This window comes from Amycolatopsis sp. cmx-11-32 (assembly GCF_047608695.1).
In the GTDB taxonomy this organism is placed as follows: Bacteria; Actinomycetota; Actinomycetes; order Mycobacteriales; family Pseudonocardiaceae; genus Amycolatopsis.
In genome coordinates this window covers 226,822-284,492 of sequence record NZ_JADNQN010000006.1, presented here as the reverse complement: position 1 = coordinate 284,492, position 57,671 = coordinate 226,822, and the positions used below count along the sequence as shown (strand labels likewise).

50 protein-coding genes and 1 pseudogene (2 of these 51 only partly in view) are annotated in these 57,671 nt (G+C 69.1%); 22 read left to right on the top strand and 29 right to left on the bottom strand.

Translation table 11 applies throughout. From position 1 onward, the window contains the following. Window positions 1-492, top strand: the 3' portion of a protein-coding gene (locus tag ACM6LR_RS21020; RefSeq protein ID WP_414937700.1) for an acyl-CoA desaturase. The gene continues 456 nt to the left of window position 1, outside the view; 492 of the gene's 948 nt are visible here — the last part of the coding sequence; the start codon falls outside the window, past its left edge; it ends in the stop codon at window positions 490-492. Between the two features lie 69 nt (window positions 493-561). Here ACM6LR_RS21020 and ACM6LR_RS21015 read toward each other — a convergent pair whose 3' ends face one another. Together ACM6LR_RS21015 and ACM6LR_RS21010 are read right to left on the bottom strand one after the other, a co-directional pair. Next, the gene (locus tag ACM6LR_RS21015) at window positions 562-1,434 is read right to left on the bottom strand and encodes an ATP-grasp domain-containing protein (protein WP_414937699.1); all 873 of its coding nucleotides are present in this window, start codon (window positions 1,432-1,434) and stop codon (window positions 562-564) included. Continuing rightward, window positions 1,431-1,739, bottom strand: a complete 309-nt coding sequence (locus ACM6LR_RS21010) for a hypothetical protein (protein ID WP_414937698.1) — start codon at window positions 1,737-1,739, stop codon at window positions 1,431-1,433. Before ACM6LR_RS21010 ends, ACM6LR_RS21015 begins: the two co-directional genes overlap by 4 nt. A gap of 95 nt (window positions 1,740-1,834) precedes the next feature. Between ACM6LR_RS21010 and ACM6LR_RS21005 the strand changes: the two genes are divergently transcribed. Both ACM6LR_RS21005 and ACM6LR_RS21000 read left to right on the top strand, forming a co-directional pair. Further along, window positions 1,835-2,806 carry a quinone oxidoreductase family protein gene (locus tag ACM6LR_RS21005; RefSeq protein ID WP_414937697.1) on the top strand — a complete coding sequence of 324 codons (972 nt, stop codon included), beginning with the start codon at window positions 1,835-1,837 and terminating at the stop codon, window positions 2,804-2,806. Continuing rightward, window positions 2,803-3,336 carry a GNAT family N-acetyltransferase gene (locus ACM6LR_RS21000; RefSeq protein WP_414937696.1) on the top strand — a complete coding sequence of 178 codons (534 nt, stop codon included), beginning with the start codon at window positions 2,803-2,805 and terminating at the stop codon, window positions 3,334-3,336. Before ACM6LR_RS21005 ends, ACM6LR_RS21000 begins: the two co-directional genes overlap by 4 nt. 84 nt (window positions 3,337-3,420) lie before the next feature. Here ACM6LR_RS21000 and ACM6LR_RS20995 read toward each other — a convergent pair whose 3' ends face one another. From ACM6LR_RS20995 to ACM6LR_RS20985, 3 genes are all read right to left on the bottom strand, one after another. Beyond that, on the bottom strand, window positions 3,421-3,987 hold the full coding sequence (locus ACM6LR_RS20995; protein WP_414944345.1) for an FKBP-type peptidyl-prolyl cis-trans isomerase: 567 nt from the start codon (window positions 3,985-3,987) through the stop codon (window positions 3,421-3,423). 10 nt (window positions 3,988-3,997) lie between these two features. Continuing rightward, entirely contained in the window at window positions 3,998-6,241 is a 2,244-nt protein-coding gene (locus ACM6LR_RS20990) for a HelD family protein (RefSeq protein ID WP_414944344.1), read from the bottom strand. A 601-nt stretch (window positions 6,242-6,842) separates the two neighbouring features. Next, window positions 6,843-7,823, bottom strand: a complete 981-nt coding sequence (locus ACM6LR_RS20985; protein WP_414937694.1) for a heme o synthase — start codon at window positions 7,821-7,823, stop codon at window positions 6,843-6,845. Window positions 7,824-8,123: 300 nt separating this feature from the next. Between ACM6LR_RS20985 and tkt the strand changes: the two genes are divergently transcribed. From tkt to ACM6LR_RS20950, 7 genes are all read left to right on the top strand, one after another. Beyond that, window positions 8,124-10,226, top strand: coding sequence for a transketolase (gene tkt, locus ACM6LR_RS20980; RefSeq protein WP_414937693.1), 2,103 nt, complete (start codon window positions 8,124-8,126; stop codon window positions 10,224-10,226). A 9-nt stretch (window positions 10,227-10,235) separates the two neighbouring features. Then, on the top strand, window positions 10,236-11,348 hold the full coding sequence (tal, locus tag ACM6LR_RS20975) for a transaldolase (protein ID WP_414937692.1): 1,113 nt from the start codon (window positions 10,236-10,238) through the stop codon (window positions 11,346-11,348). A gap of 9 nt (window positions 11,349-11,357) precedes the next feature. Next, window positions 11,358-12,977: a glucose-6-phosphate isomerase gene (locus tag ACM6LR_RS20970; protein ID WP_414944343.1), complete on the top strand. Its 1,620-nt coding sequence runs from the start codon at window positions 11,358-11,360 to the stop codon at window positions 12,975-12,977. Then, window positions 12,974-14,503 (top strand): glucose-6-phosphate dehydrogenase, encoded by a 1,530-nt coding sequence (zwf, locus tag ACM6LR_RS20965; protein WP_414937690.1) that lies wholly within the window; start codon window positions 12,974-12,976, stop codon window positions 14,501-14,503. The genes ACM6LR_RS20970 and zwf overlap by 4 nt, the downstream gene beginning before the upstream one ends. Beyond that, entirely contained in the window at window positions 14,500-15,510 is a 1,011-nt protein-coding gene (gene opcA / locus ACM6LR_RS20960) for a glucose-6-phosphate dehydrogenase assembly protein OpcA (RefSeq protein ID WP_414937689.1), read from the top strand. The genes zwf and opcA overlap by 4 nt, the downstream gene beginning before the upstream one ends. Then, window positions 15,507-16,262, top strand: coding sequence for a 6-phosphogluconolactonase (gene pgl / locus ACM6LR_RS20955; protein WP_414937688.1), 756 nt, complete (start codon window positions 15,507-15,509; stop codon window positions 16,260-16,262). Before opcA ends, pgl begins: the two co-directional genes overlap by 4 nt. A gap of 608 nt (window positions 16,263-16,870) precedes the next feature. Beyond that, the gene (locus ACM6LR_RS20950; protein WP_414937687.1) at window positions 16,871-18,073 is read left to right on the top strand and encodes a sensor histidine kinase; all 1,203 of its coding nucleotides are present in this window, start codon (window positions 16,871-16,873) and stop codon (window positions 18,071-18,073) included. Between the two features lie 134 nt (window positions 18,074-18,207). Here ACM6LR_RS20950 and ACM6LR_RS20945 read toward each other — a convergent pair whose 3' ends face one another. The 5 genes from ACM6LR_RS20945 to gap form a co-directional block, all read right to left on the bottom strand. Further along, window positions 18,208-18,549, bottom strand: a complete 342-nt coding sequence (locus ACM6LR_RS20945) for an RNA polymerase-binding protein RbpA (protein ID WP_026467877.1) — start codon at window positions 18,547-18,549, stop codon at window positions 18,208-18,210. 65 nt (window positions 18,550-18,614) lie between these two features. Beyond that, window positions 18,615-18,845, bottom strand: coding sequence for a preprotein translocase subunit SecG (gene secG, locus ACM6LR_RS20940; protein WP_125783705.1), 231 nt, complete (start codon window positions 18,843-18,845; stop codon window positions 18,615-18,617). 155 nt (window positions 18,846-19,000) lie between these two features. Then, the gene (gene tpiA, locus ACM6LR_RS20935; protein WP_414937686.1) at window positions 19,001-19,786 is read right to left on the bottom strand and encodes a triose-phosphate isomerase; all 786 of its coding nucleotides are present in this window, start codon (window positions 19,784-19,786) and stop codon (window positions 19,001-19,003) included. Then, the gene (locus ACM6LR_RS20930; RefSeq protein ID WP_414937960.1) at window positions 19,786-20,994 is read right to left on the bottom strand and encodes a phosphoglycerate kinase; all 1,209 of its coding nucleotides are present in this window, start codon (window positions 20,992-20,994) and stop codon (window positions 19,786-19,788) included. The genes tpiA and ACM6LR_RS20930 overlap by 1 nt, the downstream gene beginning before the upstream one ends. Before the next feature lie 9 nt (window positions 20,995-21,003). After that, the gene (gene gap / locus ACM6LR_RS20925) at window positions 21,004-22,008 is read right to left on the bottom strand and encodes a type I glyceraldehyde-3-phosphate dehydrogenase (protein WP_414937685.1); all 1,005 of its coding nucleotides are present in this window, start codon (window positions 22,006-22,008) and stop codon (window positions 21,004-21,006) included. A 515-nt stretch (window positions 22,009-22,523) separates the two neighbouring features. Here gap and ACM6LR_RS20920 point away from each other — a divergent pair. Continuing rightward, a pseudogene (locus ACM6LR_RS20920) lies at window positions 22,524-23,043 on the top strand (AraC family transcriptional regulator); the annotation flags it as partial. Here ACM6LR_RS20920 and ACM6LR_RS20915 read toward each other — a convergent pair. From ACM6LR_RS20915 to ACM6LR_RS20895, 5 genes are read right to left on the bottom strand one after another with little or no spacing between them, the layout of a single operon-like run. After that, window positions 23,027-23,440 carry a type II toxin-antitoxin system VapC family toxin gene (locus ACM6LR_RS20915; RefSeq protein ID WP_414944342.1) on the bottom strand — a complete coding sequence of 138 codons (414 nt, stop codon included), beginning with the start codon at window positions 23,438-23,440 and terminating at the stop codon, window positions 23,027-23,029. The pseudogene ACM6LR_RS20920 and the gene ACM6LR_RS20915 overlap by 17 nt on opposite strands. After that, the gene (locus ACM6LR_RS20910; RefSeq protein WP_414937683.1) at window positions 23,430-23,696 is read right to left on the bottom strand and encodes a type II toxin-antitoxin system Phd/YefM family antitoxin; all 267 of its coding nucleotides are present in this window, start codon (window positions 23,694-23,696) and stop codon (window positions 23,430-23,432) included. Before ACM6LR_RS20910 ends, ACM6LR_RS20915 begins: the two co-directional genes overlap by 11 nt. Window positions 23,697-23,739: 43 nt before the next feature. Then, on the bottom strand, window positions 23,740-28,212 hold the full coding sequence (locus ACM6LR_RS20905) for a hypothetical protein (protein WP_414944341.1): 4,473 nt from the start codon (window positions 28,210-28,212) through the stop codon (window positions 23,740-23,742). Between the two features lie 14 nt (window positions 28,213-28,226). Beyond that, window positions 28,227-28,967, bottom strand: coding sequence for a hypothetical protein (locus ACM6LR_RS20900; RefSeq protein ID WP_414937959.1), 741 nt, complete (start codon window positions 28,965-28,967; stop codon window positions 28,227-28,229). Between the two features lie 56 nt (window positions 28,968-29,023). Continuing rightward, the gene (locus tag ACM6LR_RS20895) at window positions 29,024-30,481 is read right to left on the bottom strand and encodes a hypothetical protein (RefSeq protein WP_414937958.1); all 1,458 of its coding nucleotides are present in this window, start codon (window positions 30,479-30,481) and stop codon (window positions 29,024-29,026) included. Window positions 30,482-30,590: 109 nt separating this feature from the next. On the opposite strand from ACM6LR_RS20895, the gene ACM6LR_RS20890 reads away from it, so the two are divergent. The 3 genes from ACM6LR_RS20890 (at window position 30,591) to ACM6LR_RS20880 (ending at window position 34,635) form a co-directional block, all read left to right on the top strand. Continuing rightward, window positions 30,591-31,028 carry a PPOX class F420-dependent oxidoreductase gene (locus ACM6LR_RS20890; RefSeq protein WP_414937681.1) on the top strand — a complete coding sequence of 146 codons (438 nt, stop codon included), beginning with the start codon at window positions 30,591-30,593 and terminating at the stop codon, window positions 31,026-31,028. A gap of 286 nt (window positions 31,029-31,314) precedes the next feature. Next, entirely contained in the window at window positions 31,315-33,819 is a 2,505-nt protein-coding gene (locus tag ACM6LR_RS20885; protein ID WP_414944399.1) for a PQQ-dependent sugar dehydrogenase, read from the top strand. 213 nt (window positions 33,820-34,032) lie between these two features. Further along, window positions 34,033-34,635, top strand: coding sequence for an RICIN domain-containing protein (locus ACM6LR_RS20880; RefSeq protein ID WP_414944340.1), 603 nt, complete (start codon window positions 34,033-34,035; stop codon window positions 34,633-34,635). Between the two features lie 54 nt (window positions 34,636-34,689). On the opposite strand, the gene ACM6LR_RS20875 is transcribed toward ACM6LR_RS20880, so the two are convergent. Next, complete coding sequence (locus ACM6LR_RS20875) at window positions 34,690-35,301, bottom strand: TetR/AcrR family transcriptional regulator (protein WP_414937679.1); 612 nt, start codon at window positions 35,299-35,301, stop codon at window positions 34,690-34,692. An 84-nt stretch (window positions 35,302-35,385) separates the two neighbouring features. Here ACM6LR_RS20875 and ACM6LR_RS20870 point away from each other — a divergent pair, with 84 nt between their 5' ends. Both ACM6LR_RS20870 and ACM6LR_RS20865 read left to right on the top strand, forming a co-directional pair. Then, window positions 35,386-36,258, top strand: a complete 873-nt coding sequence (locus tag ACM6LR_RS20870; protein ID WP_414944339.1) for a sterol desaturase family protein — start codon at window positions 35,386-35,388, stop codon at window positions 36,256-36,258. A gap of 264 nt (window positions 36,259-36,522) precedes the next feature. After that, on the top strand, window positions 36,523-37,755 hold the full coding sequence (locus tag ACM6LR_RS20865) for a tetratricopeptide repeat protein (RefSeq protein ID WP_414937677.1): 1,233 nt from the start codon (window positions 36,523-36,525) through the stop codon (window positions 37,753-37,755). Window positions 37,756-37,828: 73 nt separating this feature from the next. Here the strand turns inward: ACM6LR_RS20865 and whiA are convergent, their stop codons facing one another. Genes whiA through uvrC form a run of 4 tightly spaced genes read right to left on the bottom strand, consistent with a single transcriptional unit; the run spans window position 37,829 to window position 42,666 of the window. Then, window positions 37,829-38,818, bottom strand: coding sequence for a DNA-binding protein WhiA (gene whiA / locus ACM6LR_RS20860; protein ID WP_061980674.1), 990 nt, complete (start codon window positions 38,816-38,818; stop codon window positions 37,829-37,831). Continuing rightward, window positions 38,809-39,795, bottom strand: coding sequence for a gluconeogenesis factor YvcK family protein (locus ACM6LR_RS20855; protein WP_414944398.1), 987 nt, complete (start codon window positions 39,793-39,795; stop codon window positions 38,809-38,811). Before ACM6LR_RS20855 ends, whiA begins: the two co-directional genes overlap by 10 nt. A 4-nt stretch (window positions 39,796-39,799) precedes the next feature. Then, window positions 39,800-40,657 (bottom strand): RNase adapter RapZ, encoded by an 858-nt coding sequence (gene rapZ, locus ACM6LR_RS20850; protein WP_276371151.1) that lies wholly within the window; start codon window positions 40,655-40,657, stop codon window positions 39,800-39,802. 50 nt (window positions 40,658-40,707) lie between these two features. Then, complete coding sequence (gene uvrC, locus ACM6LR_RS20845) at window positions 40,708-42,666, bottom strand: excinuclease ABC subunit UvrC (RefSeq protein WP_414937676.1); 1,959 nt, start codon at window positions 42,664-42,666, stop codon at window positions 40,708-40,710. A 239-nt stretch (window positions 42,667-42,905) separates the two neighbouring features. Between uvrC and ACM6LR_RS20840 the strand changes: the two genes are divergently transcribed. Beyond that, window positions 42,906-43,643, top strand: a complete 738-nt coding sequence (locus tag ACM6LR_RS20840; RefSeq protein WP_414937675.1) for a S1 family peptidase — start codon at window positions 42,906-42,908, stop codon at window positions 43,641-43,643. Between the two features lie 94 nt (window positions 43,644-43,737). Then, the gene (locus ACM6LR_RS20835; protein WP_414937674.1) at window positions 43,738-44,517 is read left to right on the top strand and encodes an exodeoxyribonuclease III; all 780 of its coding nucleotides are present in this window, start codon (window positions 43,738-43,740) and stop codon (window positions 44,515-44,517) included. A 111-nt stretch (window positions 44,518-44,628) separates the two neighbouring features. On the opposite strand, the gene ACM6LR_RS20830 is transcribed toward ACM6LR_RS20835, so the two are convergent. The 5 genes from ACM6LR_RS20830 to rpe all read right to left on the bottom strand — a co-directional run bounded on the left by ACM6LR_RS20830 (window position 44,629) and on the right by rpe (window position 48,326). After that, on the bottom strand, window positions 44,629-45,072 hold the full coding sequence (locus ACM6LR_RS20830) for a PH domain-containing protein (protein WP_414944338.1): 444 nt from the start codon (window positions 45,070-45,072) through the stop codon (window positions 44,629-44,631). A 17-nt stretch (window positions 45,073-45,089) separates the two neighbouring features. Next, window positions 45,090-45,596 carry a 6,7-dimethyl-8-ribityllumazine synthase gene (ribH, locus tag ACM6LR_RS20825; RefSeq protein WP_414937672.1) on the bottom strand — a complete coding sequence of 169 codons (507 nt, stop codon included), beginning with the start codon at window positions 45,594-45,596 and terminating at the stop codon, window positions 45,090-45,092. Beyond that, window positions 45,593-46,867, bottom strand: coding sequence for a bifunctional 3,4-dihydroxy-2-butanone-4-phosphate synthase/GTP cyclohydrolase II (locus ACM6LR_RS20820; RefSeq protein WP_414937955.1), 1,275 nt, complete (start codon window positions 46,865-46,867; stop codon window positions 45,593-45,595). The genes ribH and ACM6LR_RS20820 overlap by 4 nt, the downstream gene beginning before the upstream one ends. Before the next feature lie 53 nt (window positions 46,868-46,920). After that, on the bottom strand, window positions 46,921-47,544 hold the full coding sequence (locus ACM6LR_RS20815; protein ID WP_414937671.1) for a riboflavin synthase: 624 nt from the start codon (window positions 47,542-47,544) through the stop codon (window positions 46,921-46,923). A gap of 113 nt (window positions 47,545-47,657) precedes the next feature. Next, entirely contained in the window at window positions 47,658-48,326 is a 669-nt protein-coding gene (rpe, locus tag ACM6LR_RS20810) for a ribulose-phosphate 3-epimerase (RefSeq protein WP_409492609.1), read from the bottom strand. Between the two features lie 146 nt (window positions 48,327-48,472). On the opposite strand from rpe, the gene ACM6LR_RS20805 reads away from it, so the two are divergent. The 3 genes from ACM6LR_RS20805 (at window position 48,473) to ACM6LR_RS20795 (ending at window position 51,619) form a co-directional block, all read left to right on the top strand. Further along, entirely contained in the window at window positions 48,473-49,708 is a 1,236-nt protein-coding gene (locus tag ACM6LR_RS20805; RefSeq protein ID WP_414937670.1) for a sensor histidine kinase, read from the top strand. Next, a complete protein-coding gene (locus ACM6LR_RS20800) occupies window positions 49,705-50,364 on the top strand; it encodes a response regulator (protein WP_414944337.1) in 660 nt (219 codons plus the stop codon). Before ACM6LR_RS20805 ends, ACM6LR_RS20800 begins: the two co-directional genes overlap by 4 nt. A gap of 139 nt (window positions 50,365-50,503) precedes the next feature. Then, complete coding sequence (locus tag ACM6LR_RS20795) at window positions 50,504-51,619, top strand: serine hydrolase domain-containing protein (protein WP_414944336.1); 1,116 nt, start codon at window positions 50,504-50,506, stop codon at window positions 51,617-51,619. On the opposite strand, the gene ACM6LR_RS20790 is transcribed toward ACM6LR_RS20795, so the two are convergent. The 4 genes from ACM6LR_RS20790 to ggt form a co-directional block, all read right to left on the bottom strand. Then, a complete protein-coding gene (locus ACM6LR_RS20790; protein ID WP_414937667.1) occupies window positions 51,616-52,116 on the bottom strand; it encodes a flavoprotein in 501 nt (166 codons plus the stop codon). The two genes, ACM6LR_RS20795 and ACM6LR_RS20790, sit on opposite strands and share 4 nt — an antisense overlap. Then, entirely contained in the window at window positions 52,113-53,552 is a 1,440-nt protein-coding gene (locus tag ACM6LR_RS20785) for an RsmB/NOP family class I SAM-dependent RNA methyltransferase (protein WP_414944335.1), read from the bottom strand. The genes ACM6LR_RS20790 and ACM6LR_RS20785 overlap by 4 nt, the downstream gene beginning before the upstream one ends. Then, window positions 53,549-54,475 (bottom strand): methionyl-tRNA formyltransferase, encoded by a 927-nt coding sequence (fmt, locus tag ACM6LR_RS20780; RefSeq protein WP_414944334.1) that lies wholly within the window; start codon window positions 54,473-54,475, stop codon window positions 53,549-53,551. The genes ACM6LR_RS20785 and fmt overlap by 4 nt, the downstream gene beginning before the upstream one ends. A gap of 311 nt (window positions 54,476-54,786) precedes the next feature. Next, entirely contained in the window at window positions 54,787-56,598 is a 1,812-nt protein-coding gene (ggt, locus tag ACM6LR_RS20775) for a gamma-glutamyltransferase (RefSeq protein WP_414944333.1), read from the bottom strand. Window positions 56,599-56,686: 88 nt separating this feature from the next. Here ggt and ACM6LR_RS20770 point away from each other — a divergent pair, with 88 nt between their 5' ends. After that, window positions 56,687-57,671: the 5' portion of a hypothetical protein gene (locus tag ACM6LR_RS20770; protein ID WP_414944332.1), read on the top strand. The gene runs 458 nt beyond the window's last position; only the first 985 of its 1,443 coding nucleotides appear in the window; it begins with the start codon at window positions 56,687-56,689; the stop codon falls past the right edge of the window.

The following is a 57,671-nucleotide window of genomic DNA, read 5'->3' as shown; positions in this document are numbered from 1 at the left end:
TTCGGCCGCGAGGTGACCAACTACGAGCGCTTCGCGCCGGACCTGGTGGCCGACAAGGATCTTCGCGTCGTGAACCGCTACTTCTGGCTGTGGATCACGCTCAGTCTCGCGCTGCCCGCGGTGCTCGGCGGGCTGATCAGCTGGTCGTGGTGGGGTGCGGTGACCGGGTTCTTCTGGGCCGGGCTGGTCCGGATCGCGTTCCTGCACCACGTCAGCTGGTCGGTGAACTCGATCTGTCACCTGATCGGCGAGCGCCCGTTCGCCAGCCGTGACAAGGCGGCCAACTTCTGGCCGCTGGCGATCCTTTCCATGGGCGAGTCGTGGCACAACTCCCACCACGCCGACCCGACCTGCGCGCGGCACGGCGTCCTGCGCGGACAGGTCGACGTTTCGGCGCGGGTGATCTGGCTGTTCGAGAAGTTCGGCTGGGCGCGGGACGTGCGGTGGCCGAAACCCGAACGTCTGGCCGCGAAACGCGTGAAACCCGCCTAAGGCCCCGCATTTCGTCCTCTAGTTGCGGTACTTGCACACGCATCTACCGCAACTAGAGGACGACTTGCGTCAGGAGAGTTGCTGCCGCACAGCCGAGGCGAAGCGCCAAGCGGCGTCGGCGTCGGTCTGCCGGAAGCCGAGCGACGGCTCTACGAGTTCCAGTTCCAGCAACAGCGGCCTGCCGTCCGGACCGGCGACGAGATCGACGCGGGCGTAGAGCAGTTCCGCGCGCAAGATGCCGAGCAGCGCCGCCGTCGCGTCCAAAACGTCTTCGGCCAAGGCCCGGAATTTCGCGGGCGGCTGCACGGGCGCGAGCTTTTCCGTGACGTACAAACCGGATTCGTCGAGTTCCCGGCCCAGCATCGCGGCCTTCGAGAACGCGTGCGAGTACACGCCGCCGAAGTACACCAGCGCGAGCTCGCCTTCACTGTCCACGCTGGGCTGATACGGCTGCATCACTGCGGTGTGGCCCTCGCCGTGAAGACTCTTCAGATGCGACGCGGCGTCTTCGGCGCGGGCCGGCGTGAACTTCCCGACGCCCCGGGAGCCGGCACCGATCGCGGGCTTCAGCACGAAATCGCTCTTGGGCCAGCGCGGTGTCTCGTCCCCCGGTGCGATCAAGGTCGTCGGCACGACCGAGACCCCGGCGTCGCCGAGTTCCGCCAGATAGGACTTGTCGGTGTTCCAGCGCGCGACTTCGGCCGAGTTGGACAGCACGGGCACGGTTTCGGCCCAGGACAGGAACTCGTCGCGACGCTCGGCGTAGTCCCAGGTGGCGCGCAGCACGACGATGTCCGCGGCGCCGAAGTCGACGGTCGTGTCGTCCCAGGCCGCCCAGCGGGTCTTGAAGCCGAGGTCGGCCATCGCCTCGGGAACGGCGTGTTCGTCACCGTCGCCTTCCGGCAGTGCGGAGCACGCGACGAAGATCGCGGAACCGCTCACTTCCCCGCCATCCGGCGGCGGTGCTCGGCACCGATCTTGGTGGCCTTCACGGTCTCGCTGTCCCACTCGGCGGGCTCGAGGTCTTCGACGGCCTCGACCAGCGCCTCGCCTGCCTCCATGGAGACGACGACGACGTCGCCGAGCGCGCCGTCGGCGCCCACGAGCACGACCCTGGCACCGATCCGCCCGATGTTCTCCACCACCGCGCGCGACGGTTTCCCGTGCCGCTTGACGAAGTCACGGGCGGCCGCGACCTGGCGCGACGTCGGGGCGGCGGTCTCGGTCTTCTCTTCGGTCTCAGCCACGGGCCGAGCTTAACCGCGAAAGGCCCGCGACGCGGAATAACCGTGGCGTCGGCCATAGTTGTCCCGGTCGGAACGACCTTGAACGAGGAGGATGTATGCCCACGGCAGTGCAGATCCGGCGAACCGGCGGTCCCGAAGTCCTTGAGCTGTCCGAAGTCGAGGTCGGCGAACCCGGTGCCGGGGAATTGCTGGTGGACATCGCTGCGGCGGGCGTCAACTACATCGACACCTATCACCGCGAGGGCATCTACCCCATCGACACGCCGTTCATCCTGGGCATGGAGGGCGCGGGCACGGTCGCCGCGATCGGCGACGGCGTGACCGGTTTCGCCGTCGGCGATCGGGTCGCCTGGCAGGGCTCGCTGGGCAGCTACGCCCAGCGCCGTCTGCTCCCCGCCTCGGTCGCGGTGAAGATCCCGGACGGCGTGACCGAGGAGACCGCCGCCGCGACGATGCTGCAGGGCGTCACCGCGCACGCGCTCATCGCCTCGACCTACGAGGTCAAGGCCGGTGACGACGTCCTCGTCCACGCCGCCGCGGGCGGGATGGGCCTGCTGCTGGTCCAGCTCGCCAAGGCCCGCGGCGCACGGGTGATCGGCACCGTCTCCACCGCCGAGAAGGCCGAACTCGCCACGGAGGCGGGTGCGGACGACGTCATCCGCTACGACCAGGTCGACTTCGCCGAGGCGGCCCGTGAACTCACCGGCGGCAAGGGCGTCGCGGTGGTCTACGACGGCGTCGGCAAGTCCACTGTGGACGGCAGCCTGGCGAGCCTGAGGATCCGCGGCCTGCTCGCCCTCTACGGCGCGGCCAGCGGCCCGGTGCCACCGATCGACCCGCAACTGCTCAACCGCAGCGGCTCGGTGTACCTCACCCGCCCGACCTCAGCGCACTACGTGCTCACCCGCGAGGAACTGGAGTGGCGGGTGAACGAACTGTTCGCCGCCGTGCGGGACGGCTCGCTGAACATCAGGATCGGCGGCCGCTATCCCCTGGCCGAAGCCAGCCAGGCGCACGAAGATCTGCAGGGGCGGCGCACCACCGGCAAGCTCCTGCTGATTCCGTGACCGTGATCTGGCCGGAGCAGGTCCGGCTCACCGGGGAAGGCCTCGTGCTGCGCGACTGGATCGAGGACGACGTCGCGTTCATGCCCGGCCTGTTCCACAACCCCGCCGTCGCGCGCTTCACGCCGTTGCCGTCTCCGTTCGACGAGGTGGCGGCGAAGGGGCACTACGAGAAGAGTCTCACCCGTCGCATGGACGGGACGGGGCGGCGGCTCGCCATCACGGTCGACGGCGGCGAGCCACTCGGCGAAGTGGTGCTGTTCCTACCGGAAGAAGGCCACGTCGAACTCGGCTACGCGGTCGGCCCGGCCCACCGCGGACAAGATCTCGCGGCACGGTCTCTCCGGGTGCTCACCGCCTACGCGCTGGAACACGGTCTCGGGCCGCTCCGGCTGAAGATCGACGCGCAGAACACGGCGAGCGTGGCCGTCGCACGCCGCGTCGGCTACGCCGTCACCGACAGGGAACCTGAGGTGAAGGTCGAGAAGGGCCTGGAGATCACCCTGCTCACCTGGGAGTACGCCGGGAGCTGAAGGGGACTTTCCCCGCATCGCATGCAGCGAAGGGGCCCTTCACCGCGTGAGATGCGGGGAAGGGCCCCTTCAGCTCCAGTGAGCTCAGCCCTTGTCGGTCGGGACACTCACGGCGTCAGTGACGAACACGAGCGTCTCGTTCGGCGCGATGCCGTTGCCGCCCTGACCGTAGCCGAGGTCCGGCGGGATGATCAGCAGCCGCCGCGCGCCCTGCTTGATCCCTTCCAGGCCCTGGTCCCAGCCCTTGATGACCATGCCGGCGCCGAGGTCGAGTTCGAACGGCTCGCCGCGGTCGAAGGAGCTGTCCAGCTTCTGCTTGTTGGACCAGGTGACCAGCGAGTAGTTCATCTTCAGCTTCGCGCCCGCCTTGGCGCCCTCGCCGGTGCCGGGCTCGAGGTCCTTGGTGATGAGCTTCTTCGGCGGGTCGCAGTCGTCCGGGATGGTGATGGTCGGCGCCTCCCCGAATTTCCCGGTGGTCTTGACGTCGTCCGCCGTGCACTCCTTGCCCTTCGAAGCGGCGCCTGCCTCGCTGGAGGACGACGGGGCGGGGGCGGGGCTGGAAGCCGAGCCTGCGGTGTTCTGCTTCTCGCTACAGGCCGCCAGGGCGAGGACGCCCGCGCCGATGACCACGATCTTGCCGAATGTGCGCATGCGGCCGACCTTAGCCAAGACCCTCCAGCGCCGGAACAAGGTCACCGGTCTGCACTACGCCCATCCGACGGGTCGCCCTGGTCAGGGCGACGTAGAGATCGTTGAGCCCGCGCGGGGACCCGGCGACGATCTCGTCAGGGGCGACCAGCACCACCGAGTCGAACTCCAGGCCCTTCGCCCGCTCCACCGCCATCACCGACACGCGGTCCCCTGTCTCGCCGAGCGCCTCCGACACCGTCTCGATCAGCGGGACCGGGCACAGCACGGCGACCGTCCCACCGTCCACGGCGGACAGTTCCGCCGCCACGAGACCGGGCAGCCCGGCGGCGAGTTCCGCCGGTTCCACGGAGCGCAGCCATGGCTCGAAACCCGTCTCCCGCACCGAAACCGGCGCTTCCAGCGCGGGATCGACGTCGGCGAGCACGCGGGACGCGACGGCCATGATCTCCGCCGGGGTCCGGTAGTTCACGGTCAGCTCTTCGAGCCGCCAACGATCGGCGACGTACGGCGACAGCACCTCGCCCCACGTCCGCGCTCCCCCTGCCGCCCCGGTCTGGGCGACGTCACCGACGAGCGTCATCGACCGGTTCGGCGACCGGCGCATCAGCAGCCGCCAGTCCATCGCGGTCAGTTCCTGCGCCTCGTCGACGATCACGTGCCCGAAGGTCCAGGTGCGGTCCTGGGCCGCCCGCTGCGCCGCGGTCATCTCGCTGCGGCGCTGCTGACGTTCGGCGAACAGTTCGGCGTCGAGGACGTCGCCCACCCGCAGCAGTTCCTCGTCGATGATCTCCTCGTCCTGTTCGAGGATGTCGAGCACGCCTTCCGCGTAGGCGCGGTCTTCCCGCTCCCGGCGGGCGCGCTCGACCCTCGCGTCGGTGTCGTCCTCGCCGAGCAGCTCGGCGAGTTCGTCGAGCAGCGGGACGTCGGCCGGGCTCCACTTGGCGTCCGTCGGGCTGTAGAGGTGCTCACGATCGGTGTCCGACAAGGCTTTCCCGGACGCGCTGCGCAACCGTTCGCGCTCGGCGAACAGCTCGTCGAGCACGATCTCGGGGGTGAGCGTGGGCCACAACCCGTTGATCGCGGCGGCCACCTTCTTGTCGGCGGAGACCTCGGCACGGATGTCCTGGACGTCCCGCGCGTCGAGCAGGTCCTCCCCCAGTCTGCGGGCGGCCTGGCGGGTCAGCGCGTCGAGGAGGTCGGAGACGAAGATCCGCCGGGCCAGGTTGTGCGGGCGGCGCGACCGGCGGGCCCGCGTCCTGGCCTCGGTGCAGGTCTTGCGGTCGAGCATGAGGATCTCGCGCTCGAACTCGATCTCCAGCACCGGTTCCGGCACGCGCTGCCGGTCGCGGACGGCGTTGGCGAGCACGTCGGCCATCACCGGACGGCCCTTGATCTCCGCGGCCTCGCGGGTGACCGGCCCGGTGGCGTCGAGGCCCGGGTACAGCTGCCCGATCGTGGCCAGCAGCACCCCGGTCTCGCCCAGCGACGGCAGGACCTGCCCGATGTAGCGGAGGAACGTGCTGTTCGGCCCGACCACCAGCACGCCGCGCGTGGTGAGCTGCTGCCGGTGCGTGTAGAGCAGGTACGCCGCGCGGTGCAGCGCGACCGCGGTCTTACCGGTACCCGGCCCGCCCTGTACCACCAGGACGCCGTTCGGCGACGCGCGGATGATGCGGTCCTGCTCGGCCTGGATGGTGGCGACGATGTCACTCATCTCACCGGTGCGGCGGCGTTCGAGCGCGGCCAACAGCGCCGCCTCGCCCGCGAGACCGAGGTCCTGCCCCTGGTCGGCGGCGGAGAGATCGAGGATCTCGTCGTCGACGCCGACGACCTTCCTGCTCAGCGACCGGATGTGGCGACGTCGGCGGACGCCTTCGGGCGAGGCGGCGGTGGCCAGGTAGAAGGGCCGCGCGACCGGCGCACGCCAGTCGACGAGCAGCGGGCGGTACTCGTCGTCCTCGTCGAACAGCCCGAGCCGCCCGACGTAGGTGGTCTCTTCGGCATGATCGGGCAGGAAGTCGAGACGGCCGAAGCACAGGCCCTGCTCGACGGAACTCAGCTGGGACAGCCTGTCGGTGTACAGCGTCGTGGCGACGTCACGTTCGGTGCGCGCCTGCGGGGTGCCGCCGGTCTGGCGCAGCGTCTGGTCGAGCCTGCGCTGCGCGTCGACGCGTTCGGCGTCGAGCTTGCGGTAAAGGGTGGTGACGTACTCCTGCTCGAGCGCGTCGAGTTCCCGGTCCGGGGACACGGACAAAAGCAGCCTGCTTTCGAGAGGTGGGACAGGGGCCGAAAGGGTTACAACGGCGCCCGCCATCATCTCATTCCCTCCCGGTCACCCGGACCAGGAGGAAGGCCACCAGCGACAGGCCGGTGGAAGACCACCAGGTGGGGAGCGGCCGGAGGCCGTGAGTGACAAGGGCGGCTACCACTCGAGACCCTCATGGCGATCTGGCCGTTTCGCGTGATGGGTTGGACGGCACGCGTGACGGGGCGGACGACACGCGTGCGGCCGGGCTCAGCGGCGAACCGTCCCTCTGGACACGCGTGTCGTCCATCTGGTCACGCGAGTCGTCCCGCTGGTCACACGAACCCGCCGCCCTTGATCCTCAACGTCCTGCCACTCGCGACCCCCCAACGATCACCGGCGCCCTGAACCACCTGAAGTACAGGAACCGTGCGAAGGCCGAGATTGCTCGGCTGAGCCGAGGGAACGGAGGGCCTGACACGCGGCGTCATCGTGGCTGTGGTGCTGCTGAGACCAGCGTGACATTCCGGCGTGGGGTGAGGGGAACTTTGAGGGACCCAGGGTCCCTCAAGGGGTCCTTCACGGACCGAGGCCTTCACGCGCTAAGAGGTCAGAAGGGCGGGCCGATGACCGGCAGGCCGATGGCCGAGTCCACGGCCAGCGCGACGAACACGATCATCAGGTACGTGTTCGAACGGTGGAACAGCGACATCGGCTTGGTCTCCTCACCACGCCGCACCGCCGCGTTCAGGCTGTGCGCGTAGAAGAGGAACCAGCCGCCCGCCAGGATCGCGAACGTCGTGTAGATCCAGCTCGTCACCGGGACCAGCAGCAACGTCCAGGCGACCATCACCCACGAGTAGATGACGATCTGCCGCGCCACGTACTGCGGGGTGGCGACCACCGGCAGCATCGGCACACCGGCGCGCTCGTAGTCGTCGCGGTACTTCATGCCCAGCGCCCAGGTGTGCGGTGGGGTCCAGAAGAAGATGACGCCGAACATCACGAACGCGGGCCACTCGACGGTGCCGGTGACGGCGGACCAGCCGATGATGACCGGCATGCAGCCCGCCGCGCCGCCCCAGACCACGTTCTGTGACGTGCGCCGCTTCAGCAGCAGCGTGTAGACGAAGATGTAGAACAAGATCGTCGCGATCGCGAGAATCGCCGAGAGCAGATTCACCGTGAAATAGAGCACGACGGCCGACAGGACACCGAGCGCGAGACCGAAGATCAGCGCACCACGACGAGGAACCGATTCCTTCACCAGCGGGCGGCGCTTCGTGCGGTTCATCACCTTGTCGATGTCCGCGTCGATGACGCAGTTCAAGGCGTTGGCGCTACCGGCGGCCATGGTCCCGCCCACGAGCGTCGCGAGCACCAGCCACGGCGACGGGATTTCCCTGCCTGCCAGGAACATCGCGGGAATCGTGGTGACGAGGAGTAGCTCGATCACCCTGGGCTTCGCGAGGGCGGCGTACGCGCCGACGACCTGGCGGATTGTTCGCCGGCCACCGTGCGGTCGTTCACCGGTCGGATGTACGGCGCTGGTGTTGTCACTGCGTCCGTGCGCAGCGTTCACCAACGACATTTCACTCCCTGCGTCAGTTTGCGGGCCGGGGTCCGTCAGGCTTCCGGGTGATGTGGCGGGCCCCGGATCCCTGCGTTTGAACCCTTCCTCGATGTTAGACGTGCTGTTTCCAGAGGGTGATCGCGGGTCCTCGACCGGCCGAACCATTAGGCTGGCCGCGGTAGGTCGCGGCGTACCTGAAGCGAACGGCCCGGAGCAGGAATATCGTCCTTTCCGGATCGATTGAGATTAGTAGCGGTACACGTGGGTTACCCATGAGGGAAGAGAAGCCACAACCTGATGACGGGGAGTTCGAGTTCAGTGTCCGAAACCGCCTCTACCAGCGAGAAGAACCCACTCCTCCGGCGTAACGTGCCCGCCGACTGGACCGACCTCGACACGCGGGCCGTCGACACCGTTCGGGTGCTCGCCGCGGACGCGGTCGAGAACTGCGGCAGCGGTCACCCCGGTACCGCGATGAGCCTGGCGCCGCTCGCCTACACGCTCTTCCAGCGGACGCTGCGTCATGACCCGGCGGACCCGGAGTGGCCCGCCCGTGACCGGTTCATCCTCTCCGCGGGTCACTCGAGCCTCACCCTCTACATCCAGCTGTACCTCGCCGGGTTCGGCCTGGAGCTGGAAGACCTGAAGCAGCTCCGCAAGTGGGACTCGAAGACCCCGGGTCACCCGGAGTACCGCCACACCAAGGGCGTCGAGACCACCACCGGCCCGCTCGGCCAGGGCCTGGCCAACGGCGTCGGTATGGCGATGGCCGCCCGCCGCGAGCGCGGCCTGCTGGACCCGGAGCCCGCCGTCGGCGAGAGCATCTTCGACCACTACGTCTACGTGATCGCCTCCGACGGTGACATCGAGGAGGGCGTCACCGCCGAAGCCTCGTCGATCGCCGGCCGCCAGGAGCTGGGCAACCTCATCGTTTTCTGGGACGACAACGAGATCTCGATCGAGGACGACACCAAGATCGCGCTGTCCGAGGACGTCGTGAAGCGCTACGAGGCCTACGGGTGGCACACCCAGGTGGTCGAGGGTGGCGAGGACGTCGTCGCGATCGAAGAGGCCATCAAGGCCGCGAAGGCGGAGACCGAGCGCCCGTCGTTCATCGCGCTGAAGACCGTCATCGGGTACCCGGCGCCGAAGAAGATGGGCACCGGCAAGGCCCACGGCGCCGCGCTCGGCGCCGAAGAGGTCGCCGCGGTCAAGGAGATCCTCGGCTTCGACCCCGAGCAGAACTTCCAGGTCGACGACGAGGTCATCGCGCACACCCGCCACGCCGTCGACCGCGGCAAGACCGCACGCGCCGCGTGGCAGGAGAAGTTCGAGGCGTGGGGCACCGCCAACCCGGAGCGCAAGAAGATCGCGGACCGGATGTCCACCCGCACGCTGCCCGAGGGCTTCGCGGACAACCTGCCGAAGTGGGAGCCGGACGCCAAGGGCATCGCGACCCGCAAGGCCTCCGGTGAGGTGCTCAACGCCCTCGCCGACCCGCTTCCCGAGCTGTGGGGTGGCTCCGCGGACCTCGCGGAGAGCAACAACACGACCATGAAGGGGGCCGACTCGTTCGGCCCGGAGAAGGCTTCCACCGACATGTGGAAGACCAGCCCGTACGGCCGGACGCTGCACTTCGGCATCCGCGAGCACGCGATGGGCTCGATCCTCAACGGCATCGCGCTGCATGGCGGCACCCGTCCCTACGGTGCGACGTTCCTGATCTTCTCCGACTACATGCGCCCGCCCGTGCGGCTGGCCGCGCTGATGAAGGCGCCGATCACCTACGTGTGGACGCACGACTCGATCGGCCTCGGCGAGGACGGACCGACCCACCAGCCGATCGAGCAGCTCTCCTCGCTACGCGCGATCCCCGGCCTCAACGTCGTCCGCCCGGCGGACGCCAACGAGACCGCATACGCGTGGAAGGCCGTCCTGGAGGACGTCCACCACCCGTCGGGCCTCGCGCTGACCAGGCAGAACGTGCCGGTCCTGGAGGGCACCAGCGCCGAAGGCGTCAAGCGGGGCGGTTACGTCCTCGCCGAAGCGTCCGACGGTAAACCCCAGGTCGTGCTGATCGCGACCGGCTCCGAGGTCCAGCTGGCCGTCGAGGCCCGCAAGACCCTCGAGGCCGACGGCATCCCGGCGAGTGTCGTCTCGATGCCGTGTGTCGAGTGGTTCGACGCGCAGGACCAGTCCTACCAGGACTCCGTCCTTCCGCCGTCGGTCAAGGCACGCGTCTCCGTCGAAGCCGGTATCGCCCTTTCGTGGCACCGCTTCACCGGTGATGCCGGGGAGAACGTTTCGATCGAGCACTTCGGTGCGTCGGCCGACGCCGGCACGCTGTTCCGCGAGTTCGGTATCACCGCGGAGGCAGTCGTCGAGGCCGCCCGTCGCTCGATCTCCAACACCAAGAACTAAGGGGAAAGCATGAGCAACGACAAGCTCGCGCAGCTGTCCGAGGCCGGAGTTTCGATCTGGCTCGACGACCTGTCCCGTGAGCGCCTGAACACCGGCAACCTCGCCGGCCTGATCCGCGACAAGCACGTCGTGGGCGTGACGACCAACCCGACGATCTTCGCCAACGCGATGTCGAAGGGCGAGGCCTACGACGAGCAGACCAAGGAGCTCGCCGCCCGCGGCGCCGACGTCGAGGCCGCCATCCGCGAGCTGACCACCACCGACGTGCGCAACGCCGCGGACCTGTTCCGCGACGTCTACACCGCCACGAACGGGGTCGACGGCCGGGTGTCCATCGAGGTGGACCCGCGGTTGGCCAAGGACTCCGACAAGACGCTGGCCGAGGCGCAGGACCTGTGGAAGACCGTGGACCGGCCGAATGTGCTGATCAAGATCCCGGCCACCGAAGAAGGTCTCCCGGCCATCACCAAGACCCTGGCCGAAGGCATCAGCGTCAACGTCACGCTGATCTTCTCGGTCGAGCGGTACCGGGCGGTCATCGAGGCCTACTTCGCCGGGCTCGAGCAGGCCAAGGCCAACGGCCACGACCTCAAGGGCATTCACTCGGTCGCGTCGTTCTTCGTGTCCCGTGTGGACACCGAGATCGACAAGCGACTCGAAGGCATCGGCACCGACGAGGCGAAGGCGCTGCGCGGTGAAGCCGCCCTCGCCAACGCGCGGCTCGCGTACGCGGCGTTCGAGGAGCTTTCCGCTTCGGACCGCTGGAAGGCGCTCGCCGAGGCGGGTGCGAACGCGCAGCGTCCGCTGTGGGCCTCCACCGGTGTGAAGGACCCGGAGTACTCCGACACCCGCTACGTGGACCAGCTGGTCGTCAAGGACACGGTCAACACGATGCCGGAGAAGACCCTCGACGCCGCGGCGGACCACGCCGACGTCACCGGCGACACGGTGACCGGCAAGGGCGCCGACGCGCAGGCCGTCTTCGACAAACTGAGCGCTGTCGGCATCGACATCACCGACGTGTTCCTCACCCTCGAGAACGAGGGTGTCGAGAAGTTCGAGAAGTCCTGGGTGGAGCTTCTCGAGACCGTCACCGGGCAGCTGGAAAAGGCAAAGGACTGATCACCGACCATGGCAGGGGAAACGACCGGCGTCGAAATTGTCGACGCCGCCCTGGCCGGCGAAGCCGCTCCGTTCGCGGAGCGGCTTGTCGCCGATCAGGTCGCATCGAAATTGGCGTCCCAGGACGCCACACTGTGGGGTCCCGAAGCCGAGTCCGAAGCGTCGATCCGTCTCTCGTGGACGACGCTGCACAAGTCCTCGCGGCCGTTGATCGGCGAGATCGAGGCGTTGCGGACCGACCTGCGTTCGGAGGGCGTCGACCGCGTCGTCCTCGCGGGCATGGGCGGTTCTTCGCTGGCCCCCGAGGTGATCACCGCTACGGACGGCGTCGCGCTGACCGTCCTCGACACCACCGATCCTGGACAAGTCGCCGACGCGCTCGCCGGTGACCTGGAGCGCACGGTCATCGTCGTGTCGTCGAAGTCCGGCGGCACCGTCGAGACCGACAGCCACCGGCGGATCTTCGCGAAGGCCTTCGCCGACGCGGGCATCGACGCGGCACGGCGGATCGTGGTCGTCACCGACCCGGGCTCGCCGTTCGCGGATCTGTCCGAAAAGGAGGGTTACCGCAAGGTCTTCCTCGCCGACCCGAACGTCGGCGGCCGCTACTCGGCGCTGACCGCGTTCGGGCTCGTCCCGTCCGGGCTCGCCGGCGCGGACATCGCCCGCCTGCTCGACCAAGCCGCTTCGGCCGCCGAGACCCTGGCCGCCGACTCGGCGGACAACCCCGCGATCAAGCTCGCGGCGGCGTGGGTCGCGGCGCACGAAAAGGGCGCCGAGAAGGTCGTCATCGCCGACACGGGATCTGGCATCAAGGGCTTCGCCGACTGGGCGGAGCAGCTGATCGCCGAGTCCACCGGCAAGCAGGGCACCGGCCTCCTCCCGGTCGCCGTCGAGGGCCCGGAGTCCCCCGGGTTCGCCGACGCCAAGGACGACGCCACTCCGGTGGCCGTCGGTCAGGCCGAAGGCACCGCGAAGATCTCGGTGACCGGCTCACTCGGCGCGCAGTTCCTGCTGTGGGAGTTCGCGACCGCGTTCGCCGGACGGCTGCTCGGGATCAACCCGTTCGACCAGCCCGACGTCGAGGCCGCCAAGAAGGCCGCGCGGGCGCTGCTCGACAACCCGGACGCGCTCAAGGGCGGCGAAGAGCCGTCCACTGTGGACGGCGCGGTCGAGGTGTTCGGCGCGGCAGGCGTGTCGACGGACGGGAAGCTCGCGGACATTCTGCGGGCTTTCTTCGACTCCGCCCCCCAAACTGGCTACATCGCGGTGCAGGCGTACCTCGACCGTCTCGACGACGCGTCGACGTCGCTCCTGCGCGGCGAGATCGCCAAGCGGACCGGCCGTCAGACCACCTTCGGGTGGGGGCCGCGGTTCCTGCACTCCACCGGGCAGTACCACAAGGGCGGGCACCAGAACGGTGTCTTCCTGCAGATCACCGGCGCGGTCGAGCAGGATCTCGACGTGCCGGACCGGCCTTACACGCTCGGCGTCCTGCAGCACGCGCAGGCGCTCGGTGACGGCCAGGTGCTCGCGGAGCACGGTCGTCCGGTGCTGCGCCTGCACCTCACCGACCGGGCAGCCGGCCTGGCCGAACTGGTCCGCGCGGTGCAGGAGGCAGGCGAGTGACCCGAGCCTGGAACAACCCGCTGCGCGACCCGCGCGACAAGCGGCTGCCGCGGATCGCCGGGCCGTCCAGCCTGGTGATCTTCGGCGTGACCGGCGACCTCGCCCGCAAGAAGCTGATGCCGGCGATCTACGACCTCGCCCACCGCGGGCTGCTGCCGGCCGGGTTCTCGCTGGTCGGCTTCGCCCGCCGGGACTGGGAGCACCAGGACTTCGGCGAGCTCGTGCACGACTCGGTCAAGGAGCACGCGCGGACGCCGTTCAAGGAGTCGGTGTGGAACCGGCTCGCCGAAGGCATCCGGTTCGTCCAGGGCACCTTCGACGACGATGACGCCTTCGACAGGCTCGCGCAGACGGTCAAGGACCTCGACGCCGAACGCGGCACCGGTGGCAACACCGCGTTCTACCTGTCGATCCCGCCGAGCGCGTTCCCGGTGGTGACCAAGCAGCTCGCCCGCTCCGGCCTCGCCGACGCGAGTGAGGAGACCTGGCGCCGCGTCGTCATCGAGAAGCCGTTCGGCCGCGATCTCAAGAGTGCCAAGGAACTCAACGAGATCGTGAACGACGTCTTCCCCGAGGAGTCGGTGTTCCGCATCGACCACTACCTCGGCAAGGAGACGGTGCAGAACCTGCTGGCGCTGCGATTCGCGAACCAGCTGTTCGAGCCGATCTGGAACGCCAACTACGTCGACCACGTGCAGATCACCATGGCCGAGGACATCGGTCTCGGCGGCCGCGCGGGATACTACGACGGCATCGGCGCCGCGCGCGACGTCATCCAGAACCACCTGCTGCAGCTCCTCGCGTTGACCGCGATGGAGGAGCCGGTCTCGTTCGCGCCGCGTGCGCTGCGCTCCGAGAAGGTCAAGGTGCTTTCGGCGACGAAGCCACTGGGCCCGCTCGACGAGACCACCGCGCGCGGGCAGTACGCGGGCGGCTGGCAGGGCGGCATGAAGGTGCCGGGCCTGCTGCAGGAAGACGGTTTCGCGAAGGACTCGACCACCGAGACCTACGCCGCGGTGACGCTGGAGGTGCAGAACCGCCGCTGGGCGGGCGTACCGTTCTACCTGCGCACCGGCAAGCGGCTGGGCCGCCGGGTCACCGAGATCGCCGTGGTGTTCAAGCGGGCGCCGCATCTGCCGTTCGACTCGACCTCGACCGAGGAACTGGGCCAGAACGCGCTGGTGATCCGGGTGCAGCCCGACGAGGGCATCACGCTGCGGTTCGGGTCGAAGGTGCCGGGGACCACGATGGAGGTCCGCGACGTCACCATGGACTTCGGCTACGGGCACGCGTTCACCGAGTCCTCGCCGGAGGCCTACGAGCGGCTCATCCTGGACGTGCTGCTCGGCGAACCGTCGCTGTTCCCGGTGAACGAAGAGGTCGAACTGTCCTGGGAGATCCTGGACCCGATCCTCGACCAATGGGCCAAGAAGGGCGCGCCCGAGGCGTACCCGCCCGGCTCGTGGGGACCGCCGTCCGCGGACGAAATGCTGGAGCGTACCGGCCGGAACTGGAGGCGTCCGTGATCATCGACCTGCCGTCGACCACGACGTCGCAGCTGAACAAGAAACTCGTCGAAATCCGCGAACAGGGCGGGCAGGTGGCACTCGGCCGGGTGCTGACGCTGGTCATCGTGGCCGACGACGACGACCGGCTCGAAGAGGCGATCGAAGCCGCCAACGAAGCCAGCCGGGAGCACCCCTCGCGGGTGATCGTGGTGGCCAAGGGCGCGCGGACCGCGGCACCGCGGATCGACGGCCAGATCCGGGTCGGCGGCGACGCCGGCGCGAGCGAGGTCATCGTCCTGCGGCTCTACGGTCCGCTGGCCTCGCAGGGGCAGAGCGCGGTCGTGCCGCTGCTGCTGCCGGACGCGCCGATCGTCACCTGGTGGCCGGGCACCGGTCCGAAGGCTCCGGCCAAGGACCCGCTCGGTGAGCTGGCCCAGCGCCGGATCACCGACTCCGCCGCGGAAAAGTCACCTATAAGAGCACTCACCACCCGGGCGAAGTCCTATGTGGAGGGTGACACCGATCTGGCATGGACCAGGCTGACCAGCTGGCGCGCCCAGCTGGTGTCCGCCTTGGACCTTCCGCCGCACGAGAAGGTCACCGGCGCGACCGTGACCGGTGAAACCGACTCGCCGTCGACCGAACTGCTCGCGGGCTGGCTGGCCGAGTACCTCAAGGTGCCGGTGAAGCGGGTCAAGAGCACCGGTGCCGCGGGCATCATCTCGGTGACGCTGGAGCGGCGTTCCGGCCCGGTGGAACTGCACCGGCCGGACGGGCGGGTCGGCACGCTGACCCAGCCGGGCCAGCCGACGCGGCGGATCGCCCTGCAGCGGCGGGACAACAAGGACTGCCTGATCGAGGAACTGCGGCGGCTCGACCCGGATGAGGTCTACGAGGCTTCGCTGAACGGGCTCGGCAAGATCTCGTCGGGCACCGCGGTCAAGGCCGCTCCGGCGAAGAAGGCAGCTCCGGCCGCCGCCAAGAAGAAGGCCGCTGTCACCGCTTCGAAGAAAAGCACCTCATGAGCAAGTCCGAGGTCGTCATCTACGAGAACCCGGACCTCCTGGCCGCCGCCGCGGCGGCCAGGCTGGTCACCCGGATTGTGGACGTCCAGGCCGCCAAGGGCTCCGCTTCGGTGGTGCTCACCGGTGGCGGGACCGGGATCGCGATCCTGAAGGAACTGCGCGACTCCAGTGCCCGCGACGCCATCGACTGGTCACGTCTCGACGTCTACTGGGGCGACGAGCGTTTCGTCCCGGCGGACTCCGACGAACGCAACGAGAAGCAGGCCCGCGAGGCCCTGCTCGACCACGTCCCGCTCGACCCGAAGCGGGTGCACGCCATGGCACCCTCCGACGGCGAGTTCGGCGATGACGTCGACGCCGCGGCCGCCGCGTATGCGGAGGTCTTGGCGGCCAACGACGCGGCTTTCGACATCATGCTGCTGGGCCTCGGCGGGGAGGGGCACACCGCCTCGATCTTCCCCGAGAGCCCGGCGGTGCACGAGAGGGAGCGTTCGGTCGTCGCGGTACGCGACTGCCCGAAGCCGCCACCGACCAGGATCTCGCTGACCCTGCCCGCGATCCGTCGCGCGCAGGACATCTGGCTGGTCACCGGCGGCGACGCCAAGGCGGACGCCGTCGCGCAGGCGCTGGCCGGTGCGGGCGAGGTCCAGATCCCGGTGGCGGGAGCACGCGGCAGCCGTCGCACGCTCTGGCTGCTGGACCGGGGCTCCGCCTCGAAGCTCACGAAGGTCTACCAAACGCCTGCGGGCTGACCTTCTATCGCACGTGAAGGCCCCCTTCTCTCGGCTGAGCTGAGGTAAGGGGGCCTTCACGCGTTTGAGGATGCCTAGGGGCACTGTGGCTGCTGTGCCTGTGGCTGGCGGGGCATGGCACGAGTGGGCTGAAGGGGCCCTTCACCGCATGTGACGCGGGCAAAGCGCCCTTCGCCGAGTAGGACCCGGGGAAAGTCCCCTTCAGCCGGGTTCATCGACGACACCCCCATGGCGGAAGTCCGTGAAGGTCTCTCTTCCCTACCCTGAAAGGAAGGGAAGGACGCACGAAAGGGTCACCGTGCGACCACGAAAAGTGACGAAGATCAAAAAAGACATCACCGGCGTCACAACTCGCGCCGGTACCCGTCGAAGTGATCAACGGACCACCGAGCCCAGGTGGTCCGTTGTGGATCCGACCGACCGAACGTTCATGCACTTGTCCGCAGAACGGACAGTGACCGGACAGTCGCTAGCCCGACCGGGGGAAACTTACCGCCCTAATACATCCACCCGTTAGCATCCGCACATTTGTTCGTTCCTGCGCGTCCCGATCGGGCGAAGAACACGTCTCTTCATTCAAGTCCACAAGACGAGTGAGGTCGCCAGCGATGAGCACAGAGGGTCTCTCGATGCCAGGTATCTCGGTGGGTGGCTCCGGAGCGGACGCCGCCGACCGCATGCGCCGTGCCGCCGGGGTCATGTCGTTCGCCAAGATCAAGCGTCCGGCGCTGGTCGCGCTGGGAGTCGACACGCTCGCGATCTTCCTGGCCGCACTCGACGTCTGGCTGGTGATCCCCGAGAAGGCCCAGCCGTACTCCATCTACCTGTCCGGCGCCGCCTGCCTCGGCCTCGCCTTCCGCCGCAAGCTGCCGTTCCTCGCGGTGATCGTCACCGTCCCCGGCTTCCTGGCTGGCTGGTCTCAGCTGGCCGCGATGATCGCGCTCGGCTTCCTCGCCACCCGCAAGCAGATGCACTGGCAGACCTGGACCGGGTTCGCGCTCGTCTTCACCTGCCGGTTCGTCCAGTGGCCGCTGGCCGACTTCGTCGAACTCAGCTGGCGCGAACACGTCCTGGACGGCATCTACGGCGTCATCGTCGCCGGCATGCCGGTGGCCATCGGCCTGCTCATCGGGGCGAGGGCCGAGATCTCGCAGAAGCTCTCCGAACTCGCCGCCAGCCGCGACCGTGAACGCCGCTTCCACGCCGACGCCGTCCGAGCGGAGGAGCGCGCCCGGCTGGCTCGCGAGATGCACGACGTCGTCTCGCACCAGATCACGCTCATCGCGATGCAGGCCGGCGCGCTGCAGGCGCAGACCACCGACCCCCGCTCGCTCGAGACCGCGCTGGTCATCCGGAAACTGAGCACCAAGACGCTCGAAGAGCTGCGTTCACTCGTGAGCGTGCTGCGCTCGGGCTCCGAGGACGACGGACCGCGACCGGGGATCAACGAACTCGACCGGCTGATCCGAGGCTCGGACGTCCCGGTGCACCTCACCGTCGAGCGGATCCCCGACCTCTTGCCCAGCCAGGTTTCGGCGGCGGCCTACCGGACCGTGCAGGAATGCCTGACCAACGTGCACAAGCACGCACCGGGTGCCACCGCGACCATCCGGATCCAGGGCGAGCATGGTTCGCTCAAGGTCGAAATACGCAATGAGCGCGCCCGGACGTCCGGTGCGGCCCTGCCCTCGGGAGGGCATGGGCTGACCGGACTGGCCGAACGCGCTCGACTGCTGGGTGGGAGCTTCGAGACCGCCGACACCGAGGACGGCGGGTTCCGGGTGCGTGCCCGGTACCCGCTCGACCGGTGACCGGCCGGGCGGCGGAGCTGCGCTGAACCCGCCCGGCGCAGAGCACACCCCGCCAACCTGGTGTTGGCATGCCAAACGGGCGCACCCTGGCGACGGGATCGCGGACGCGGGCATCAGCCCTGGAATACCGGAGGCTAGATCTCCCGGCGCTGGCGCAACCGCTCCAGCGCCTCGGCGAGGATGGCCTCGCCGTCGGCGTCGGAACGCCGTTCCTTCACGTAGGCGAGATGGGTCTTGTAGGGCTCGGTCCGCGGCGCGGCAGGCGGGTTCTTCTCGTCCTGCCCGCCGGGGAGCCCGCAGCGTGGGCAGTCCCACTCTTCGGGAATCTCGGCGTCCATCGAGAACGACGGTTGCGCCTCGTGCCTGTTGGCACACCAGTAGGAAATACGGCGCCGCGGCGCCGACTCACCCCGTTCCGATTCGCCCGAAGGACCGGCACCCACGCGGGTGCCCCGAATCGCGTTACCGCCAACCATGAATCCTCACACCTATAGGGATCGGCGGCGCGCCCCCCATAGGCACGCCGAAACACCTGGATCGATCAGACCTTGAGCAGGAGCCCGAGGCCGATGATGCTGATCAGCCACACCGAACCCAGCAACACCGTGATCCGGTCGAGGTTCTTCTCCGCCACACTCGAGCCGGACAGGCTCGACTGCATACCGCCACCGAACAGCGACGACAGGCCGCCACCACGACCGCGGTGCAGCAACACGGCTACCACCAGGAAAAAGCTGGAGGCGATCAACAGGATTTGCAGGAACAGCTTCATGTCATCCTCTGCGCTCTTGGAGAATGCAGGAGTACGGTGCGCACCGGCAGTGCAGTGCTATCGGACACACTGTCTACCTGAACACACCGTACTCCTGGACTCGTCCACTGCTGTGTGACGGACCGAATACACAGGCTACCCCGTTTGTGCCCCGATCAGGGCAGGGGCCCGCCCGCGGCGAGCGCGCAGAGTTTGGTGAACTCGTCACCATCCAGGCTGGCACCACCAACGAGGGCACCATCGATGTTCTCGCAGGCGACGAGGTCACTGATGTTGTTGGCCTTCGCCGAGCCGCCGTAGAGCACCCGGACCGAGGACGCGACCTCGGCACCGAACTTCTCGGCGAGGGTGGCGCGGATGGCTCCGCACACCTCCTCGGCGTCCTGCGGGGTCGCGACCTTGCCGGTCCCGATGGCCCAGACCGGTTCGTAGGCGACGACAACGTCCTTGACCTGCTCGGCCTTGAGCCCCTTGAGGCCCTCGACCAGCTGGGTCGTGGTGTGGGCGATGTGCTCGCCCGCCTCGCGGACCTCGAGCTTCTCCCCCACGCACAGGATCGGTGTGATGCCGTGCTTGAGCGCGGCCTTGACCTTCTTGTTGACGAGTTCGTCGGACTCGGCGTGGTACTCGCGCCGCTCCGAGTGCCCGACGGTGACGAAGCTGCAGCCCAGCTTCTTCAGCATCACGCCCGACACGTCACCGGTGTAGGCACCGGAGTCGTGCGGCGACAGGTCTTGGGCGCCGTAGGTGAGCGACAGCTTGTCGCCGTCGGTCAGCGTCTGGACGCTGCGGATGTCGGTGAACGGCGGCAGGACCGCGACGTCGACCTTCGCGTAGTACTTCTCCGGCAGGGCGAAGGCGATCTTCTGAACCAGCGCGATGGCTTCGAGGTGGTTCTGGTTCATCTTCCAGTTGCCGGCGATGAGCGGTTTACGCGCCACTAGTCGTTCTCTCCCAGCACAGCGACTCCGGGCAGTTCCTTGCCCTCCAGGTACTCCAGCGACGCGCCGCCGCCGGTCGAGATATGCGAGAAGCCGTCCTCGGGGAGGCCGAGCTGTCGCACGGCCGCGGCGGAGTCGCCACCGCCGACCACGGTGAAGGCGTCGCTCTTGACGAGCGCCTCGGCCACGGCACGGGTGCCGCCGGCGAAGGACTCGAATTCGAAGACGCCCATCGGGCCGTTCCAGAACACGGTCGCCGCGTCGGCCAGCTTGCCCGCGAACAGCTCGCGGGACTTCGGGCCGATGTCGAGACCCATGCGGTCGGCCGGAATGGCCGTCGCGTCGACGACGTCGAACTCGGCGTCGGCGGCGAAGCCCGTCGCGGCGAGGACATCCACCGGCAGGATCAGCTCGACACCGCGCTTTTCCGCCTCGGCGAGGAAGCCGCGGACCTGCTCCAGCTGGTCTTCCTGCAGCAGCGAGTTGCCGACCTCGTGGCCCTGGGCCTTGAGGAAGGTGTACGCCATGCCGCCGCCGATGAGCAGCCTGTCGACCTTGGTCAGCAGGTTGGCGATCACGCCCAGCTTGTCCGACACCTTCGCGCCGCCGAGCACGACCACGTACGGCCGCGCGAGATCCTCGGTGAGCTTCTTGAGGACGTCGACCTCGGCCAGCACCAGACCGCCCGCATATGCCGGAAGCGCCCGCGCGATCTCGTAGACCGAGGCCTGCTTGCGGTGCACGACACCGAAACCGTCGGAGACGAACGCGCCGCCCGGGACGAGCGCGGCCAGCTCGGCGGCCAGTTCCTGGCGCTCCGCTTCGACTTTGCTGGTCTCGCGCGCGTCGAAGCGCACGTTCTCCAGCAGGGCCACCTGACCGTCGGTCAGGCCCGCGACGGTGGCCTTGGCGGATTCGCCGACCAAGTCACCCGCCAGCGGGACATCGACGCCGAGCAGCTCGGTGAGTTTCGCGGCGACGGGCGCGAGCGAGAACTTCGGGTCCGGCTCGCCCTTGGGGCGGCCGAGGTGCGCCGTGACGACCACCTTCGCGCCCGCCTCGGCGAGGCGCTTGAGGGTCGGCAGGGCCGCGCGGACGCGGCCGTCGTCGGTGATCTTCCCCCCGTCGAGCGGGACGTTCAGGTCGGACCGTACGAGTACGAACCGGCCTGAGACGTCCTCGCCCAGCAGGTCTTCGAGTTTCTTCAGCGCCATCGGTCAGGAAAGCCTGTTGCCGACGAGCTTGACGAGGTCGGCGAGGCGGTTGGAGTAGCCCCACTCGTTGTCGTACCAGCCGATGACCTTGACCTGGTTGCCGATGACCTTGGTCAGCGGCGCGTCGTAGATGCAGGACGCCGGGTCGGTGACGATGTCGGCCGAAACGATCGGGTCCTCGTTGTAGCGCAGGATGCCGGCCAGGGGGCCGTCGGCGGCGGCCTTGTACGCGGCGTTGATCTCCTCGAGGGTCGCGCTCTTGGTCAGCGTGACGGTGAGGTCGGTGGCCGAGCCTGTCGGGATCGGGACGCGCAGCGCGTAGCCGTCCAGCTTGCCCTGCAGCTCCGGCAGGACGAGGCCGATGGCCTTGGCCGCACCGGTCGAGGTCGGGACGATGTTCAGCGCGGCGGCGCGGGCGCGGCGCAGGTCCTTGTGCGGCGCGTCCTGCAGGTTCTGGTCCTGCGTGTACGCGTGGATGGTGGTCATCAGGCCCTGCTCGATGCCGAACGAGTCCTGCAGGACCTTGGCCAGCGGGCCGAGGCAGTTCGTGGTGCAGGAGGCGTTCGAGATGATGTTCTGCGAGCCGTCGTACTTGTCGTCGTTGACGCCCAGCACCACGGTCAGGTCCTCGCCCTTGGCGGGCGCGGAGATGATGACCTTCTTCGCGCCACCGGCGAGGTGCGCCTTGGCGGCGTCGGCGTTGGTGAAGAAGCCGGTCGACTCGACGACGACGTCCACGCCCAGATCGCCCCAGGGCAGGTTGGCCGGGTCGCGCTCGGCGAGGGCCTTGATCGTCTTGCCGTCGACGACGATGCCCTCGTCGCTGACGCTGACCTCACCCGGGAAACGGCCGAGGATGGAGTCGTACTTCAGCAGGTGGGCCATCGTGGCGACGTCGCCGAGGTCGTTGAACGCGACGACCTCGATGTCGTGACCGGCGGCCTGCACGGCCCGGAAGAAGTTGCGGCCGATGCGGCCGAAGCCGTTGACACCTACGCGAACCGTCACTGCTGCCACTCCCTAGAGACTCGTCCGGGATCGCCCCGGTAAGACGTCCTTTACTCGGGCGCAACCCTAGCGTGCGTGCTGGGGCGGCCCTCTTTGCCCTGACGAGACTTCCACCACTCGGTGGGTCGGGTCAAGAATCGATCAAGTGGTTCGTCACCAGGACGTCTTGGGGAAACTCTCAGCTTCGTTGTGCTAGCCGTCGCTCCAGCGGCGTGCGCATCCATGGCGTGACTCGCACCGCTCGAACCACCCGGCCAGGTGGTTCGCCTCCGTATCGACGGCCGTTCGACGTCAGTGCCGACGTCCTCCAGGAAGTGGTGGACGCCGTCGCGGAACCACGACCTTCAGCGCGCGCTCGGTCGCGTCCTCGACCTCGTGCAGCCAGCGTTCCGGCTCCGGCTGAAGGGGACTTTCCCCGCATGCGATGCGGGGAAAGCGCCCTTCACCACGTGAGATGCGGGGAAAGTCCCCTTCAGCTCCTCCCTAGACCCGCTCCAGTTCGATCACCGGGATGACTGCCGGACCTGGTGCACATCCACGCGAACCACGACGGCGGCGGACTGGACGACACCGTCCGGCTGCTTTCGCGCGTCCGCAGATCGCGACCGAGTTCGTCCTCAACCGGCTCGTCGACATCCTCCTGGTCAGTTGCTCCGCGTGTGGCGGACGGAGAAACCGGCCGAGACGCGGGGGACCTGGCTCGGCGTCTTCGGGGATCCGTTGATCAGCGTGGCCTTGGTCAAGATCCACGAGGATCCGTGGACCACCGACCCGCTCGCGGCGGAGTTGTCGACCTCGCGCAGCACGCTGACCCGCCGCTTCCGCGAAACCACCGGACGGACCCCGGGCGACTACCTCACCCAGTGGCGGATGGGCCTGGCCGCGGTCCGGCTCCGCGACACGGTGGACACCATCGCCCGCTCGGTCGGCTACACGTCGGTCTACGCGTTCAGCCGGGCTTTCCGGCGCGCACGCCACCAGGCTCCTGGGCAGTTCCGCACTTCGGCTCGGTCACGGCCTATACCGGCGAAGTGACCGGGACGACGTCGAGAAGTTCTTTCAGGTCTTCGAAATCCTGAGGATTCGTGGTGTACAGCGGCATCTGGTGCGCGATGGCCACACTGGCGATCATCAGGTCGGCAATCCGCCGCCGGGGTGTCCTGCCCAGCGCGAGCACGGACGCCGACACCCGGCCGAAGATCCGCGCCGCTTCGGTGCCGAACGGCAGCGGGTCGAACTCGGACTCCACCCGTTGCAGCAGGTCCGTGCGCCGTGCCCGTTCGGCCGGGTCGGTGGCGTAATGCGGACCCGCCGAAAGCTCGGCGAGGGTGATCGTGCTGATCGACATCAGATCCGGCAGCTGGGCGTGATCGATCGCCCGCCGGAGGATGAGGATATTCGTGTCGAGCAGGCCGTGGACCTCAGCGGCCATAGGGATCGTCAGCCTCCCCCGCGAATGCGTCGTCGAGGTCCGCGCGAAACCTGTCCGGGTCGATGAGCGGAGCGTTCGCCGAGACGGCGGCGAACTGGTCCCGGGACACGGCGTGCCTGCGACAAAGCGGAACCAACTGGGCGATGGGCGAGCCACTGCGGGTCACGGTGAAGGTTTCACCGTGCTCGACCGCGTCCATGATCTCGCCGGAGCGGTTCCGGAGATCACGCTGGGAAATCTCATGCTGAACGCTCATGGTCAGAGGATAGCACCAGGTGGCACCGGGTGGCACCGGGTTGTCAAGCCGTCTCCTCCTCTTCCGGTTCCTCCGCCTGCCGCGTGAACAGTCGCGTCGCCGAGAGTCGCGCGACGCCGTCCGGGTCCCCGAGTTCGTCGGTCGCGTTCCGGATCATGGCGTCGACGGACAGGTACTTGCGACCCGCCCGCAGGTCCGCGTCGTTGCGCAGTCGCACGATCAGCGGGAACTCGCTCAGCGCGCCGGCGTCGAACAGGCCGGTGGTGTAGATCAGCTGGACACCCAGCGCCTCCGCGACCGCACGCTGCAGCTCCAGCAGATAGCCCGCCGACGCTCGGCCGATCGGGTTGTCGAGGAACAGCACGCCGGAGTGCCGGCTGCGGGCCTTGCCACGGTTGTTGGCCCGCAGCGCGGCGAGCGTGCAGTACAGGATGATCGCCGCGGTCAGCTGCTGCCCGCCGGAGAACACGTCCCTGATCTCGGAGACGCGCTGCCGTTCGGTCCGCAGCACGGAGTCCGGCTTCAGCATGTCGACCCGGAAACCCTTGGGAGCGGCGGCCTGCACGCCGCGCAGCACGAGCGAAAGCCCGTCCCGCTTGACGTCCCGGCCGTCGGAGGTCTTCCCCACCGCGGCCTCGTCGACGACCTCGCCCAGTTTCTCGGCGAGCACGTTCTCCTCGAGTTCGGTGAAACGGATCCGCAGGAACTCCTGGCCCGACCAGTCGCCGAGACCGTCCGGCAGCCGCGAAACCCGTTGTGCCGCGCGAAGAGTGCGCAGAGCACCGTCGACCATGCCCTGCAACCGGGTGATGATGCCGCCGCGGTGCCGGTCGATCTGCGCGAGGTCGTCGGTGAGCGTGCGCAACCGCGGCCGTAACGCCTCGGCCCATTCCGCGGCGTGGGCGGGCAGCTGATCGCGGCGGACAGAAATCACCTGCTGCCGCACCGGCGTGCTGAGCTTCTCGAACCGTTTGTCCGTGGCGTACTGCGCCAGCCGGTCCGCCGCGGCCCGCACCCGGCGGTCGCCCACGTCGGCGGCGTCCTGCGCCTCGGTGAGCGCGGTGTTCAGCCGGGAGTGCTTGGTACGAGCGGATTCGACGTCACCATCGAACGCCGCCTCATCGTCCTCTTTGGACAAGAGGTGCGCCATCGATTCGGCCAGCACGCCGAAGCCGGACGCGGACGTCTTCGCGGACTCCAGCGTCGCTTCGGCAGCGGCGCGGCGCTCCTGCAGTTCTTCCCATTTCCGCGCGGCGGCGGACACTTCGAGGCTGGCGTCGTCGATGAGCGCCAGACCGTGCTCGATGTCCTTCGGCCGCGCGTCGGAAGAGATCGCGGCGAGCGCCGACGCCAGTTCCGGGAGCTGGCTCAGTTCCGCCTTGCGGGTCGCGACGAGTCCGACGATCTCGGTGCGCTCCTCCTCCAGTACCGCGACCGCCCGGTTCGCCCGCGCCTGCGCGGCCGCCCGCGCCGAAGCGTCGGAACCATCGGGTGTCTCCAGCAACGTCGAGGCCCGCTCGCGGACGGCGTCGTCCAGCGCCTCGACGGCCGCCCGCGCGGACGCCTCGACGCTTTCCGCCTGGTCGAGTTCGGCCCGCAGATCGCTGCCGACCTCGACCTTCGAGTACGCCTCGGACGCCGACGCGAACGTGCGCCGCAACGCGTCGACCGGCTCGGCCGGGACGGCGTCGTCCTCGGAGACGTCACTCGATCCCGGAACCTCGGCCAGTTCCGACTTCGCGGTCGTCGCCGTGCGCCGGTGCCCGTCGGCGGTGCGTTGTTCCTCACCGGCCTGTTCGCGCAGCCGGGAAGCCTTCACCGCGGCTTCGGACGCCGTCGACTCGGCCCGCTCGGCGGTCTCCGTCGCGCGTTCGACGTCGTCCGTCCACTCGGGAATCCTCGCGGCACGGGCGGCCAGCGCTTCGAGCCCACGGGCCCGCTCCCCCGCCTCGGCCGACGCGGTCCGCAGTTCGGGGACCCGCTCCCGCAGCCCGGTCGCCTTCTCCCCGAACCGCTGAGACTCCTTTTCCGCCCGCTCCAACGCGGTCCGCGCGGTCTCGTGCGCGGTGCGCGCGTTCTGCGACTGTTCGGCCAGCGTCGCGATGCTGCCGGGCGGGTAATCCTCGCGCCAGGTCTTGAGTTTCCACGACAGCGCGCTGTCGTCGGCCAGCGACGTCGCCAGCGCTTCCAGGCGGCGCTGCCGTTCCGCGTGCCGGAGGGCGATGGCCTCGCGCTCGGCGTCGGCCGCTTCCTCGTCGTACATCGCCGGGTTGGGCGGGACGAGGAATTCGATGCCCGCCTCACCCGGCAGGCGGTCGGCCGTGGTGGCCTCGGTCGTGGCGACCGGGATGATCGTGGTGGGCAGCAAACGCCGCTCCGCCAGCACCTTCTCGGCGAGCCGGACCTGCTCCGGCTCGTTGAGCAGAATCCCCGAGACCAGCTGCGGCGCGCGGGCCAGCACGGCCGCCCGCCGCTTCTTGTCCAAAGTAGACAGATAGCGCCAGCCGGACCACGCGTTCATCCCGGCGGCTTCCAGCGCGTCCAACGCGGCCTGGACCTCTTCGGTGGCGGGCAGGAGACCGCCGGAACCGAGCGCGGCCAGCGCGCGCTCGTCGACGGATTCCTCCATCCGCAACGCCGTCTGCTCCTTCTCGGCGGTCGAACCCGCCTCGCGCAGACGTTCCAGCAGTACCGGCAGATCCGTCTCCAGCGCGACGTCGTCCGCGCCGAGGAGTTCGACCAGCCGGGGTTCGACGGCGAGTGCGTCGGTGCGCCGGTTGGCCCGGTCGAGCTCGTCGGCCGCGCGTTCCAACCGGTCCTTTGTGGACCCCGCGAGCCGGTGGGCGTCGTTGACGGTCGCTTGCGCGGCCCGCAGATCCTCGGCGACCCGCTCCAGTTCCTGTTCGCGGCGGACGAGTTCGGCGGCGGTCGTCTCCGCCTCCGTCCTGGTCAAGCGTGCCGCTTCGGCGACGTCGGCCCCGGCCTTGAGCGCGCCGGACCTGACGGTTTCCGCGATCTCCTCACGGATTTCGGCGATCCGGGCGCTCAGCCCGCGGGCCTCGGCCCGGCGCGAGGCCGCGAGGTTCGCCGACTCGTCGCGTTCGGATTGGGCCTTCTCCGCTTCGGAACGCAAAGCGCCGACATGGGCCTCGGCCTTCGCGGCCTGATCGGTGGCGTTCTTCGCCAGCGCCAGCAGACCTCGCGCGAGGGCGGTCGCGGCGGTGTTGCGCGCCCGCAGCGCGGGTTTCGCCTTCTGCTCGCGATTGCCCACCAGTTCCCGGAGATCGCGGGCCTTGCGAGCGGCGTTGAGATGGTTGAGAACGGTGGCGCATTCACGCCAGGCCTCGGCGGCGGTCTTGGCCTCGGCCAGTTCGCCGTCGATCCGCTTCTTGCTCTCCTGCGCCTCGTCGAGCCGCAGTTTCCCGACCAGGCGCCGGAGTTCGGTCACCCCGGCGGTGAGACGGCGATGGTCGCCCTCGGCCAGCTTCTCCGCGGACTTCACCTCGTCGACGTGCTGGTCGAGCCCGCTCAGCCGTTCGTTCTCCAGCTTGTCGCGAGCGGCGACCTGAGCGGCCAGCGTCCGCATCTGGGCGCGGGCCGCGTCAGCGAGCTTCCGTGACGCCGCGGCGACGCCTTCCTCGTCCGCCAGCGGCGTGAGCAGATCGAGCGCCCCCGCGACGAAGTCCCGCTCGGACACCAGGTCCCCGCGCTGCGCGAGATTGTGCGCGTAGGTCGCGACGACCTCGGCGAGATCCTTGGGTTCCTCCTCCGAAAGCACCGCACGCAGCAGGAACTCGACGAACGCCTCGTCGGTGCTGAACGCGAACGCGTCCGCAGCCTCGCCTTCACCCGCGTTCATCGCGCGCTGGTACCGGAACAGTTCGGTGTCGAGGCCGAGGCCGTCCAGCCGGGACGTCCACTCGTGGTGACGCCGGGTCCAGAACAGCTCCAATTCCGGCTCGCCGCCGTGCACCTTGTCGAGCAGGTCGTGGAAGCCGGACATCGTCAGCAGCCTGCCGTCCGATGTCAGCGGCAGCGTGTCCAGATCGAGCGAAGGGGTGGGGCGGAAGCAATACCAGGAATCGACGAGGTTCTCCGAATCCGCCGACACCACGTGCCCACGCCATTCCGACACCTTGCCGGTGATCACCCGATGGCCGGTCTCGACCTGCAGCCACTCCAGCGCGACGTGCGAAACGTCCTTGGCGGCGACGAACTTCTCCAGCACCTTGGTGTTCGTCGTGCCGACGACCTGACGGCGGCCGGGCAGCATGACCGAGAAGATCAGCTTGATCAGGACGGACTTGCCGCCGCCGTTCTCCAGGAACAGCACGCTCGCCGGCGACGGGCGCCGCGGCGGCCCCTCCCCGGCAAGGTGGATCCCGGCGCTGAACAGCGCGTCCTGCTGGGGCGCGGTGATGGCCGCGCCGACACCGCTGAAGTCCAGCACGACGTCCTGGTACCGCGCACCGGCCGGGCCCACCGAGTGCAGGCGAACCCGCGAAAGCTCGTACATTCCTTCCGTCCCCTTCAGAGCGTGTCCGACGCGGCAGCGCGCAAGGTCCCGCCGCCGTTGGCGACCGACACCACGTTCAGCGCGAGCAGATCGTCGAAGGCCGCGTCGGCGGCGAGTTCGCGCACCTGCACCTGATAGCGCGGTGTGGTGCGGTAGGTCCCGCCCTGTTCTCCGCTGACCTGGACGAGAAAGCCCTGATCCGCGAGGAAGCGCAGCGCACGCGCGACCATGCCGCGGGTGGTGTCCGACGCCAGCCTGCCATCCTTGGTCGCCGCCGCCGCCGGACGACGGGCGTAGGCGCGCCAGGCCTGTTCGAGTTCGGGCGCGTCGGCCAGCGGATCGTTGTTCGCCTCGGCCTCCACCGCGCGCTCGTCGAGGATCCGGCAGGCCTCGCGCACCATCGCGTCCACCTGTTCGACGCTGACGCGGCCGATGTAGGTGTCGTTGGCGAGGTCGTCCGGGCGCGGGTAGCCGAGCGCGGCGGTGGCCAGGTGGATGAGCCCGTGCAGGACCTTCTCGGTCTCGCGGCGCTCGCGGATCTTGCTCTGCCGCGCGTAGCTGTCCATCTTGATCTCGAAGACGGACTCGTCGGTCGCCGCCAGCACGGCACCGGCCTGGAGATTGACCTCCAGCACCATCAGCCCGAGCCCGGCCGCGACGGCGTGCGTGAGCTGTTTGAACGCCCTGTCCTCACCGTAGCGCCGGACGAGGTCGCCGTAGACGACGTCCCGCGACGGCAACTGCTTCGGGCGCATGCCGAACGAGACGAGCCGGGCCGCGGATTCGACGTCCCCTGTAGAAATCCCCGTCGTCACGCGACCTCCTCGTCTTCTTCTTCGTCGTGGCGATCGACCCTCGCCGACGAGAGCAACAGGTCCGCTCCGCCGAACTCGGGGTCTTCGAGCAGCGTGCCGTCGTCGACGGCCAGCAGTACCTGGCGCTCCCCCAGCCGCAGCGCCGCGCCGACCCCGGGACTGTAGGCGTGCACCGCGCGCAACGCGACCAGGGCCGGCAGCCCGGGGTCGATCAGGCGGGCCTCTTCGAGCAGGCCGGACAGCCGCCGCGGCACCTCGGGCAGGTCGAGCAGGTCGTCGGCGAGGCGCCACTGCTCATCGCCGAACCTGTCGGTGACGTCGGCGGGCATCAGCTCGGGTTCGGGGATCTCGCCGACGAGCTGGTCGCGTTCCGGCGCCGGCCGCAGCAGCAGCGATACCAGCGAGGACAGTGACGGCACGGTCGGCGGGGAGATCCCGGCCCCGGCGTGGAAGAACGACTCGGCAGGCGCGACGGCGTCGGCGATCGGCAGGCCCAGCGTCGGCATCAGGAGCTGGCCGAACAGGTCGATCGTCGCGCGCTGTGGCGGCCCGGAAAACTGCTGGCGGTCCTGCTCGGCGCGGAACACCGCTCCGGCGTCGGCCAGCCGCGACTGCAGCCGGGTGTGGCGGCGGATGCAGTCGCCGACGATGTCGACGAGTTCGGCGGCGCGGCGTTTGCGATCGGGGTCCTCGGTCTCGTCGCGGGACGCGGTGATGTTCTTGAGGATCGCGTTCTCGGCGCGGAACCGGGACTCGATATGGGACAGCGCCTGGTCCAGCAGGTCCGGAACCTCGCGCTCCCAGTCGACCGCGCGGACGTCGCGCCGGGTGGCGTCAAGTTTAGCGCGCAGCGTCTCGCCGTACTGGACGGTGCGGTAGCGGGCCTGTTCGGCGGCGAGCTTCGCGTCGGCGAGACGGCCGCGGTTGATCAGGTTCTCGAGTTTGACCTCGGCCGCGATCTGGGCGGATTCGACATCGGTGTCCAGCGCGCCGACGAGCACGTTGATCGCCTCGTCGGTGGCGCGCAGGTACACCTCACCGTTGGGCGCGGCCAGCTCCACGAGCAGCTTGAAGTCGAACTGGCGTCGCTGGTAGCCGCCGCCAGGGCCGATGGAGCCGTAGACGCGGCGGAACCCGCGGTCGGTGGTGCCCACGTTGATCAGGTTGTCGAGGACCCAGCGAGCGACCTTGGCGTGCTCGTCCGGCGTCCGGCCGGGGGCCTGGAGCGCGACGAACGGCAGCAACCGCACGATCACCTGTTCGTGGTCGGCGCCGGTGTCGAAGTCCATCGACACGGTGACCTGGTCGATCGTGTGCAGCGCGATCTCGGCCATCTGGTAGATCGTGGCGTCCGCCCAGTCCAGCTTCGCCTTGCGCGCGTCGAGGTCGTGCAAGGGCGCGGTGCAGGCCAGCGCCTTGAGGCGGCGGGTCAGCCCCTCGTCGGCCAGCCCCATCCCGGTCAGCTCGTCGTCTCGCACAGCAGGCCAGGCTAGTCGCCGCCCCCGACACCCCGCACGGGTGACCGGGGTGCCAGGGGCTCCGGGCGGCGGTAGCGTCTCGTTCATGCGTGAGATGAGCCGGGACGAGTGGTGGCAGTTCGCGAGCGAGGGCACCCGCACGGGCATGCTCGGCCTGGTCCGCGCCAACGGGGCGCCCATCGTGACACCGGTGTGGTTCCTGCTGAACGAGGGCGCGGACGGCGACGAGCTGATCTTCACCACCGGCACGGACACGCTCAAGGGGAAGGCGATCCGCCGGGACGGGCGGCTCTCGCTTGCCGTCGACGACCAGAAGCCGCCGTACTCGTACGTGCAGTTCACCGCCGAAGCGGTGCTGCACAACGATTACGACGAGATGCTCGAATGGGCGACCAGGCTCGGTGGCCGGTACATGGGCGAAGGCCAGGCCGAGGCCTACGGCAAGCGCAACGCCGTACCCGAGGAGTCCTTGGTGCGGGCACGGATCACGAAGGTGATCGCACGCGCCGACGTCGCCGGCTGACGCTCTCTATCCTCTACGCGTTTAGTCCTCTGGTTGCGGTACTTGCACGTGCAAGGACCGCAACCAGAGGACTAAACGCGTTTTGGGGGTCGACTATTGACACGAAGCATCCGCTGGTGTGTGATCTGAGCCATAGATAGGAAAGTTTCCTAACTATAACTCCGCTCCCCCGCCGGGTCCCGCCCGGTCCGCCGTTGCACCTCCCTACCCCACTTCACGCATGGAGGCTCCAGTGGCACCCCGACCACCGTGGCGCGCGCTTCTCACGTGTGCCGCCGCGACTGCGATGACCTTCGCCGTCCTGCCGGCTCTGCCCGCCGGCGCGGCATCGACCGACCACGAATCCGAAGCCGCGACGATCTCCCAAGGCGCCGTCGAAAAGAACCACGCGGGCTACTCCGGCACCGGGTTCGTGAACTTCGACAACGTCGTCGGCAGTTACGTCGAATACACGGTGAACGCCGCACAGGCCGGAACTCAAACCCTGACTTTCCGCTACGCCAACGGAACCACGGTCGACAGGCCGGTCTCGCTGAGCATCAACGGCACCGCCGCCGGAACGCTGTCCTTTCCCGGGACCGGCGCGTGGACCACCTGGAAGACGGTTACCAAGGACATCACGCTGGCCGCCGGGGCCAACAAGATCCGCACCACCTCGACGACCGCGAACGGCGGACCCAACGCGGACAGGCTCACCGCGAGCGGAGTGCTCGACGCCGAAGCGCCGACCCCGCCGAAGAACCTGGCCGCCAAGGACGTCAAGGCCCGTTCGGCCACCTTCACCTGGGAAGCCGCGACCGACAATGTCGGCGTGGTCCGGTACGAGGTCATGCGCGGCGGCAACGTGCTGAAGACCGTCGGCGGGAACACGCTCACCGCGACCGTCGACAACCTGACGCCGAACACGGCCTACGACATCTCGGTCGGCGCCTTCGACGCGGCCGGAAACCCTTCGCAGCAAAGCAATGTCGTCCAGTTCACGACGCCGTCCAGCGGGGACACCACCCCGCCGACCGTGCCGGGGAACCCGCGCTCGACGTCGGTGACCGCGAACAGCGTCTCCCTGGCGTGGAACGCTTCCACCGATGACAGCGGCACCATCGCGGGTTACGACGTCCATCAAGGCACCGCGAAGGTCGCGACGACGCCTTCGCTCGAAGCCACGATCACCGGGCTGACAGCGAACACTTCGTACACCTTCACGGTCAAGGCGCGAGACCTCGACGGCAACGCCTCCGGTGCCAGCACCGCGGTGACCGCCAAGACGAGTGGAAACGCGGGCGGCGGCATTCCGGAGTACGACAAGGACGTCACCAAGGTCGACCTCGCCTGGTCGGTCGACTTCCTGCCGGACGGCACGGCGCTCGCGACCGAACGGGACCGGTTCGAGATCGTGCGGATCACGCCCTCCGGCCAGAAGACCATGGTGGGCAAGGTTCCCGGCGCTGTCGGCACCAACGGCGAGGGCGGCCTGCTCGGCATCGCGATCTCGCCGAACTACGCCACCGATCACGCGATCTACCTGTACCACACGGCATCCGGTGACAACCGGATCGTGAAGATGACCTACGACAACGGAACGCTGTCCTCGACATCGACGCCGGTACTCACCGGGATCGCGAAGAACCGTTATCACAACGGCGGAAGGCTCCGCTTCGGCCCGGACGGCAAGCTGTACGCCACCGCGGGCGACGGACAGAACAAGGAGACCGCGCAGAACAAGGGGTCGCTCAACGGGAAGATCCTGCGGGTCAACCCCGACGGTTCGGCGCCGAGCGACAACCCGTTCTTCTCCACCGGCGGCAACGCCCGGTACGTCTGGAGCTTCGGGCACCGCAACCCGCAGGGCCTGGCGTGGGATTCTCGCGGCCAGCTGTGGGCGTCGGAGTTCGGCGACGGCAAACTGGACGAACTCAACCTGATCCAGAAGGGCGGAAACTTCGGGTGGCCGCAGTGTGAAGGCACCAACGGCAGCTGCGGCGGCACGGTCGCGCCGAAGAAGACCTGGCCGACCAGTTCCGGTGGGCCCAGCGGGATCGAGATCGTCAACGACTGGATCTACGTCGCGGCCGTCACCAGCGAGCAGGTGTTCGCCACGCAGATCAACGCGGCGGGCAACGGCGTCGGTTCGGTGCAGTCGCTGTTCTCCGGCCGCTGGGGCAGGCTCCGCTCGGTCACCAAGACGCCGGACGGTGGCCTGTGGGTCACCTCGACCAACGCGGACAAGAACGGCGGCACGCCGAGCGGTATCGACAACGTGGTGGTGCGGTTGAAGTTCCCCGGTGCCTCGCAACCGGGAGCGTTCAAGCTGGCCAGTTCCGCGTTCGCCGACAACGCCTCGATCCCGGACAAGTACACCTGCGCCGGTGACGGCACCGCGGGCCAGGACACCTCCCCGCCGCTGGCGTGGGGTGCCGGGACCACGGGCGCCAAGGGGTACGCCGTCGTCTTCGCCGACGTGGCCGACAACGGCAACAAACTGCACTGGACGATCTGGGACATCCCGGCGTCCGCGCTGTCGCTGCCCGAGGGTCTGGGATCGGGCTACAACGTCCCGAACCAGAACGGCGCCAAGCAGAAGGCCATGGGAAGCGGGGCGAACGCGCAGAAGTACTTCGGCCCCTGCCCCGGCGGCTCCAGCCATCCCTACACGTTCACGCTGTACGCGCTGAGCACAGCGACGGTGCCAGGCCTGTCTTCGTCCTCGACGATGGCGCAGATCGAGACGGCGATCAAGAACGCTTCGACGGCCAACGTCAAACTGCGCGGCAAATCCAACGCCGCGTCCTAGTCACGGTTGGGGTGTCCGGAGCGGCGCCGGGCACCCCAGCCGTATCCAGTGTCACTGGAGGAACGCCACCTCGTCCGGAATTTTCGGCGAGGTGGCGTTTTCGTGGGATACAAACTTTGTTGACGCTGCCTCGGCCGAGGAGCAGGATCGGGTTCAGCAGGCTGTCCTGGTCGGGGGCCCAGTGGAGACACCTGCGTCGAACTGGGGAGAAAAATGCGTGATTTCAAGCGATTCTTCGTATCCGTGACCGTTCTCGCCGGATTCTCGGCCTTGTTCGGCGCGCCCGCCGCGCAGGCGGACGAGCGCGTCGACGTCGGCCGGCTGTCGCTGCGCCCGGTGAAGGTGCACGGCGCCGGTTTCAGCGCGCAGCAGCAGGCGTACCGGCTCGGTCCGGCCTCCGACGAGAGCCGCTGCCTGGACGCGGATTTGAGTACCATCAACGGAAACGGCACCAAGGTCCAGCTGTGGACCTGCCTCGCCAACCCGGACGAATCCATTCCTGCCAACCAGGCCTGGTACGTCACCCAGATCCCCGAAGGGCACTTCCGGTTCCAGAGCGTCCACAGCGGACGGTACCTGGACGCCGACCTCAACTCGATCAACCGCAACGGCACCAAGGTCCAGCTCTGGGACTTCATGCCGGGTGCGTCGAACCAGTGGTTCTCGGTCACCGAGAATCCCGAGGGCTACCTACGCCTGAAGAACGTGCGAAGCGGGCGATACCTCGACGCCGACCTCAACACAGCGGGCCGCGACGGCGGCGTCGTGCGGCTGTGGGACTTCCTGGCGGGCGCCAAGAATCAATGGTGGTTCTGACGTCCGGTCCTTCATCGGCCGCTGGGCTTAGGCCGGTGGCCGCGGTGCCGAGGCTCACCAGCCGAACAGGTTCCGCATGATCCGCCCGCACCGCTCGGTCATCGCCGCGGCGTCCTGATCCGGTTGATCGATCCACCAGCTGATCAGCGAATCGACCACCCCGGTCCACACCTGGGCGATCGCCTCGATGTCGCGCTCGTCGTCCAGGCCGCGCGAGTGCATCAACTGGGCGGCGCCGATCAGCGCGAACCCGTCGAGCCGGTAGCGGTAGTCGACCGCGACGCCGGCGATCTCGCCGGTCGAAGGCACCGTCGGGTCGCGAAGCAGCTTCCACGCGTATCGGTCGTTGTCGAACGTCTCGAAAATGGCCGCGAGCACCGCCAGCGGCATCCGCTCCGGCGGCTCGCCGTCTTCGGCCATCGTTTCGGCGACGCCTTCGGTCAGCCTGTCCCCCGCCCGGTGCAGGCAGGCGAGGTAAAGCCCGTCCTTCGAGCCGAAGTACTGGTACAGCAAGGGTTTGGTGACCCCGACCCGACGGGCGATCTCCACCATCGACGCCCCGGCGTACCCGTTCTTGCCGAATTCCTCCGTACCGGCGCGCACAATCTGGGTCTCCCGCTCTTCGCGGGGCATGCCCTTCGTGCCGACGGCCCTTGCTTCTGTCACGACGGCTACCTTACTCTCAGGTAAATGACCCTGAGGTAAGTTACCTTGAGGTCAGATCACGGAGGCGGAGACAGGAGCGGTGCGATGGCGGATTTCCTTGCCCATCTGAGTGACCCGGTGCTGATGGCGACACCGGTGTTCCTGCTGTTCGTCGCGATCGAGATCCTCGCGCTGCACGTGCTCGGCCACGACGACAACGTCATCGGCTACAGCGTCAAGGACACCCGGACCAGCATGTCCATGGGCGCGGTGGCGGTTGTGATCAACGGTGTCTTCCGCGTTGCCATGCTGTTCGTGTTCGCCGCGCTCCACGAACTGGCGCCGGTGAAGTTCAGCCCGCACGACTGGCGGACCTGGGTCCTGATGCTGCTGGGCCAGGAAATCGTGTTCTACGCTTACCACCGGGCGAGCCACCGCGTCCGGATCATGTGGGCGGGCCATCAGGTGCACCATTCGAGTGAACACTACAACTTCTCGACCGCGTTGCGTCAGAAGTGGACCCCGTACTTCCAGCTGCCGTTCTGGTCGATCCTGGCCTTCGCCGGTATCCCGCCGTGGATGATCCTCACCGGGCTGTCGATCGACCTCGTCTACCAGTTCTTCGTGCACACCGAGAAGATCCGGAAGCTGCCGCGCTGGTTCGAGTACGTCTTCAACACACCTTCACACCATCGTGTGCACCACGGCAGCGACAAGGAGTACCTGGACGCGAACTACGGCGGCATCCTGATCATCTGGGACAGGTTGTTCGGCAGCTTCGTGCCCGAGGGCAAGCGGCCGACCTACGGGCTGACCAAGAACATCGAGACCCACAACCTGCTCAAGGTCGGCTTCCACGAGTACGGCTCGATCCTGCGTGACGTCCGCGCGGCCGGGTCGTGGCGGGACAAACTCGGTTACGTGTTCGGCCCGCCGGGCTGGCAGCCCGCGAGTCACGCCTCCCATTACGCGACTTAGGCCACGGCCGCGGAAAGACCTTCCCCGGTCCGGTGCTTGGCCAGGTGGGACGCCGCCTCGTGCGGTTTGGCGCGTTGTCAACGGTGTAACCGACGCGGTCCTGCACGCGCTTCCGGATCGTCTCGTCGGTGGGATACAGCCCGACGTCGGCCACGAAGTTTCGGCGGCGTTGCTGGCTCCCGAGATCGGCGGCTGCGTCCCGGCGCTGGCCGATGGCCGCGGGCTGCTCGTCACCTGACGCTAATCGAACTCGACAACGCGCTGGTGGAGGCCTTCGAGCGAGCGTCGGAGGACGAGTCGAGTCTCTTCCTTTCGCTTGTCGGACACGGCGAGTACGCCGACGACGACTTCTACTTCCTCACCAAGGAAACCAGCCTGCCGGTGGACAACCGGAAATCTTTCCTGTTCGCGCAGCGGATCCTGACCAAGGCGAGCGCGGCGAGCGGTGGGCCGGACCGGGCGGTGCACGTCCGCGACGTCCTGGCCGGTCTCCGCACCGCGGTCCGCCGGTCAGCGGCCGGGCTGGCGACCGAAACCGTGCTCTGGACCGGCCCCATGCCGGAGGGGACACCTCATCTGCACGCCCGGCTGGCGGCGGCGACCTCGGAAATCGAGCCGGCGTCCGGCGATGACGAGCCGACACTCGAACAGGCCTACGCGGCCGCCAGCGAAGCCGAGTTCCTCTGGCTGACGGGTCCGCGTGAGGACGCGCTCGCTTCGGTGGAGCGGCGGGCGTCGGGAATCCCGGTGGAGAACCGGGAACAGTGGGCGATGTGGGCGAAGCGCGCGGCACGGGAACTCGGGGAGGATGACCGGATCACCTTGCGGTGCAAGGCCCGGCACGCCACCTGGGCCGGCAAGGCGGGCGACGCGGCCGGAGCGCTGGAGCGATTCGAAAGTTTGCTGCCGATCGCTGCGGCGGCGTTCGGGACGGGCGACGAAGACGTGCTCAGCATCCGGAACGACATCGGTCACCTGCTCGGCGAACTGAATCGCCCCGAACAATCCCGCGCCGCGTTCGAAGCCCTGGTCCGGGACGCGACGGGCGGGCTCGGGCCGAGCCATCGGGAAACCCTGCACGCACGGCATCTCCTCGCCGTGGCGACCGGCAAGACCGGCGACGGGGCGGGAGCCCTGCGGTTGAGCCGGGAACTGTTGCCACGGGCGAAGAACGCGTTGGGCGACGACGTGATCGTCAGGCACGTGCGGCACAACATCGCCTTCTGGAGCGCTCTGATCGAGGACGCGCCTCCAGCGGTGCGAGAGTACGGACAGCTGCTGGCCGAAGCAAGAAAACGGCTGGGCGGCCGGCATCCCGATGTCCTCGACCTCCGATTCGGCCAGGCGCTGGTTCGCGCCGAAGCCGGTCAGATCACCGAAGCGCTCTCGGAGTGGGCGTTGCTCCTGGACGATTCCGTCGCGGTCCGAGGTGAACGGCATCCGGAAACGGCGAAGATCCGGGAACAGCTCACGCACCGGCGACCCCACGAGCCCTGAGCCCCGCAATTAGTCCTCTAGTTGCGGTCCTTGCGCGCGCAAGGACCGCAACTAGAGGACTAATTGCGGGACCTTAGGCTTCGTCTTCTTCCAGCATGTCCGGGGTCACGGCGGATTCGGTGTCCGGGATGCCCTGTTCCTTCGCCTTCTTGTCGGCCATCGCCAGCAGGCGGCGGATCCGGCCGGCGACGGCGTCCTTGGTCATCTGCGGGTCGGAGAGCTGGCCCAGTTCTTCGAGCGACGCCTGCCGGTTCGACAGCCGCAGTTTGCCCGCGGCGAGCAGGTGGTCCGGGGCGGACTCGCCGAGGATGTCCAGCGCCCGCTCGACCCTGGCCGCCGCCGCGACGGCCGCGCGGGCCGAGCGCCGCAGATTGGCGTCGTCGAAGTTCGCGAGCCGGTTCGCGGTGGCGCGCACCTCGCGGCGCATCCGCCGCTCTTCCCAAGCGAGCACACTCGTGTGGGCGCCGAGGCGGGTCAGCAACGCACCGATGGCGTCGCCGTCACGCACCACGACCCGGTCCGCGCCGCGGACCTCGCGCGACTTCGCCTGGATGCCCATCCGACGGGCCGCGCCGACGAGCGCCAGCGCGGCTTCGGGCCCGGGGCAGGTGACTTCGAGCGACGACGAGCGGCCGGGTTCGGTGAGTGAACCGTGTGCCAGGAACGCGCCGCGCCAGGCGGCTTCCGCGTCGGCGACACCGCCGGACACGACGGCGGCGGGCAGCCCGCGCACCGGACGGCCACGCTGGTCGATCAGGCCAGTTTGCCGGGCAAGGCCCTCGCCGTCCTTGACCACCCGCACGACGTACCGCGTCCCCTTGCGCAGTCCGCTGGACGAGATGACGTGGACATCGGACTGGTGTCCGTACAGTTCGTGGATCTCTTTGCGCAGCCGTCTCGCCACCGAACCGGTGTCGAGTTCGGCCTCCACCACGACGCGGCCGGCCACGATGTGCAGCCCTCCCGCGAATCGCAGCATCGACGCGACCTCCGCACGGCGCGGGCCGATCTTGGTGATCTCCAGCCGGCTCAGCTCGTCCTTCACGGCGGCGGTCATCGCCATCGCTGCCCCTCCATACCTTCAGCTCCTCCCCCGGTGAGACCGAGAGCGTCCCGCATACAGCTCGCGAGCGCATCAGGATCATGCCGCCCCGTCACGACTGGGTCAGCCACCGCCCCCAGCAACGCCTGCGCGCCGAGTCTCCCGGCCGCCTCCCGCAACCGGGCTGGTGAGGGCACCGAGTCACGGTCCGCGATGACCGCGTCCACCCGCAGTTCCGGGGCGTGTTCGAAGAGTACGTCCAAATGCTTCTCCGGAGAGAATCCCGCCGTCTCCCCCGGTTGGGGGATCAGATTGAGGATGACGACCTTTGTGGCGTCCGTCCGGAGCAGCGCGTCGTGCAGGTCCGGCACCAGCAGATGCGGCAGCACGCTGGTGAACCACGACCCCGGGCCGAGGAACACCACGTCCGCGCCGAGCACGGCTTCGATCGCCTCGGGGCACCCTTGCGGCGGCCGGTCGGCCTGTCCGGCCGGGTGCAGGCTGATCCGGTGCACCTGTCCTGGGGTCGTCGCCACCGCCACCTGACCGCGAATCCGCCGGAGCGCTTCGGGATTCTCGGCGTCCAGCCCCGAAACCTCACCTTGGATTTCCAGCGGTTCGGGTGACATCGGCAGGACCCGGCCGGAGATGCCCATGAGCCTGCTCGCCTCGTCGAGCGCGGCGACCGGATCGCCGAGCACCTCGAACAGCCCGGCCAGCAACAGGTTCCCGACCGCGTGCCCGGCGAGCGCGCCATCGCCGCCGAAGCGGTGCTGGAACACCTCCGCCCACAGGATTCCGCCGTCTTCGGCGGCGAACGCGGCGAACGCCTGCCGCAGGTCGCCCGGCGGCAGCAGCCCGAGTTCCCGGCGCAGCCTGCCGGACGAGCCCCCGTCGTCCGCGACGGTGACCACGGCGGTGACCTGCGAGGTCACCCGGCGCAACGCGGTGAGGGTGGCGTGCAGGCCGTGCCCGCCACCCAGTGCGACCGCGCGCAGCTCGCTACTCGCGGCCAAGGTCGCGGTGCACCACCTTCACGGCCATACCGTCCTCATTGGACAGCCGCTGGGCGAGCTCCTCGGAAATGGCGACACTGCGGTGCTTTCCGCCCGTGCAGCCGACGGCCAGCGTCAGGTACCGCTTGCCCTCGCGCTTGTAGCCCGCGCCGATCAGGCGCAGCAGCTGGTGGTAGCGGTCGAGGAACTCGTCCGCGCCTTCCTGGCTCAGCACGTAGTTGCGGACCTCGCCCTCGAGACCGGTGTGGTCGCGAAGTTCCGGGATCCAGAACGGGTTCGGCAGGAACCGGACGTCCATCACCAGGTCCGCGTCCATCGGCAGGCCGTACTTGTATCCGAACGAGAGCACGGTGACCCGGGTCTGCGTGCCGGCCTCGGAACCGAACGCGTCCTCGATCTTGGCACGCAGGTCGTGCACCGAAAGCGACGACGTGTCGAGCACGAGGTCCGCCTCCTCGCGCAGCGGCTCCAAAAGCGTGCGCTCGGCGGTGATGCCGTCGGCGAGCCTGCCGTCGCCCTGCATCGGGTGCCCGCGGCGGACGGCCTCGAACCGGCGCACCAGCACCGCGTCGGTGGCCTGCAGGAACAGGACGCGCGGCTTGTACCCGCGGGCGTCGAGGTCCTTGATGACCGACGCCAGGTCGTCGGTGAACGCGCGCGAGCGCACGTCCATCACGACCGCGACCTTGGTGATCGCGCCCCGCGCCTGCGCGCCGAGCTCGACCATGGTGGCGATCAGTTCGGGCGGCAGGTTGTCCACCACGAACCAGCCCAGGTCCTCCAGGCATTTCGCGGCGGTACTGCGGCCCGCCCCGGACAGCCCGGAGACGACCGCGACCTCCATTCCGGAACCGCGGCCTTCTTCTTGCGCACTCACGATGGTCCTTTCCCCGATCACGTACTGGACTCCCCCGCCGTCTGTGGCTGCTCCCCTGCGAGCGCCGCGACGACCGCCTCCGCGGTGCGCCTGCCGAAGCCGGGCACCGCCTCGATCTCCTCGATCCTTGCTTCGCGGAGTTTCCGCACCGAGCCGAAATGCTTGATCAGCGCGGTACGCCGAGCCTGCCCCAGTCCGGGCACACCGTCCAATGCGGACACCTGCATCCGCTTGGACCGCTTCTCCCGGTGGTACCGGATGGCGAAGCGGTGCGCCTCGTCGCGGAGCCGCTGCAGCAGATACAGCGCGTCGGAGGTGCGCGGCAGGATCACCGGATCGGGATCGCCCGGCAGCCACACCTCCTCCAGCCGCTTCGCCAGGCCGACCACGGCCAGATCGGTGATGCCGAGTTCCGAGAGCACGTCCGCGGCCGCGGTGGCCTGCGGGCCCGCGCCGTCGACGACGAGCAGGTTCGGCGCGTAGGCGAACTTGCGTGGCTTGCCGGTCTCCGGGTCGATGCCGGGACGGTCCGGGTCGACGGGCGCGTCTTCGGCCGTTTCCTTCAGATAGCGGGAAAAACGGCGGCGGACGACCTCGGCGATCGACGCGACGTCACCTTCCTCCGCGGCCTCGCGCAGCGCGAACCGCCGGTACTCGGACTTGCGCGGGATACCGTCCTCGAACACCACGAGCGACGCGACCACGTCGCTGCCCTGGATATGGCTGATGTCGACGCATTCGATGCGCAGCGGCGCGGTGTCCAGCGCCAGATAGTCCTGCAGTTCCGCGAGCGCGGCCGACCGCGCGGTGAGGTCACCGGCGCGGCGGAGTTTGTGCTGGGTGAACGCCTCGCCGGCGTTGCGTGTCACCGTCTCCGCGAGCGCGCGCTTGTCGCCGCGCTGCGGCACCCGCAGACTCACTCGCGAACCACGCAGCCCGGAAAGCCACTCACCCACCGCTTCGGCGTCGGCGGGCAGTTCCGGGACCAGAACCTCTCGCGGGACCGGTGAGCCGACGTCGGGGTCGTCCGCGCGTTCGGCCTCTTCGCCGTAGAACTGCGTGAGGAAGTGGTCGACCAGGTCCTTGACGTCCATCTCCTCGGCCTTGTCGATCACCCAGCCGCGCTGGCCGCGGACCCGGCCGCCGCGCACGTGGAAGACCTGGACCGCGGCTTCGAGTTCGTCGTGGGCGAAGGCGACGACGTCGGCGTCCGTGCCGTCGCCGAGCACCACGGCCTGCTTCTCCATCGCGCGGCGGAGCGCGCCGAGGTCGTCACGCAGGCGGGCAGCGCGCTCGAACTCCAGCTCTTCGGACGCGGCCGCCATTTCCTGTTCGAGGCGGCGGATCAGCGCGTCGGTGCGGCCGGCGAGGAAGTCACAGAAGTCCTCGACGATCGCGCGGTGCTCGTCGGCGGAGACCTTGCCGACGCACGGCGCGGAGCATTTGCCGATGTAGCCGAGCAGGCAGGGCCTGCCGATCTGGCCGTGCCGTTTGAAGACCCCGGTCGTGCAGGTGCGCGCGGGGAAGACCCGCAGCAGCAGATCGAGCGTCTCGCGGATGGCCCACGCGTGCGCGTACGGCCCGAAGTACCGCACGCCCTTCTTGCGCGCGCCACGGTAGACGTGCAGGCGCGGGAACTCGTCGTTCATCGTGACGGCGAGGACCGGGTAACTCTTGTCGTCGCGGTAACGGACGTTGAACCGCGGGTCGAACTCCTTGATCCAGTTGTACTCGAGCTGGAGCGCCTCGACCTCGGTGCCCACGACGGTCCACTCGACGCTCGCCGCCGTCGTCACCATCTGGCGGGTGCGCGGGTGCAAGCCCGTGATGTCGGCGAAGTACGAGTTCAGCCTGCTTCGGAGACTTTTCGCCTTGCCGACGTAAATGACCCTCTTCGCGGCGTCACGAAATTTGTACACGCCAGGGGCGTCCGGGATGCTCCCCGGCGAAGGACGGTAGGTGGTCGGGTCAGCCACGGTGTCAACCCTATGGGGCAGCACCGACAGTCTTACGAGCCCCCATGCTCTAACACTCGTCCGGGTGGCGACTACCACGATGCGGTCCGTATTTCACTACGCATACCGACCTAAGTCGGATATTCGGCCGGACCCGACGTTCGTTGGTTCCTAGCGAGTGAACCAGGTGATTACTTTCCGTCCCAGTTCCCTTTCACTCGGTTCTTCGTCCTCATGACGCTCGAAAGGACTCCTGCACCGTGAGCCGTCTTCGTACGCTGGGCGCCGCCACCCTCGCCGCCGCAGCCCTCACCATGACCGCTGGAGCGGTCGCCTCCGCGGGCACCCCCACCGGTGTCCAGCCGAACATCGTGGGCGGCGGCACCGCCCCCACCGTGAGCTGGGGTGCCCAGGTCTATGTCAACACCCCGGGTCGCCAGTGGGACGGCTTCAACTGCTCCGGCAGTGTCATCGCCCAGCGCTGGGTCCTGACCGCCAAGCACTGCCTCGACTCCGACGGCAGCGGCATGCGGGTCCGCGTCGGCAGCAACGCGCTGCAGGGCGGCCGCGTGATCGCCGTCGACCGCAAGGTGTCCTCGCCGAACGGCGCCGACGTCTCGCTGCTGCACCTGGCCTCCGACGCCGGTGTCACGCCGATCCGTCTGGCCAGCTCGAACCCGTCGGTCGGCTCGACCAACCAGCTCTACGGCTGGGGCCGTGAGACCCCGACCGGCCCGCCCGCCTCGGCGCTGAAGGTGGCCGACGTCCGCGTCACCGGTAGCTCGCGCGACGCCTACGGCGGCCCGGCCATCCAGAGCGTCGGCATCAACGGTTCGGCCTGGAAGGGCGATTCGGGCGGCCCCCAGGTCTCCAACGGCGTCCAGGTCGGCGTCGCTTCGACCGTGCAGAACCAGAGCGGCTCGAACACCCGCGGCACCAACAACTACGGCAGCGTCGCTTCGGCCCGCTCCTGGATCCGCACGACCACCGGGGTCTGACCTCACGCCCCGGTGGGGCCCCTCCGAGACGCGACCCGTCTCGGAGGGGCCCTTTCGCGTGATCGTGTCGGTGCGGTGTGGGACGCTCGCGGGCATGCGGATCGCGACCTGGAACGTGAACTCGATCGGGCCCCGGCTGCCGAGGGTGGTGGACTGGCTCGGTTCGGTGCAGCCGGACGTGCTGTGCCTGCAGGAACTCAAATGTGGCACGGACGCCTTCCCGTTCGACGCCGTGCGGGAGGCGGGCTACGAGACGGCCGCGTACGGCATCGGGCGCTGGAACGGCGTCGCCATCGTGTCGCGCGTCGGCTTGGAGGACGTGACGCGCGGGCTGACCGGCGAGCCCACCTTCGAGGACAAGACCGACGCGCGGGCCATCGGCGCCACCTGCGGCGGGGTGCGGCTGTGGTCGGTGTACGTGCCCAATGGACGGGAGCTGGAGAACCCGCACTACGGCTACAAGCTCGCTTGGCTCTCGGCATTGGAGGCGACGGTGCGCGAGGAGCAGGCGCGCGGATTACCGTTCGCGGTACTCGGCGACTTCAACATCGCGCCGACCGACGCGGACGTCTGGGACGTCGGCGTGTTCGCCGAATCGACGCACGTGACCGAGCCGGAGCGGAAGGCGCTCGCGGCGCTGCGCGACCTCGGGCTGTCCGACGTGTTCCCGCGCCCGCTGAAGTACGACCACCCGTTCACGTACTGGGACTACCGGGCCGGCAACTTCCCGAACAACAAGGGAATGCGGATCGACCTCGTGTACGCGGACGCGGCGGTGGCGGGCGGGGTGACGGATTCCTATGTGGACCGTGACGCGCGGAAGGGGAAGGGGCCCTCGGACCACGCGCCGATCGTGGTGGACTTCACGCTTTAGGTCGTGGGTCGTGCGCCAGGGCGTTCCAGGTCCGTGAAGGCCTCCTTGAGGGACCCTGGGTCCCTCAAGGAGGCCTTCACGGACTTCAGATCTGTTGGGACGCAATGAACGTCAGCCGTTCCAAGCCGCCTTGTGCAGCCGCCGCAGCGCCCGCACCGCGTTCACCGCCCGCTCCCGGTCCACCGCCTGCACGGCCATGACCGAGTAGTACTCGTCGTCCGGTAGTTCCAGCCGCGCCCACGAGGCACCGTCGGGGAAACTCACCGAAAGCACCTCGCTCCACGCGAACTTCTTGGTCATCAGCACGTTCCGGACCTCGATGCCGTCGGCGTCGGCCTTCACGCGCGCCGTCGCGAACAGCATCGTGCCCGCCGCGAGCAGGATCCCGATGCCGATCATCGCCGCCTGGTCGGACGGCTGGAAGATCACGCCGGTGTCCGAGCCTCGCAGCAGCACCGCGACGACCACGAAGGTCGCCAGCAGGAACACCGCCAGGACGGAGCACATCACCAGGGTGCGACGAGGCCGCACCACCATGACCTCGGACTCTGTCATCACATCCGCCTCGACGCTCACACGAAGCCCCGCTCGGTCCACGGCTGGCGCAGGTTCCGTAGCGCGTGCGCGGCGTCCAGTGCGGCGACGGTCGCTTCGTAGCCCTTGTCTTCGATGGAGCCCGGCAGGCCGGACCGGTCGAGGGCCTGCTGTTCGGTGTCGCAGGTGAGCACACCGTTGCCGACCGGGGTGCTCTCGTCGAGCGCCACCCTGGTCAGGCCCGCGGTGACCGCGTCACAGACGTACTCGAAGTGCGGAGTCCCGCCCCGGATGACCACGCCCAGTGCGACGACCGCGTCGTGCGTGCGGGCCAGCGCCTGCGCGGCGACGGGCAGTTCGACGGCGCCCGCGACACGCACGACCGTCGGCTCCTCCTCCAGGTCGGCCACCTTGGCCGCCTCGAGGGCACGGTCCAGCAGGGCGCTGGTGATCTTCGTGTGCCAGCGGGTGGCCACGATCCCGAGCCGGATGTTCTTACAGTCGGACAGGTCGAGTTCGACGTCCGGACGGCCCTCGCCACTCACCGCGTGCCACCTCCGTTGCCCTGGTCGACTTCGGCGCCGACCTGGTCGAAATGCTCCAGCTGGGACAGGTCGTGCCCCATCCGGTCCCGTTTGGTCTTGAGGTAGCGCAGGTTCTCCGGGTTCGGCGAGATCGGCAGCGACACCCGGCCGGTGACCCGCAGGCCGTAGCCCTCCAGCCCGACTCGCTTGGCCGGGTTGTTCGTCAGCAGCCGCATCGAGCGGATGCCCAGGTCGCACAGGATCTGCGCGCCGGTGCCGTAGTCGCGCGCGTCGGCGGGGACGCCGAGCTGCAGGTTCGCGTCGACGGTGTCCGCGCCGGCGTCCTGCAGCTGGTAGGCCTGCAGTTTGTGGAGCAGCCCGATGCCCCGGCCCTCGTGACCGCGGATGTAGAGCACGACACCGCGGCCTTCCTTGGCGACGGCTTCGAGCGCGGCCTCCAGCTGCGGGCCGCAGTCGCAGCGCAGCGAGCCGAAGACGTCGCCGGTGAGGCATTCCGAGTGCACGCGCACCAGGATGTCCTCGCCGTCGCCGATCTCGCCGTAGACGAACGCGATGTGCTCGATGCCGTCGAGCAGGCTGTCGTAGCCGACCGCGCGGAACGTGCCCGCCGAAAGCGGGATACGGGCCTCGGCGACCCGCTCGACCTGCTTCTCGATGCGACGCCGGTAAGCGATCAGGTCGGCGATGGTGATCATCTTGAGATCGTGGTCCGCGGCGAAGACCTCCAGTTCGTCGCGGCGGGCCATGTCGCCCTCGTCCTTCTGCGACACGATCTCGCAGAGCACGCCGGACGGCGAAAGCCCGGCCAGCCGGGCCAGGTCGACGGAGGCTTCGGTGTGCCCGGGACGCCGCAGGACGCCGCCCTCCTTGGCACGCAGCGGGACCACGTGGCCGGGACGCCGGAAGTCCGACGCCGTGGACGCCGGGTCCGCGAGCAGCCGGACGGTGTGCGACCGGTCCGCCGCGGAGATGCCGGTGCTGATGCCCCCGGCGGCGTCGACCGTGACGCTGTACGCGGTACCGCGCTGGTCCTGGTTCGTGTGATACATCGGCGGCAGATCTAGCCGGTCCGCCTCGGCCTCGGTCAGCGCCACGCAGACGTAACCCGAGGTGTAGCGCACCATGAAGGCCATCAGTTCGGGCGTGGCTTTCTCCGCCGCGAAGATCAGGTCGCCTTCGTTCTCACGGTCCTCGTCGTCGACCACGACGACCGGGCGGCCCGCCTTGATGTCGGCGATCGCCGCCTCGATGGCTTCGGCGTTCACGGCCACCCCGCCTCCAAAGGGGGTCAGATCCGCCGACCCCGGAATCGCACTCGTCCCACTCACGCCCGCTCCTCCGTACCGCCATTGTCCCCCTGCGTGCGCAGATGCGGCATGGTCAGCTTCTCGACATACTTGGCGACCACGTCGACCTCGAGATTCACCAGGTCGCCCGGTTGGTTCCGGCCGAGGGTGGTCAGTTCGAGAGTGGTCGGGATCAAGGCGACGGCGAACTCCTCGTCGGTCACCGAAGCGACCGTGAGGGAGATGCCGTCGACGGCGATCGACCCCTTCTCGACCACGTACCTGGCCAGTTTGCCCGGCAGGGCGAACGAGGTGAGGCCGTGGGAGTCCCGCTTGAGGAAGACGCCGGTGCCGTCCACGTGGCCCTGCATGATGTGCCCGCCGAGCCTGCCGCCCGCCGGCGTCGCGCGTTCGAGGTTGACGACGTCGCCGACGTTCACCTTCGCGAGGCTGGAGCGCTGCAGGGTTTCGTGCACGACATCGACGCTAAACTCACCGCCCGCCACCGCGACCACGGTGAGGCACACGCCACTCACCGCGATGGAGTCGCCGTGACCGGCGTCGCTGGTCACCAGCGGCCCCCGTACGGTCAGCCGCGCGGCGTTCGGGACCTGCTCGACCGCGGTGACCTCGCCGAGTTCCTCGACAATGCCGGTGAACACTCCTGCTGCCCTCCTCCTCCGGTAGCACCGTCGCTGGAAACGGTGCTTCCCCCATCCAACACCCATCGGGACCGATTCCTTCTCCTGACCCGATGGCGGCTCAAGAGCCGGGATCAGCCGCGGACGCGGGCCGCCTGCTCGCGCAGCGCCGCGACCGCCTTACCAGGGTCTTCGGCGCCGTAGACGGCGGAACCGGCGACGAAGCAGTCCACACCGGCCTCGGCGGCCCGCTCGATGGTGTCGGCGTTGATCCCGCCGTCGATCTCGACGACGAGCTTGAGGTGACCGGTGTCGACCAGGCGCCGCGCGGTGCGCACCTTGTCGAGGACACCCTCGATGAACGACTGGCCGCCGAAGCCGGGCTCGACCGACATCACCAGCAGCGTGTCGTAGTGCTTGAGGGTGTCGAGGTGGTCTTCGATCGGGGTGTTCGGCTTGATCGACAGACCAGCCTTCGCCCCGGCGGCACGGAGGTTCTTCGCCAGCGCGACAGGGTCGTGCGCCGCCTCGACGTGCACGGTGACGTTGTAGGCACCCGCCTCGGCATACCCGATGGCCCACTTGTCGGGGTTCTCGATCATCAGGTGGCAATCGATCGGGACGTCGGTGGCCTTGATCAGCGACTGCACGACGGGCAGGCCGAGGGTCAGGTTCGGGACGAAGTGCGCGTCCATGACGTCGACGTGGACCCAGTCCGCGCGAGTGTCCCCCTCCCCCGCGACGGCGCGGATCTCGTCGCCGAGCCGGGCGAAGTCCGCGGAGAGGATACTGGGTGCGATCAAAGGTCGGTGAGCCACGCGCCCGAGTGTAGGAGGACGGGGCTAACGCCCGCTAACCGGCTGTGACCGGCGCCGGTGCTCTTGAGGATGACGTGAAATGGCACCGCAGTGGGAGGTGCGCGCACGCGTGGCCGAATAGCGTTCCCGGCATGGTCAACCCCCTCAGAACTCTGGCGCGGATCGGCAGTTACCGCAGTGTGCCGTTCGGTCTCCTCGGCATGGCGATGACGGCGATCCCGTTCCCGATCGCGCTCATCCCCGCCGTCCTCATCCCGGGCGACGTGAAGGCGAAGATGGTCTACGGCATGCTCGCGATGGGCCTGCTGGTCGGGCTCGCCGGGCTGCCTGGGCCGATGCGGCGGGTCGGCGTCTGGTTCTCGAACCAGATGCTGGGCACCCGGATCGCCGCGCCTCCTGCCGGTACGAAGATCGCCTGGGCGGAACGCTGGCGCTCGGCGGGATGGCTGCTCGTGCACACCGGACTCGGCTGGGTGCTGTTCGGCCTCGGCTGCTTCTTGATGATCGGCTTCGTGTTCGCCGTGGTGTGGGCGGGAGGCGGCGGCAGTCCCATCGAGTTCTTCGGGGAACGGGTGACGATCGAAGCCGGCACCGCCGGGCTGTGGACGCTGCCGATCGCGCTGATCACCCTGGTCGTCATCGCGTACGTCTTCGCCGGTTTCACCAAGCTCTTCCAGTACAGCGCGGTCGCGCTGCTGGGGCCGTCCGCCGCCGAACGCGTCGCCGCGGCCGAGGTCCGGGCGAACCACTTCGAGCACCGCAACCGGCTGGCCCGCGAACTGCACGACTCCATCGGGCACACGCTGACGACGTCGACCATCCAGGCCGCCGCGGCCGCCGAACTGGTCGATTCCGAACCGCAACTGGTGCGCGAGGCACTGGGCACCATCGAGGAATCGTCCAGGGCGGCGCTCGAAGACCTCGACCACGTGCTGGGACTGCTCCGCGACGACCGGTCGTCCCGCGAGCCCGAACGACGGCTCATCGAGGCCGCGACGCTGGCCGAACGGGCGCGATCCGGTGGCGCGGTGATCGACTACGAGCTGACCGGCCCGGCCGCCGAACTGCCCGCGACCCTTTCGCGGGAGGCGTACCGGATCGTCCAAGAGGGACTGACGAACGCGTTGCGGCACGCGCATCCCGGGCCGGTGACCGTCCGGGTCGCGGTGCTGGCGGACGCGCTGCGGATCGAGATCGTGAACCCGCTCATGGAGATGGCCACCACGTCGGATCGGGGTGGCAACGGGCTGCCGGGGCTGACCGAACGCGTCGAGGCACTGCGTGGTGAGCTCATCGCGGGACCCGCCATCGACGGCGCACCGCTGTGGCGGCTGGTGACCACGATCCCGCTACGGTCGCGATCATGACACTGCGCGTCCTGATCGTCGACGACGAACCGTTGCTGCGCGCCGGATTACGCTCGCTGCTGGAAACCCAGCCCGATCTGTCCGTGGTCGGCGAGGCGGGCGACGGCGGGGAGGTGGTGGACCTGGTGCGGCGGACGAACCCCGCGGTGGTCCTGATGGACGTCCGGATGCCCGGTGTGGACGGGATCGAGGCGACCCGGCGGGTACTGGCCGAAATCGCCGACCCGCCCAAGGTCCTCGTGATCACGACGTTCGACAACGACGACTACGTCTACGACGCGCTTCTCGCCGGCGCGAGCGGGTTCCTGTTGAAGCGGGCGCGCAAGGAGGAGTTCGCGCACGCCATCCGGACCATCGCCGCCGGGGAGACGCTGCTCTTCCCCGACGCCATCCGGCGGATGGTCACCGCGCGCCCGGCGGCGTCGGGCCTCGCGCCCCGGCCGTCCTCGCTGACGAAACGGGAGACCGAGGTGCTGCGGCTCATCGCCACCGGGATGTCCAATGTGGACATAGCGGCCGATCTGGTCATCAGTCTCGAAACCGTCAAAACCCATGTGGGCAACATCTTCGGGAAACTGGGCGCGACCAACCGCAGCCAGGCGGTGGTATTCGCTTATGAGAGCGGGATCGTCGCGCCGGGTCACAGCCTGCGCTAGCGGACGGCCGTTGTTCCGCTCGCGTTCCTCCGGAAATCCCCCGCCGAACACACGCGTGTTGGGGGGTGGGGCAGGCCCCCGTTGCGAGTGAGGGCCTGCCTCATGGTCGTGCGGTACCGGTTTCCCTAATGTGGGATCCATGCGGAAAACTTTGCCAGGTAAGAAGATCGTCGCCATCGGCTCACTGATCGCGCTGCTGGCCACCACCACCGCCGCACCGGCGCTCGCCGTGAGCAAACCGCACGACGAAGTCGACAAGGCGCTGAAAACGCTGGTGCGGGACGGTGTCCCCGGCGTGCAGGCGACGGTGACGACCGTGTCCGGGCGGACGTGGTCGGAACGCGAAGGGGTCGGGAACATCGAAACCCGGGCACCGTTCCCCCGCGGCGCGAAGTTCCGGGCGGCCAGTGTCACCAAAACGTTCGTCGCCGTTGTGGTGCTGCAACTGGTCGCCGAAGGAAAGGTCCGGCTGGACACGCCGATCGACCGGTACCTGTCCGGTCTCGTGCGCGGGAACGGCAACGACGGCACCAAGATCACCGTCCGGCAGTTGCTCCAGCACACCAGCGGGCTCTACAACTACGTCCGCGACCTCGACATCGACGAGTGGCGGCATCGCGGGGCCGAACCCGAAGAACTGGTGGCGATCGGGCTCGCGCATCCGCCGGAGTTCGAGCCGGGCGCGAAGTGGGCGTACTCCAACACGAACTACATCATCGCCGGGATGCTCATCGAGAAGCTCACCGGCCGTTCCGTCGCCACCGAGATCCAGTCCAGGATCGCGCGGCCGCTGGGCCTGCGCGACACCTATCTGCCGCCGCGGGGCGACGAAGGCCTGCCGTCACCGCACCCCCGGGGTTACGCGCCGGGACCGGTCGACTTCACCGAATTCGATCCGTCGGCGGCCGGGTCCTCCGGTGGACTGATTTCGACCGGCGAGGACCTGAACCGCTTCTACGGCGCCGCCACCGACGGACGCCTCCTGCCGCGTGCCCAGCAGGCGGAGTTGCAGCGGACCGTCCCCGCGGACCTCGGCGTTCCCGGCGCCGCCTACGGGCTCGGGATCGCGTCCGTCCCGTTGTCGTGTGGCGGCACCTTCTGGGGCCACGGCGGCAACATCGTCGGCTTCGCGAACCTTTCGGGAGCGGTCCCGCACGGGAAGCGGGTGAACGTCGTCGCCAACATGGACCCACTGCCGGACGGGGCGTCGGCGCATCTCGCGGCCGCGATCGACACCGGTTTCTGCGCCCGTTAAGGAAGCAGGTCCAAGACGGTCGTCCACGGCTCCGCCGGAGTGAGCCTCACAGTGGTGACACCCGCGGAGGCGAGCGTGTCGAGATGCCGCCGCCACGCCGGATGGTGCACCCGCGTGTCCTGGATCTGATAGCCGAGGACGATCGTGCTGCCCGGCGCGCCGAGGACGTCGCCGAGCAGGGTCAGCGCCTGGTTGTCGGCGATGCCCAGCGCCAATTTCGCCACGGAGTTCGCGGACGCGGGCGCGAACAGGAACACCGTGGGATCCGGATGCGGCCGGGGTTCGCCCGGCAGCCGGGAGGTACTGCGGACCGGCAGCTCGGTGACCTTCTCCAGATCACCGATCCCGCCGGTCTTCTCCAGCCAGCGGGCCGCGGTCGGGGTCAGCGTGATCGCGAGCTCCCAGCCGCGGTCCGCGGCCGGTTGCGCGAGCTGCGTGGCGAACCGGGTGTCCAGTCCGCCGCACGAGCTCGCGACCAGGCCGAGGACCCTGTTCACCCGGCTGAGTCCGGCTTCCGCAGCACGGCGCAGAACATCGCGTCCGTGCCGTGGCGGTGCGGCCACAGCTGGACGTACGGGCCGTCGCCGAGCTGCGGGACGCCGGGGAAGAAGTCCCGTGCGTCGACGATCTCGGCGCCGGCGCGGCGCGCGGTCTCCCCCACGACGCCTTCGGTCTCGGCCAGGTGCGGCGAGCAGACTACGTAGGCGACGATGCCGCCGGGGCGCGCCAGGTCCAGCGCCGCGGTGATCAGCTGGCCCTGCAGTTTCGTCAGATCCGAGATGTCGCTGGGCTGACGGCGCCAGCGCGCCTCCGGGCGGCGCCGCAGCGAGCCGAGACCGCTGCACGGCGCGTCGACCAGGACGCGGTCGTAGCCCGGTTCGAGGTCGGTCTCGCGGCCGTCGGCGACGTGGATGGTCACCGGAAGCCCCTGGACGGCGTTCTCGATCAGTTTCGCGCGGTGCGGGGTCTTCTCGACGGCGTCGACGGTCGCGCCGCTGATCACCGCGAGTGCGCCCAGCAGTGCGGCCTTGCCACCAGGGCCGGCGCACAGGTCCAGCCAGCGCTCGTCGGAGCCGGTGAGCGGGACCTTGGTGACGGCGACGGCGCACAGCTGGCTGCCCTCGTCCTGCACCGCGGCCAGCTTTTCCCTGATCGGCTCGATGTCGCCGGGGTCACCGGAGCCCGCGGGCATCCGGACGCCGTAGGGCGAGTACGGGGCCTCGTCGCCGCCGGTGATGGCGGCCAGCTCGTCGGCGCTGATCTCGCCGGGGCGGGCGACCAGGTGCACGTCGGGGCGGTCGTCGTCGGCCTTGAGGGCCGCCTTCAGCTCGGCACCCTTGTCCCCCAGTGCTTCCGCGAACGACCGCGCGACCCAGCGGGGGTGCGCCGTCCGCAGGGCGTAGGCGCCGATCGGGTCGACAGCCTCGTCCGGGGCCAGTTCGTTCAGCCAGGTCTCTTCGTCCTTTTCGGACACCGAGCGCAGCACCGCGTTGACGAAACCCGCGATCCAGGAACCGACTTCGGCGCGGACGAGGTCCACAGTGGACCCGACGGCGGCGTGCTCGGGGATGCGGGTGCGCAGCAGCTGGTACGCGCCGAGGCGCAGGCCGTCCAGCACCACGGCGTCGACCTTGGCGAGCGAGCGGTCGACGAGGCAGGCCTCGATGACGGCGTCCAGCATGCCGACCGCGCGGCAGGTGCCGTAGGTCAGTTCGGTGGCCAGCGCCGCGTCACGGCCGGAGATCCGGCGGTTGCGCAGCAGTTGCGGCAGCACCAAGTTCGCGTAGGCGTCGTCTTCCCGGACGGCGCGCAGCACGTCGAAGGCGACCTGGCGGGCCGGATCGATCTGCGGCGGGCGGCTGGGCCCTTCCTTACGCGGGCCCGGACGGCCTCGTTCCGGCCTCGACGGCCGGCGTTCCCTACGCTCGTTCACTGCAGGCGCTCTCCTTGTTCGATCCTCGTACCGCGCGCCCAGTCGGTGGCCGCCATCCGCTTCTTCCCCTGCGCCTGCACTTCGCCCAGTCGCACCGGTTTCGACGCCGTGCCGACCAGGACCCGCTTGCGTTCCACGACCAGTTCGCCCGGCGGGGGCCCCGGCTCGTCGACGACCGTCACCGAGCCGAGCTTCAGCCGCTCGCCCCGGAACTCCGCCCAAGCGCCCGGTTCCGGGCTGACGGCGCGGATCTGCCGGTCGACCGCGGCGGCCGGGTCGGCGAACGACACGCGCGCGTCCTCGACGGTCACCTTGGGCGCGTAGCTCACGCCGTCGCCGGACTGCTCGACCGCGCGCAGCGTTCCGTCGGCGATTCCGTCCATCGTGGACACGAGCAGCTTCGCCCCGGACTCCGACAACCGGCCCAAGGTTTCACCCGCGGTGTCGGTGGCGGCGATCCGCTCGGTGATCACGCCGTAGACCGGGCCGGCGTCGAGTTCCTTGACGATGCGGAACGTCGAGGCGCCGGTGATCTCGTCCCCGGCGCGGAGCGCGGCCTGGACCGGCGCGGCGCCGCGCCACGCGGGCAGCAGCGAGAAGTGCAGGTTGACCCAGCCATGCTTCGGGATGTCCAGCGCGGCCTGGGGCAGCAGCGCCCCGTACGCGACGACAGGGCACACGTCGGGGGCGATCTCCGCGAGCCGGGCGAGGAACGCGGGGTCACTCGCCTTGGGGGGAGTCAGCACCTCGATCCCGTGCTCGTCGGCGAGCGCGCCGATCGGGGACCGGACGACACGGCGGCCACGGCCCGCCTGCGCGTCCGGACGGGTCACGACGGCGACGACCTCGTGCCGCTCGGACGCGAGGAGCGCGCGCAGCGACGGGACGGCGGGTTCTGGGGTACCGGCGAAGACCAGGCGCATCAACGCACCTCCACCGGGGGGACGGGTACCTCTGACTGGGCGAACATCGCCGCTCAGTCTAGAAGGGCCCCGTTCACCCGGCGCGCTCGCTGTCCCTCTGCCCTCCGCCGCGGGTGACCGAGCGCGTCCAAGGCGGCGACCACCCGGTCCGTGAAGGCCTCCTTGAGGGACCCAGAGTCCCTTAAGGAGGCCTTCACGGACCGGATACCGCCGCGTGAGCTGAAGGGGACTTTCCCCCCGTCTCGAGCGGCGAAGGGCGCTTTCCCCGCATCGTATGCGGGGAAAGTCCCCTTCAGCCCTCGCCTTGGGAGCTACCGGTGCGGCCAGGGCAGCACGACGGCCGCCGAGCCGCCACCCCGACGGGTCGGTTCGGCGGCCGCGAGCCACCGCCCGTCCCGCAGCCGTTCGACGCCGGTCGCGGCGCCGATCTCCGCGGGCGCCGTCGAGAAGCCCTGCTGCTTGGCCTTCAGAATCCGAAGCACGTCGTCCTGGTCGAGGAACGACTGCTCGACCTGCGCGGCCGCCGAGTTCCGCTGCGAGGCACGCGGTTCGGCGATCGCGTCGACCAGCTTCAGGCCCCTGTCGATGCGGCCGGTGAGGATCTGCAGCACCGTCGTGATGATCGACGCGCCACCGGGCGAGCCGACCGCGAGCAGCGGCTTGCCGTGGTCGAGCACGATGGTCGGCGCCATCGACGAACGCGGCCGCTTGGCCGGGCCCGGCAGGTTCGGGTCGGGCACGCCCGGCGTCACCGGGGTGAAGGAGAAGTCGGTCAGTTCGTTGTTGAGCAGGAACCCGCGGCCCGGCACGACGATCCCGCTGCCGCCCTCCTGCTCGATGGTCAGCGTGTAGGCGACGACGTTGCCCCACCGGTCTGCGACCGTGAGATGCGTGGTGTTCTCGCCCTCGTACGGCGTCGGCGCGGAGTTCGTCCCCGCGGCGCACGGCACCGGCTTGCGCGGGTCGGCCGGCGCGACCGGGCTCACCCCGGCCCGCGCGGGGTTGATCAGGCACGCGCGACTGTCGGCGAACTTCTGGCTGATCAGTTCCTTCGCCGGGACGTCGACGAAGGCGGGGTCACCGATCCACCGGTTGCGGTCGGCGAAGGCGTACCGGGTCGACTCCAGGAAGTAGTGCAGGTAGTCGGCCTTCTCCAGCTTGCTCAGCTTCTTGTTCTCGAGGATGTTCAGCGCCTCGCCGACGGTCAGCCCACCGGACGACGGCGCGGGCATGCCGTAGACGTCGAGGCCGCGGTACTCCATCTTGGTCGGGTTCCGCTCCACCACGCGGTATTTGGCGAGGTCGGCCGCGGTCATGTCACCGGGTCGCACGTTCAGCGTCGAGGCGGGGTCGACCGGCGGCTTCCGCACGGTGTTCACCACGTCCGCGCCGATCGGTCCCCGGTAGAGCGCGTCGGTGCCCTTCGCGGCGAGTTGAGCGTACGTGCCGGCGAGGTCCGGGTTCTTGAACGTCGTGCCGACCGCGGGCGGCGCCCCGCCTGGCAGGTACAGCGACCGCGTCGACGGGAACGCGGAGAAGCGAGCAGCGTTGTTGGCGATCTGGGTGTTGAAGGTCTGGTCGACGGTAAAGCCCCCGCGCGCAAGCTCTTCCGCGGGCCTGACCGCCTTCGCCAGCGACTTGGTCCCCCACTTGCGGAGCGCTTCCTGCCAGGTGGCGGGCGTGCCGGGGACACCGACGCTGAGCCCGCTGGTGACGGCTTCGGCGAACGGGATCGCCTTGCCGTTCTCGACGAGAAGGCTCTCGTTCGCGCTGGACGGCGCGGTCTCGCGGCCGTCGAGGGTGTGCACCTTGCCGGTGCGCGCGTCGTAGTAGACGAAGAAACCGCCACCGCCGACACCGGCGGAGAACGGGTCGGTGACACCCAGCGCGGCGGCCGTCGCGACGGCCGCGTCGACGGCGTTGCCGCCCTCGCGCAGGATCCTCGTGCCGATCGCGGTCGCGTCCACGTCGATGCTCGAGACGGCACCCAGGTAGCCGACGGCGACCGGGGATTTGCGTGTCGGTGGTGCCGCTGAGGCGGTACCCGGCGCGGCGGCGCCGACCAGAGCGGCGATCGCGGTGACTGCGGTGATGCGTCCCAGAGTGCTCCTGTGCGCGGCCATGGCGCGAGTCTGCCCCGCCTGTCCACCCCGGACAAGACCCGTCCAGACCTGCGAAGGTCGGTAGTGCGGCCCTGCCGGGATGAGCAGAATGCGGTCCATGAAGACTCCCGGCAGGCGATGGAGCGCGCTCCTCCCGCTGCTCATCGCTCTCCCCGTCCTCGTGGTCCCCGGCGTCGCGCAGGCCGAAACCGCACGTGGCTGCTTCGGCGACTCCGCGACGATCACCGTCGAGGAGCGGCGGCTCACCGCGACGCTGCCGTCGGGCGGTCCGGCGGTCGGCCCGGAACTCGTCCGGCTGGCCGGGTTCGACAAGCTCGTCTCCGACTTCACGACGCGGCTCTGCGCGACGAAGACCGCTTTGCGCGCGGAGAAGCTCGCGGAGACCGCCGGTGACGGGCTCTGGCGGACCGCCGTCGACCGCGCGCAGGGCCGCCGTCCCGATCTCGGCAGCATCGACAAGGCCGACGACCGCCCGCTGTACTGGGCGCGCTTGCGGATGAGCAAGGCGCTGCGCCAGTGGACGCCGCGCTTCCCGCTGTCGGCCCCCGCCCGCGCCGGGCTGCTGAAGACGTTCGACGTCGGCGCCCGCGGTCTCGACGACTCTCGTTTCCCCGCCGGTCCGAAGCCGCGCCGGGTGCTGGTGAGCGGGTTCGACCCGTTCACGCTCAACGGTGCGGGCGTCCGCATCGCGAACCCGTCCGGCGCGGCCGCGCTGCACCTGGACGGCAAACTGATCCGGACGCCGACCGGTCCCGCGCTGGTGCAGGCCGTGTCGTTCCCGGTGGTGTGGAGCTACTTCGACACCGGCATCGTCGAGGCGGCCTACGGCCAGGCCCTGAAGGACCGTTCCCGGCGTCCGGAGCTGATCATGACGATCAGCCAGGGCCGCCCCGGCCGGTTCGACATCGAACGGTGGGCCGGTGCGTGGCGCGGTGGTTTCCCGGACAACCTCGACGAGTCCGTCACCGGCCAGGTCCCGCCCGCGCGGGGCTGGCCGCAGCCGGCCGTCCAGTTCATCGAAACCACGCTGCCGTACGAAAAGATGCTCGCCGCGCCCGCCGGGGCGTACCAGG

Coding starts and splice junctions, on each gene's coding strand:
- ACM6LR_RS21005 (WP_414937697.1), top strand. CDS start 1,835: ATGCCCACGGCAGTGCAGATCCGGCGAACCGGCGGTCCCGAAGTCCTT.
- ACM6LR_RS20995 (WP_414944345.1), bottom strand. CDS start 3,987: ATGCGCACATTCGGCAAGATCGTGGTCATCGGCGCGGGCGTCCTCGCC.
- ACM6LR_RS20985 (WP_414937694.1), bottom strand. CDS start 7,823: ATGTCGTTGGTGAACGCTGCGCACGGACGCAGTGACAACACCAGCGCC.
- tal (WP_414937692.1), top strand. CDS start 10,236: ATGAGCAACGACAAGCTCGCGCAGCTGTCCGAGGCCGGAGTTTCGATC.
- ACM6LR_RS20970 (WP_414944343.1), top strand. CDS start 11,358: ATGGCAGGGGAAACGACCGGCGTCGAAATTGTCGACGCCGCCCTGGCC.
- pgl (WP_414937688.1), top strand. CDS start 15,507: ATGAGCAAGTCCGAGGTCGTCATCTACGAGAACCCGGACCTCCTGGCC.
- ACM6LR_RS20950 (WP_414937687.1), top strand. CDS start 16,871: ATGAGCACAGAGGGTCTCTCGATGCCAGGTATCTCGGTGGGTGGCTCC.
- ACM6LR_RS20945 (WP_026467877.1), bottom strand. CDS start 18,549: ATGGTTGGCGGTAACGCGATTCGGGGCACCCGCGTGGGTGCCGGTCCT.
- secG (WP_125783705.1), bottom strand. CDS start 18,845: ATGAAGCTGTTCCTGCAAATCCTGTTGATCGCCTCCAGCTTTTTCCTG.
- ACM6LR_RS20915 (WP_414944342.1), bottom strand. CDS start 23,440: ATGGCCGCTGAGGTCCACGGCCTGCTCGACACGAATATCCTCATCCTC.
- ACM6LR_RS20910 (WP_414937683.1), bottom strand. CDS start 23,696: ATGAGCGTTCAGCATGAGATTTCCCAGCGTGATCTCCGGAACCGCTCC.
- ACM6LR_RS20905 (WP_414944341.1), bottom strand. CDS start 28,212: ATGTACGAGCTTTCGCGGGTTCGCCTGCACTCGGTGGGCCCGGCCGGT.
- ACM6LR_RS20900 (WP_414937959.1), bottom strand. CDS start 28,967: ATGCGCCCGAAGCAGTTGCCGTCGCGGGACGTCGTCTACGGCGACCTC.
- ACM6LR_RS20895 (WP_414937958.1), bottom strand. CDS start 30,481: ATGGGGCTGGCCGACGAGGGGCTGACCCGCCGCCTCAAGGCGCTGGCC.
- ACM6LR_RS20890 (WP_414937681.1), top strand. CDS start 30,591: ATGCGTGAGATGAGCCGGGACGAGTGGTGGCAGTTCGCGAGCGAGGGC.
- ACM6LR_RS20885 (WP_414944399.1), top strand. CDS start 31,315: ATGACCTTCGCCGTCCTGCCGGCTCTGCCCGCCGGCGCGGCATCGACC.
- ACM6LR_RS20880 (WP_414944340.1), top strand. CDS start 34,033: ATGCGTGATTTCAAGCGATTCTTCGTATCCGTGACCGTTCTCGCCGGA.
- ACM6LR_RS20870 (WP_414944339.1), top strand. CDS start 35,386: ATGGCGGATTTCCTTGCCCATCTGAGTGACCCGGTGCTGATGGCGACA.
- whiA (WP_061980674.1), bottom strand. CDS start 38,818: ATGGCGATGACCGCCGCCGTGAAGGACGAGCTGAGCCGGCTGGAGATC.
- rapZ (WP_276371151.1), bottom strand. CDS start 40,657: ATGGAGGTCGCGGTCGTCTCCGGGCTGTCCGGGGCGGGCCGCAGTACC.
- ACM6LR_RS20835 (WP_414937674.1), top strand. CDS start 43,738: ATGCGGATCGCGACCTGGAACGTGAACTCGATCGGGCCCCGGCTGCCG.
- ACM6LR_RS20830 (WP_414944338.1), bottom strand. CDS start 45,072: ATGACAGAGTCCGAGGTCATGGTGGTGCGGCCTCGTCGCACCCTGGTG.
- ACM6LR_RS20805 (WP_414937670.1), top strand. CDS start 48,473: ATGGTCAACCCCCTCAGAACTCTGGCGCGGATCGGCAGTTACCGCAGT.
- ACM6LR_RS20800 (WP_414944337.1), top strand. CDS start 49,705: ATGACACTGCGCGTCCTGATCGTCGACGACGAACCGTTGCTGCGCGCC.
- ACM6LR_RS20795 (WP_414944336.1), top strand. CDS start 50,504: ATGCGGAAAACTTTGCCAGGTAAGAAGATCGTCGCCATCGGCTCACTG.
- fmt (WP_414944334.1), bottom strand. CDS start 54,475: ATGCGCCTGGTCTTCGCCGGTACCCCAGAACCCGCCGTCCCGTCGCTG.
- ggt (WP_414944333.1), bottom strand. CDS start 56,598: ATGGCCGCGCACAGGAGCACTCTGGGACGCATCACCGCAGTCACCGCG.